The sequence below is a fragment of the Tenacibaculum finnmarkense genomovar ulcerans genome, assembly GCF_900239495.1.
Lineage (GTDB): Bacteria > Bacteroidota > Bacteroidia > Flavobacteriales > Flavobacteriaceae > Polaribacter > Polaribacter ulcerans.
Window position 1 is genome coordinate 1 of record NZ_OENE01000025.1, and the last position, 57,671, is coordinate 57,671.

A 57,671-nucleotide genomic window follows, 5' to 3' on the forward strand; every position below is an offset into this window, starting at 1 on the left:
CTTATTTAGTTACAGATGAGATTTTACTCTTATCATTTTTTGTAGAAATGTTAGAATTGAACTAACTGATTTTTATCTTAAAAATCATTCCGAAATCTCTTAATTGTTTTGCTTTAGTGTATTTCTTAAAGCGGTTGCAAATATACATCTTTTAATTTGTTTTAAACAAGTTAAAATTAACTTATTTTTTACATCTTATTAAAATGTTTTCTGCGGATTTTTTAATGATCTTTTGTTAACTTTTAAACTTGCGTTTTGTTGTTAGCGGTTGCAAATCTACGTCCTTTTATTGGACTGACAAGGGCTTTTATTTGTTTATTTTTGAAGTATTTTTTTAAGTGCTGTTTTTTAAGGGGTTGTCTTGTGTGTTTTTTGTTTTTTATACTGTTTCGCTTTTAAAAAGTAGTCTTCTACTAAAATTAACACGTATTAATATCTGAAATTATGGTTTTTTGGAGTGTTAAAAGGGATTAAAAACAGCTTCGAATGTTTTGTATTGCTATTTTAGTAATAGATTTTTATTTGTTTTTTTGATTTTAAGACTGATAAAGTTCTCGATACTATTTTTTTGAAGGAAAAAAATCACTCGAACTGATAGTTGTTGTTCGTGAATAGGAATTTAGTTTTGAATTCTTCAAACAAGAACAAACCTCACAGGTTTTAAAAACCTGTGAGGTTTAAGTTTTACTGCTCGAAATGATAGTGTGAACTTTGCCTAAATTATAGTTGATTTCTCGAATTATCGAAATTAGTACAAATGCCTAGCCCCGATTGACGCTTTGTTTGAGCTCTTTTTTGTTTTTTTTCTTCAAAAAAACAAAAAAAGCGAGTGCGGAAAGCGGGAAATTGCTTCTAAAAAATCGCTCCTTTAATATATAGGTTGGTTTTAATGAAATTCTTGCGTTTTTCTTGTCATTATATATAAGGTGTCAAATTTTCTAATTATTTTACTGCTTCTCCCCTCTTTATTTATGTTGTTCAGATTTGTTTTATAAAAAAATAACAAAATAAGTCTATTTGTTTGAAATAAAACTTTAAGCTGTTTTATTGTTCTTAATTTAGGTTAAAACACTTACCCAAACAGGTATTTACCGCTGGTAATAATAACACTAAAGCACTAACCTACAACACTTAAGTATTAATAACACTAAATAAAACATCGCTTATTTTAGTCAACTTTTCTTTTTTAAAAAAAATATAGCAACAAGTTTTTTTATCTGAGATTAATCTTTAGATTTGTCTTTGTACAACAAATACAAAAATGACGTTACAAAACATCTGGCAAGGTTTCTATTTTTACTTTTATTTTTTTAATAAGGGCTGAGACTTTGTATCGTATTGTTAACTAACAAATATAACTTATAAAGTCTCGATATATCGAGGCTTTTTTTTTGATTTAAAATGAAAAAAATAATAGCAATTCAAGGAGCAGAAGGCTCTAATCATCATAAAATAGCTCGTGATTTTTATGGTACTGGAATTCAATTAAAAGAATGTATGTCTTTTGATATTTTAGTAGATAACTTACTTGATAAAACAGCAGATATTGGTATTATGGCACTCGAAAACACGATTGCGGGGTCTATTATTCCTAATTATGCTTTAATTGATCAGCATAATTTACATATTATTGGAGAGGAATATTTGAATATTCATCATCATTTAATGGCGCTTCCGAATCAGAAAATAGAGGATATTACCGAGGTTTGTTCACATCCGATGGCGCTTTTACAGTGTAAGGAGTTTTTTAAGAGATATCCGAAAATAAAGTTAATTGAAGATGTTGATACTGCTCAAGTTGCTAAAAGAATTGCTAAAAATAAGCTAAAAGGTGTGGCGGCTATTGCGCCGAAAATTGCGGCAGAAATTTTTAATTTACAGGTAATTGAAGATGGTATTCAAACCATGAAAGAGAATGCTACTCGTTTTGTTATTGTGCAAACAAAGCCAGTAAATAATGACACTCAGAACATAAATAAAGCGTCTTTAAAATTTGAGCTAGATCATAAAAGAGGTAGTTTGGCGACTATTTTAAATGTATTGAGCGATTGTAAAATGAATTTAACAAAAATTCAGTCGTTACCAGTAATTGAAGCGCCTTGGAAATATTCTTTTTTTGTAGATGTTACTTTTGATAATTATCAACTTTATGAAAAAGCAATTGCTATTCTTAAAATAATGGCGGAAGATTTTAAAATATTAGGGGCTTATAAAAATGGAAGAAAATGATTGAAGCAGCAAAAAGATTAGATACCGTACAAGAATACTACTTCTCTAAAAAATTAAGAGAAGTTAGAGAGTTAGCATCCGCAGGAAAACCAATTATCAATATGGGAATTGGTAGCCCTGATTTATTACCTCCTACTAATGTAATTAACGCAATTCAAGAAAGTTTTGCTGATGCAACTGCTCATAAATATCAAAGTTATCAAGGATTACCTGAGTTAAGAAACGCAATTTCTAAGTTCTATAATGAAAAATTTGGAGTAGCCTCTAATCCTGAAAATGAAATATTGCCTTTAATGGGTAGTAAAGAAGGAATTATGCATATTTCTATGGCTTTTTTAAATGAAGGCGATAAAGTATTAATTCCGAATCCTGGGTATCCGACTTATACTTCTGTGACTAAATTAGTGGGTGCAAATCCGATTTTTTACAACTTAAATGATGCTACAGATTGGCAGCCTAATTTTGAGGAATTAGAAGCCTTAGATTTAAGCAATGTTAAAATTATGTGGGTGAATTATCCGCACATGCCAACGGGAACAAATGCGACTTTTCAAACCTTTGAAAAGTTAGTGGCTTTTGGTAAAAAACATCATATTTTAATTGTTAATGATAATCCGTATAGTTTTATTTTAAATGATAATCCTATCAGTATTTTACAGGTTGATGGCGCTAAAGATATTGCCCTAGAACTAAATTCGTTAAGTAAAACCTTTAATATGGCAGGCTGGCGTGTTGGAATGGTTTTAGGAAATCCGAATTTTATCAACCAGATATTAAAAGTTAAAAGTAATATGGATTCTGGTATGTTTTACGGAATTCAAAAAGGCGCTATTGAAGCTTTACATTTATCTGATGATTGGTTTATTGCGCAGAATAAAATATACGAAGAACGTAGAAATTTAATTTTTCAACTTGCCGATACATTAAATTGTACTTATAATAAAAATTCAACAGGTTTGTTTGTTTGGGCAAAAATTCCTGCGGGAAAATCATCCGAAGAAATGGCGGATGAAATTTTATACGGAAAAGATATATTTATTACTCCTGGAACTGTTTTTGGTTCGCAAGGAGAAGGATATATTCGATTTTCATTGTGTATTACAAAAGAAGTTATCAAAGAGGCTATTAATAGGTTTGCCTAAAAATAGGTGAAAATAAAATATCATTTCAAGCGAAAAAAAGCAATGAAATGATGCAAAAAAATAATATGAACGTATTTGTAATTGGTGTTGGTTTAATTGGTGGAAGTATGGTTTTAGATATTCAACGAGAATATCCGAAGGCTGTTATTTATGGGATTGATGCCAACGAAAACCACTTAGAAGAGGCGCTGAAAATTGGCGTAATTAAGCATAAAGCGAACTTTAACGACTTGGATAAAGCCGATATTGTTATTGTTTCAATTCCGGTGGATGTTCAAATAGCAATAGTTCCTAAAATATTGGATATTATTACCGATGATTGCCTGGTGTTAGATGTTGGATCGACTAAAGAGAAAATTTGTAAAACCATTGAAAATCATCCGAAGCGAAGAAATTTTTTAGCAACTCATCCTATTGCAGGAACGGAATTTTCAGGACCAACAGCAGCGCATGAAAATTTATTTCATCAGAAGACAAATATTATTTGTGAAGTAGAAAAAACAGCGTTCAAATTGCAAGAGAAAGCCTTGGGGATTTTTTCGAAACTAGGAATGCGTATTCGTTATATGGATGCAAAATCGCACGATAAACATATTGCTTACGTGTCGCATTTATCGCATATTAGTTCTTTTATGTTGGGAAAAACGGTGATCGAAAAGGAAAGAAATGAGCGTGATATTTTTGATATGGCAGGTTCAGGTTTTGCATCAACAGTTCGATTGGCAAAAAGTTCGCCCGCAATGTGGACGGCTATTTTTAAGCAAAACAAAGACAATGTTATCGAAACATTAGACGAATATATTACTAATTTACAGCAGTTTAAAGACGCAATATTGAAAGATGATTTTACTAAAATCCATAACGAAATGGAAAGTACAAATCATATAAAACAAATATTAAACGGCATAAAATAAACGCCACAATAATAATCAAAATGAAAAATACAAAAGAATTAAGAACATGGTTGGATGATATGAGTTTAGCACATCCACTAGTAATAGCAGGGCCTTGTAGTGCAGAAACCGAAGAACAGGTTTTAAAAATAGCACACGAATTAAAAGATTCTGATGTAAATTATTTTAGAGCAGGAATTTGGAAACCAAGAACAAGACCTGGGAATTTTGAAGGTGTAGGTGCTTTAGGTTTAAAGTGGTTGCAAAAAGTAAAAGCGGAAACAGGGATGAAAACTTGTACCGAAGTGGCAAATGCCGCTCACGTAAAATTAGCGTTAGAACACGATATCGATTTATTATGGATTGGCGCTCGCTCTACAGTATCGCCATTTATTATGCAAGAAATTGCGGATGCTTTACAAGGAACGGATAAAATTGTATTGGTTAAAAACCCTGTAAACCCTGATTTAGCTTTATGGTTAGGTGGAATTGAGCGTTTATATACGGCGGGAATTAAAAATTTAGGCGCAATTCATAGAGGTTTTTCTACCTATGAAAAATCGAAATATAGAAATATCCCAGAATGGCAAATTGCTATTGAATTTCAAAACAGATTCCCTGATTTACCTTTAATTTGTGATCCTTCACATATTACAGGAAACAGAGAAATGATTTTCGATGTTTGTCAAACTGCTTTAGATTTAAATTTTGATGGGTTAATGGTTGAAACTCATTTTGATCCTGAAAAAGCTTGGAGTGATGCTGCTCAACAGGTTACGCCTACAAAATTAAAGCAAATAATGGAAGATTTGAAGATTAGAAAAGCCACTGAAACTGATTCTGGCTATAGAGAATCTTTAGACAATTTACGAGCTCAAATTAACGTAATTGATGGGCAGTTGATAGAAACAATGGCTAAAAGAATGAAAATAGCCGATAAAATTGGTGCTTTAAAGAAGGAGAAAAATGTTGCTGTTTTACAGTCTAGACGTTGGAATGAAATTCTTGGAAACATGATTTTAGAAGGTGAAAGCAAAGGCTTAAGCGAAGAATTTGTTTTAAAAATGTTTAAAGCAATTCATCAAGAATCTATCAATCATCAAGAAAAAATTATTAAAGGATAAAATAATAACAGTTGTTTTTTGGGCGTTACCACAAGGGTCAGGCTTTCGTTACTCGCTTTTTTTGTTTAAAAAAAACAAAAAAGAGCTCAAACAAACCACTCAATCCTTAACGCAACTTAGCAACCTTATTATTGCCTTTTTTAAACTATTAAAAACCTCATAAAATTAAAAAGTTATGAGGTTTTTCTTTTTAACTTCTTTAGAACCTGTTTAAGTTTCACATCCTGATTTGCTAGATTTTTGTCAATTCGAGTGATTTTAATGACTAAAAGAAATTAAAATTGTATCGAGAATTTTATTTTGATTGATTTAGATATTAAAAAGTTCTCGATACAATTTTTTTGAAGGAAAAAAATCACTCGAACTGACAGGTTATTTGTGAATTTTTGTAATAAAATTTTATTGACTAAAATTTAAACGGAATCTTACTAAAAAAAAGAACTAAAAATATAAATCAAAACTTATTATTCCTAGCCCCGATTGAAGCATTTGTTTGAGCTCCTTTTTTTTTCCTTCAAAAAAAAGAGCGAGTGCGCAAAGCGGGAAATAGCTTCAAATTATTCGTTATTTCAACTATTTACTACTAAAACTAAAAACACCGCAACTCACACTTTAATTTTTACATAAATTTCTGCATCTTTGTGGCATGACAGGAATTGTATATAAATCTACAGGGAGTTGGTATTTGGTAAAGTGTGAACAGGTTTTATACAAATGCCGTATTAAAGGAAAATTCAGATTAAAAGGTATCAAAAGTACCAATCCGATTGCCGTTGGTGATCTGGTTGATTTTGACTTAGAAACCAATAACAATGAAGAAACGGGGGTAATTACCAATATTCATGAACGTGATAATTTTATTGTACGTAAGTCGGTAAATTTATCGAAACAAATACATATTATTGCGGCTAATATTGACCAGGTTTTTTTACTGGTTACTATCAATAACCCGCCGACGTTTACCACTTTTATTGATCGTTTTTTGGTTTCCGCAAGGGCGTACAGAATTGATACTATTTTAGTTTTTAACAAAATAGATTCATATAAAGTTGAGGAACGTGGCGAAATTTTATATTTAAAAGATATTTACCAAACTATCGGTTACCGATGTATTGAGGTTTCTGCAAAAGAAAATACGAATGTTGATACTATCAAGAAAATGATGCTTGGTAAAACCTCGATGTTTGTAGGACATTCTGGTGTTGGAAAAACTACTTTGGTAAACACAATTGATAAGGCGTTAAATTTAAAAACTAAAGAAATTTCTGATCAGCATAATCAAGGTAAACATACCACTACTTTTGCTGAAATGTTCGATTTGAATTTAGAAAATCCTCAAGATGCTCGAATTATTGATACGCCTGGAATTAAAGGTTTTGGTGTTGTTGATATTGATAAAGAAGAGTTAGGAGATTATTTTCCTGAATTTTTTGCGTTAAAACAAGATTGTAAATTTAATAACTGTATTCATGTAAATGAGCCAAAATGTGCGGTAAAAGATGCGCTAGAAGCGGACACTGTTTCATGGGAACGCTACAAAAGTTATTTGCAAATTTTAGAGGGCGAAGAAGAACATTACCGAACTGATATTTGGGAAAAAGATAAAGAATAAACAAAGAATAAGCCAAGAATAAATGAAAGCCGTAATTCAAAGAGTAAGCAATGCTAGTGTAACTATTCAAAGTAAAAAAGTTGCTGATATTAATTATGGCTTGCTCGTTTTTGTAGGCATTACTAATGATGATACTCAAGAAGATATTAATTGGTTAGCTAAAAAAATTGTAAATCTTCGGATTTTTAATGATGAAAATCAGGTGATGAATAATTCGTTAATTGATACTCAAGCAGAGGCAATTATCGTTAGTCAGTTTACATTGCAGGCATCTACAAAAAAAGGAAACCGCCCTAGTTATATGAATGCGGCAAAACCTGAAACTGCGATTCCTTTATATGAAGCTTTTATTGAAGAATTTGAAAAGAATTTAGGTAAAAAAGTGCAAACAGGCGAGTTTGGTGCCGACATGAAAATCGAACTTTTAAACGATGGTCCTGTTACGATTATTATGGATAGTAAAAATAAAGTGTAATACTGCTTTATAATTAGCAGTAATTCAAAAAAGAGAGATTCACTTTGAAAACAGCAATGAAAACCCCAAGAATAACATGCTACAAATGCATGATGCCTTCATCATCATGTATTTGTAAACACACAAATAATTTACAAACCAAAACTCGTTTTATTATTCTTATGCACCCGAAAGAATACAAAAAAGAAAAAAATGGAACGGGGCGTATGACGAATCTTCAACTTGAAAATTCAGAAATAATAGTTGGTGTAGATTTCACAAATAATAAACGTGTAAATGAAATACTAACTGAAGAAAAAAATGGGGCTTTTTTACTTTATCCGGGGGAAGATAGCTTGAACTTATCAGTAAATAAAAGTTCAGAAATAAATTCATTTATGGGCGATAATCCTCATATTTTTATTCTTGATGGAACATGGCCTTGCGCTCGTAAAATGCTTAAATTGAGTGAAAACTTACAGCAACTAAAAAGAGTAAGTTTTGATAATAAAATAAAATCAAAATTTAGTATTAAGCAACAGCCTGCACCGCTTTGCCTTAGTACTATTGAATCTGTTTACACCGTTTTAAATTTACTTAATCAAAGTAATTTAGAACAATGTGATACCAAAAATTTTCTTGTTCCTTTTGAAAAAATGATTGACCATCAAATTAAATGTATGCTAAACACAAATAATAAAGAGCTTATCCCTAAAAATGTTTATAAAAAAAATATGGAAAGAAGTATTATTTTTGAACAAGAAAATTAGTTATCTTTTTTGTGAAATTTATAAATATTCATACGCATACTAATTCTGATGAAAATTTTAGTATTTTAAATTGTTATCCTAATTCAACCGATTTTAATACGCCGTTTTCTATCGGGATTCATCCTTGGTTTATCAACAAAAATACTATTGAAGATGAACTTATCTTTATCAAAAAAAAACTACTTTATAAAAATTGTTATGCCATTGGCGAATGTGGTTTAGATCGATTATCCGAAGTAAATTATACACTTCAAATTGCAGTTTTTAAAGAACAGATTAACTTATCAGAAGAATTTAAAAAACCATTAATTATACATTGTGTAAGATCTTTTCAGGAGATAATTCAAATTAAAAAAGAGCTGAAACCTAGACAAAAATGGCTAATTCACGGTTTTCATAAAAATAGTCAAATTGCTACTGATTTAATTAAAAATGGTTGTTTTTTATCCTTCGGAAAAGCCCTTTTATATTCCGAAAAATTACAAGAAGTATTTTTTACTATTCCTTTGGATAAAATTTTCTTAGAAACAGATGATGCAAAAATTGATATCGCCACTGTTTATGAAAAAGCAAGTCGCATCAAAAATACTAGCGTGAAAAAAATACAAGAAAATATACATCAAAATTTTAATACATTATTTATAAAATGAGTTGGTTAGAAAGAACGGAATTATTGGTTCAGAAAGAAGGAATGGAAAAACTTCAAAAAGCAAATGTTTTAATTGTTGGCTTGGGTGGCGTTGGTTCGTTTGCTGCCGAATTTATAGCAAGAGCTGGTATCGGAAAAATGACAATTGTTGATGGTGATGCTTTTGATCAAACTAATAAAAACAGGCAATTACCTGCATTAGATAGCACTATTGGAAAAACAAAAGTAAGCGTAATTGCCGATAGAATTAAAGATATAAACCCTGAAATAGAACTAACAGCAATAGAAGAATTTTTATCGCCAGAAAGAGCTTTTGAAATTGTAAGCCCCCAATATGATTACGTAATGGATTGTATTGATAGCATTACGCCAAAAGTTAATTTAATTGTTGCTGCCAAAAGAAAAAAAGTGAAATTAATCAGTGCGATGGGTGCTGGAGGAAAACTAGATGCCAGTAAAGTAGTGGTGAAAGACATCAGCAAAACAAAGAATTGTAAAATGGCACGCGCCATAAAAAAACGGCTAAAAGAACGAAAAGTAAACAAAGGTATTACTGCTGTTTACTCTGAAGAAATTCAAATTTCCGAAAGTTTACAAATGACTGACGGAAGTAATTTTAAGAAATCTTTTTACGGAACTATCAGTTATATGCCTGCTGCTTTTGGCTTACAGGCTAGTTCTTACGTAATTAACAAAATCTTAACGAAAAAATAATTTCCGTGGAAACTATTTTTAAAGTATCTTTACGCTACTTTATTTAAGTTTATTAATAATCAATTATAAAAAATCAATTAAAATGAAAAAATCAATTCTAGCAATTGCTCTTATCGCAATTACGGCTGTTTCTTGTAAATCAGAAAAAAATAAAGTTACTGCTAACCAAGAGGTTAAAGATATTAAAAAAGTAGAAAATGTAATTAATTCTTACAAAGCAAATATTGCAGAATCTACCGTTACCTGGAAAGGAAACAAACCTACAGGTTCTCATAATGGTACTGTTAGCATTACTAAAGGATTGTTTGAAATTGAAAATAACCTACTTAAATCTGGGGAATTTGTTATTGATATGAATTCAATTTTATGTGCCGATTTAGAAGTTGCTGATGGTAAAGAAAAATTAGAAAATCATTTAAAAGGTGCTGACTTTTTTGATGTTGAAAAGTTTCCTACTGCTAAATTTGAAGTTTCAAGTTCTGAGCTTAAAGGTGGGAAATTACAGGTAACAGGTAATTTAACACTTAGAGGAACTACAAAAAGTATTACAATTCCTGCAACGGTTACTCAAAACAAAGGTATGGCTACTTTTAAAAGTGCTATTTTTAGTATTGATAGAACTGATTTTGGAGTTACTTACAAATCTAAAAAAATTGATGCTGCTTTAAAAGATAAATTTATTAACGATTTATTAGAGATTTCTTTTGATATTAAAGCTAAAAAATAATTTTAGCTACATAAAAAAAGGGTTGACACATTAAAATGTCAACCCTTTTTTTTATGTTTAAATTTTATGCTTCTATATAAGCTTCTACTTCAAAAAGTGTTTTAAAGTGTTTTAATATTTTTTGTTTTACGGCAGCTTCTGAAACTTCATAACCTAATTCAGCCTGCATAGAAGTAACTGCTTTTCCTCTAATTCCGCAAGGAATAATATTGTCAAAATAACCTAAATTTACATTTACATTTAAAGCAAAACCGTGCATGGTTACCCACCTACTTGCACGAATTCCCATGGCGCAAATTTTTCGAGCAAACGGTGTTCCTACTCCTAGCCAAACACCTGTTTCGCCATCGCTACGCCCTGCTTCTAAGCCGTATTCGGCAATTGTTAATATAATTGCCTCTTCTAAGAAACGTAAGTATTTATGGATGTCTGTAAAAAAATTTTCTAAATCAAGTATCGGATAGCCGACTATTTGCCCTGGACCATGATAGGTAATGTCTCCTCCTCTATTTATTTTATAAAAAGTAGCTCCTTTTTCTTTTAATTGTGCTTCATTTAACAATAAATTACTTAAATCTCCTGATTTACCAAGGGTGTAAACATGCGGATGTTCAACAAATAGAAAATGATTGGGCGTGCTAATTTTCAGGGATTTATTTCTGTTTTCTCGTTTTAAAGAAACGATTTCTTCTAATAATTTAGCTTGATAATCCCAAGTGTGTTTATAATCTTTTTGACCTAAATCACTAACTGTTATATTTTTATTCATAAATTTGTATCCTAAAACAATCCCCCAAAGGTAGTAAAATTAACACCAAGCTGTTATAACAATGCCTATTAACAACATTTAATTATGATAAAAAAAAATCCTTCAATACTCTTTTTCTTTTTTATTTTTTTAGCAACAAATTCCTTCTCTCAAAATTTTTGGAATACAGCTGTAAAAAAAGAGACTTCTAGTCAACAAGTTAAACCTTTAAGCAGAAAAAATACGCCTGAAAAATACCGTTTAGCAACGCTAAATTTAAATGGTTTTCAAAATCATTTAACAGGTTTTAAATCAAAAAGAAGTCAAAATATTATAACATTACCTAACCCTGAAGGTAAATTACAGCGATTTATAATAAAAGAAACTTCTTATTTAGCGCCTGAATTAGCAGCTAAATTTCCGATGATTAAGTCTTATTCTGGGCAAGGAATTGATGACCCTACCGCAATTGCTAAAATTAGTTTAGGTGCCAATGGTGTACATGCGCTTATCTATTCGGCTAATAAAAGCATTGTATATATAGACCCTTATACGGTTGATAAAAAACAATATATCATCTATAAAAAATCAGCTTTAAAAACTAAAGAGAATGATTTTAGATGTCAAGTTGAAAGCACGGCTAAAAAAACAATGACTTCATCAATTCAAAAAAGAAATGCCAATGATGGTATTCTAAGAACTTTTAGAGTTGCTATTGCTTGTACTGGTGAATATTCTCAATTTCATTTAAACAGACAAAATATTGCCAGCTCAGCTACCGATGCTGTCAAAAAAGCAGTTGTTTTATCGGCAATTAATACGACAATGACTCGTGTAAACGAAGTTTATGAAAGAGATTTAGCCGTTAGAATGGTACTTGTAAATAATAACGACAAATTAATATTTTTAGATGCTGCTACTGATGATTTAACCGATAATGATGCAGATGCTTTAATTGATGAAAGTCAGGCAAAGTGTGATGCAATTATTGGGGATGCAAATTACGATATAGGTCACACATTTAGTACCGGTGGTGGTGGTTTAGCACAAGTTCGTTCGGTATGTGTTACCGGCTATAAAGGTAGTGGTATAACAGGTAGTTATCAACCGATTAATGATCCTTATGATATTGATTATGTATGTCATGAAATAGGGCATCAATTTGGAGGAACTCACACACAAAATAACGATTGTAACAAATCATCAACTTCTGCCGAACCAGGAAGTGGTTCGACAATTATGGGGTATGCAGGTATTTGTTCGCCTAATGTTCAAGGAAATAGTGATCCGTATTTTCATGCAGTAAGTATTGCTCAAATGTGGGCGCATATGCAAAATAGTGGAAGTTGTGCGGTACAATCAAGCACTAATAACGATGCTCCTACAGCTAATGCAGGTAAAAATGTAAGTATTCCTAAAGGAACTCCTTTTGTTTTAGAAGGAATAGCTACCGATGCGCAAGGACTTAACAGTCTTACCTATAACTGGGAGCAAATTGATACTCAAAAAGCAACAATGCCTCCTGTTTCAACAAGTACAGCAGGTCCTACTTTTAGGTCTTTAAATCCTACAAAATCACCTAAAAGATATTTCCCTATTTTTGAAGATGTTATAAACGGAACTTCTAACCAATGGATTGTTCTTCCTACGGTAGCTAGAGAATTAAATTTTTCATTAACCGTTAGAGACAACAATGCAGGTGGTGGAAATTCGGCAAGAGATGACATGAAAATTACAGTAACCGATGCAGCGCCTTTTACTGTAACAGTACCCAACACAAATGTTACTTGGATTACAGGAGCTTCACAAAAAATTTCATGGAATAAAGGAACAACAGACAGCGCACCAATAAACTGTACAAAAGTAACTATTAAACTTTCTGTTGATGGTGGTATTACCTTTCCAATTATTTTAAAAGAGAATACCCCTAATGATGGAACCGAAGAAGTTACCATACCAAATAATACCACAACACAGGCTAGAATACTTGTAGAGGCTGCCGATAACATTTTTTATAATGTGAACCCAACCAATTTCACTATTAATTCAACAGATCCTACTTTTTTAATAGCCAATAAAACAGCCAAACAAGCAGCTTGTAAATCAGGAACTAATACCTTAAATTATACTGTTAATTTTAGTTTTTTAAATGGTTTTAAAGAAACAGTAACTTTAAGCGCTACTGATTTACCTACCGGTGTTACCGCTAGCTTTACTCCAGCAACTATAAGTGCCAATGGCGATGTTACCCTAAGTCTTAAAAATTTCAGCAACAGTATAGCTCAAGATTACACCTTTAATATTCAAGGAAAATCAGCAAGTGTTACCCAAACAACTCAAGGAGAATTACAAGTAATTGAAGATGTTTTAACAACTGTTAATCCTACTTTTCCAATAGATGCCGATACAGATACTAGCATAGCTCCCGAATTTAAGTGGACCCAAGACGATAATGCTACTGCATATCAAATAGAGGTTGCTACTGATGCTAATTTTTCAACTATTGTAATTGACCAACAAGCGAACACAAACGCATATACCTCAACTATTCCATTCGTTGGTAGTACTAGCTATTACTGGCGTGTAAAGCCTAAGAACTCATGTGCTGAAGGAGCTTTTTCTAAGGTTTATAAATTTACAACCCAAGTGCCTTCTTATTGTGCTTCGACATTTACTGATGAAGCTGGAGGTGCCAACCACATTAGCAATGTAACTTTTAATAGCATCAACAATAATTCAGGGAACGATAAGGTAGATGGTTATGAAGATTTTACTTCAAAAAGCACCACTGTAAAAAGAACAGAATCTCATCAAATAAGCGTTACTTTAAATACCGATGGATACCAAGATCATTGTTATGTATTTATCGACTGGAATCAAGATTTTATATTTAATACTACTGATGAAAGATATGATTTAGGTACTAAATCAGGAGCTAATGTAAATTCAACACATACTATTAACATTCCTGAAAATGCCGTTTTAGGAAGTACTCGAATTAGAGTAGTTTCAGAATATGCTGACCCTACTAATGGCTATGGTGATGGCGCTTGCGATTCAAGCCACAAAGAAGAATGGGGTGAAACAGAAGATTATACCTTAATTGTAACAGAAAAACCTAAGCCAGATTTTACATTAACAAATACTTCAGGTAATTTTTCTATTTGTAATAAAGCGACCGATCAGCAAGTTTTTACCATAGCTTATAAAGCATTGGTTAAGTTCAACGAAAACATTGTTTTTTCAGTTAAAGGACTTCCTGCAAATGCTACGGCTACCTTTTCACCGAATCCTTTTAAAGAAAATGACACCGTAAAATTAACCGTTTCTAACTTAAAAAATGCAGCTATTGGCGATTACCAAATAGTGGTTACCGCTACAGCATCTTCTATTAAAAAATCAGTAAATATTCCTTTTAATATAAACAACACGCTTTGTAAATCAGCAGGGAGTATGAGTTCTCAAATTAGCACAACGCTTGTTCGTTTTGGAAGTATTGATAATACTTCTACAAAAACAACAGGATATACCAACTACGCAGCAATAGCTACTCAGGTTATAAAAGGTGAAGCGTATCCGTTAGTGGTTAATGCAAATTCGGCAGGAAATCAAACGGTACAAACATTTGCTTGGGTTGACTGGAATCAAAATTGTTTGTTTGATGCTAATGAAAAATATGATTTAGGAACAACAAGCAACGCAAATACAGCAACTAAAAATAGTGGATTAAAAATTACTATTCCTTCGGATGCTTTATTAGGAACAACCATTTTAAGAATTGTAACTCAAAAAGAAGGTTCTCAAAATTCAAACGAATGTCAATTAGGTTTTAATGGTGAAGTAGAAGATTATACCATTAAAATTACACCCGATTTTACATTAAAAAGCCAAAAACCAGCAATATCTATTTGTAATAAAGCAGTGAATAAAGTAGCTTATATAGTTGATTTTAAATCATTAAATGACTTTAATGAAAACGTTACTTTCTTAGCAGAAAACGCCCCTAAAAATGCTGTTGTAACTTTTAATCCTACAACAATCAACAAAACAGGGGCCTTTACAGTACATATTGATAATTTAAACAATGCTCCTATTGGAGATTATACCATTAAAATAATAGCAACTGCTGGTTTACTAAAAAAATCAATTAACTTAACACTTGTTGTTAACGACCGTTATTGTAAATCAAAAGGAAATAGCACTTCAAAAATAAGCCTAACCAATGTTCGTTTTGCAGGGATTGACAATAGTTCAACAAAAACAACTGGTTATTCTAATTTTACTTCGGTTACAACACCTGTTGTTAGAGGTGAGCAATATGATTTAAATATTGAAGTTGATAGCGATGGAAATAACGCACTAAAAACCTTCGGATGGATTGATTGGAATCAAAATTTGATATTTGAAGAAAGTGAATCATTTAATTTAACAACAAATAACACTACGATAACCATTCCTGAGGATGCAAAACTAGGTGCAACAATCTTACGTATTTTAACCAGAAAAGAAACTACCGACAAAGAAAATTCTTGTGAGTTTAATTTTGATGGTGAAGTAGAAGATTATACTATTAATGTTGATGAAAGTTTTGCTACCTACACCAATTTATTTAGCGATTTAAAAATATACCCTGTACCTTCATACGGAACACTAACGGTAAACTTTAAAGTAAAAGAAAAAAACCTAACCATCGTTAAATTAATTGATGCGAGAGGTCAATTATTAGAAACACAAACATTTTCAACAATATCTAGTAATTTTAATAAAGAAATTCAATTTAAAAAAGTAAGCCGCGGAATTTACTTTATACAAATTCAAAATGACGGAAAAATAAGTACCCGTAAAATAATGATGAAATAAAAAACAAACAATTTACATCAAAAAAAAAGCGAGCTTAACGGCTCGTTTTTTTTTACAGCAACTTTAAATAACAACTTCAAACAACACGCTAAGAACACTCTAAGTACAACTAGCTATCTGTATAAATTGATTCATTAAATTTTAGCTAGCAATACTTTTTTTATGTAATTTTACCGTATTGAAATTCAAAACATATGCATATAGCAATTGCCGGAAATATAGGCGCAGGAAAAACCACATTAACCAACCTATTAGCCAAACATTATGATTGGGACCCTCATTATGAATCAGTAGATGAGAATCCTTACTTAGATGATTTTTATGGTGAAATGGAGCGTTGGTCTTTTAATTTGCAGGTCTACTTTTTAAACAGTCGTTTTCGTCAGGTTTTAGAGTTAAGAGAGTCTGGCAAAAAAATAATTCAAGACAGAACTATTTATGAAGATGCTCATATTTTTGCACCCAACCTACACGCTATGGGGCTAATGACCGATCGTGATTTTAATAACTATTCATCGCTATTTGAATTGATGGAAAACTTAGTAACACCACCTGATTTATTAATTTATTTACGTGCAGATACCGCTACCCTTCTTGGGCAAATTCACAAACGTGGTAGAGAGTATGAAAATGCTATTAGCGTTGAGTATTTAACCAGATTAAACGAACGTTACGAAGCTTGGGTTAGCGAGTACACTAAAGGAAAATTACTTATTATTGATGTTGACAATTTAGATTTTATCAATAATAAACAAGATTTGAAATTTATTATTGATAAAATAGATGCTCAAATTAAGGAGTTAAACTAAACTTCTTTTAAATTCACTTAATAAAATAGCAGTTGCTGTAGCTACATTTAAACTTTCTGTTTTTTGAATATCACCAAATCTAGGAATCGTTAATTTATGTTTTACAATAGCTGCTATTTCATTTGAAATTCCGTTTGCCTCATTTCCCATTACTAAAACCGCTTTTTCAGGAAGGCTAGCCTTGTAAATATTTTCGCCATCCATATCGGCAGTATAAACCGCTAGTGGTGTTTCTTTCAAATAACTTGGCAAATCAACATACGAAATATGTACTCTTGTTAAAGATCCCATGCTTGACTGCACTACCTTTTGATTGTAACAATCTACCGTGTTTTTAGAACAAACCAACTCGGTAATACCAAACCAATCACACAAACGAATAATAGTTCCTAAATTACCCGGATCATTTACCTCATCTAAAGCAAGCGTAAAATTAGCGCTATTTCGCGCTGTTTCTGTAGGGATTTTAAACAAGCCTAAAACTTTATTCGGGTTTTTTAAGGTACTTATTTTCTTTAATTCAACTTCTGAAATAAGCGTACTTTGAACATTATTAGCAATTTCGAAAGAAGCATCTACCGTAAATATATGCGCTACCTCTACTGATGATTTTAATAATTCGGCAACAACCTTTACCCCTTCAGCAACAAATAATTGATGTTTTTGTCGGTACTTTTTTTGCTGTAAACTCGTTATTAACTTTAAATTGCTTTTAGATAAACTCATTATTATTTTTTTAACATATTATAATCACTAAAAAACAGTATTTTTGATACTTAAATACCAGCCGTAAAGTTAATGAAAAAACTTTCTTTCCTCTTTTTATTAGTCATCTTATTCAGCGCCTGCAGTACCATAAAATTTGTTAAAGAAAATGAGTTATTACTAGCAAAAAATACGGTGTATATTGACGGTGTAAAAAACACCAATCAAAACATTACCGAATTACTTATGCAACGACCTAACGCAAAAGCTTTAGGAGTGCCGTTGTCATTATATTTTTACAATTTAGGAAATCCGAAGGGAGCTAAAACACCTTCAAAATGGGGGATTAAAAACCCTAAAACATATTCGTTTTTTAAAAAAGGATTTTCTGAAAAACAAAGTATATCAGTAGCTAAAGCTCTTATAGGGCTTAATCACTGGTTTTTAAATAGTGGAGAATCTCCTATTATTATTGATGATAAAAAAACAAAAAAAACAGCCGATAACTTAAATGCCTACTTTCAGACAGAAGGCTATTTTAGATCAAAAGTTTCGTTTCAAAAAGATACTATTGGCAACAAAAAAGGAAGTATTTCTTATAAAGTAACAAAAGGAAAACCTTCTTTTTTAAACCTAATTAAAACCCAAATAGCCGCCCCTACCCTTGATTCTTTATATAAAAAATCAAAGGAAGATAGTTTTCTTCAAGCAGGAAATCAATATAAAGATGCACATTTTATTAAAGAAGCAAATAGGCTAGTTACTTTTTTTAGAGATAAAGGAATTTATCATTTTAATGAAAATTATATTTCGTTTGAAAATGATACACTTCAAAATTATCAGAAAACCAAAGTAAACATTAATATTTCTGATAGAGTTATTCCTTTTAAGGTTCAAAAAATAAAAAAAATCAATGTATATACCGATTATACCTACAATAAACGAAACAGCGTTTACAAAGACACTGTTCTATACAAAGGAATTGCTTTTTATGCACATAAAAAATTAAAATACAATCCTAAAATACTTGCCCAATCATTATTTATAAAACCCAATACAGTTTATAGTGATTTTGATAAAAACCTAACTAGAAAACACCTAAGAGGCTTAAAAAACTTTAAAACAACCTCTATTCGATATGATGAATTAAATAACACCGAATTAAACGCAAACATTTTTTTAACACCTATTGAAAAATACACGCTAGGTTTTGATGCTGAATTGTCTCGTTCTAATATTCGAAATTTTGATGTTTCTCTAAAATATTCATTAATTAACAGAAATACTTTTAAAGGTGCTGAAATATTTAAATTTTCGGCATTTGGATCTTATTTTAATTCCAATAACGGGCTTGGCTGGGAAATGGGTGCTGATCTTAGCTTAGAAATCCCTCGTTTTGTAGCACCTTTTGGGCTAAAAAGACTTATTCCGAAGAGAATGTTTCCTAAAACAAAATTTTTAATTGGGGCGGGTAATCAGAAAAATATTGGCTTAGATAATCAGAATATTACCCTCGGATTAGATTATAAATGGATCTACAACAAACAAAAATCATTACAACTAGAATTACTTAATGTACAATACATTAGAAACTTAAATGTTAATAATTACTTTAGCATCTATAATTCAGAATATTTTAAACTAAAAGAAGTAGCAACTGCCTCTTCTAAATATACATTGCCTACAAATCAGCCTGGTAACTCAGCCGATATTTTACAATTTATGCGAAATATTGCAACCGATGGTTCGTTTAAAAACACCCAACCTTTAAAATATCAGAATAACCTTAATATTTTTAACCGATACAACATCATTACTTCCGATTTTTTAATCCCTGAGATTGCTTTTACCTACACCTATAATAACCAACAAAACACCAAAGACACCAATTTTTCTTTCCTTAAATTTCGAGTTGCTAATGCTGGAAACTTAATGGGAATTATATCTAAAAAAACAAATAATCGAAACCAGAAAACAGTTTTAAAAATTCCTATCGCTCAATATTTTAAAGCAGATATTGAATATAAAAAATATTGGAATTTAGGAAATAATACCGTTTTAGCACATCGCACATTTTTAGGCGCAATTATAACCTATAATAATGCTAGCATTCCTTTTTCACGGAGTTATTTTGCGGGTGGTTCTAATGATATTAGAGCCTGGAGAACCTACGCTTTAGGACCCGGGACACGACAACCAGGATTAGAATACAATATAGGAAGTTTAAAATTTTTATCAAGTTTTGAATATCGATTTAACGTTATTGGCGCTTTAAAAGGGGCTTTATTTGTTGATACAGGAAACATTTGGGACATTACCAATTCTAAATACACAGATGGTGTTGCTAAATTTAACGAGCTAAAATCAATAACAGATATTGCTGTTGGCTCAGGTTTTGGGCTTCGATACGATTTTAGCTTTTTAATTGCACGATTAGATTTAGGCTTTAAAATGCACGAACCTTATTTAAAAAATGACCGATGGTTTAAAAATCATAATTTTTCAAATTCTATCTTAAATATCGGAATTAATTATCCTTTTTAAAAAAAATAAAAATTAACAAGTAGCAAGCAGTTATTGTAAGCAAAAGCATTTAAAATTTCTTATTTTTGACACGCTAAAAACAACTTAACACAACTAAAAAAACATAACACAATGTCTCATACTATTAAAGCTGGAGTTGCCACCGGAAAAGAAGTCCAAGCAATATTTCAATTAGCAAAAGATAAAAATTTTGCCTTACCTGCTGTAAATGTTGTAGGTTCTAGCTCGGTAAATACCGTTTTAGAAACTGCAAAAGAATTAAATGCGCCCGTAATTATTCAATTTTCTAATGGTGGAGCACAATTTAATGCTGGTAAAGGATTATCGAACAAAGATGAAAAAGCAGCTATTGCAGGTGCTGTTGCAGGTGCAAAACACGTGCATTTATTAGCCGAAGCTTATGGAATTCCAGTAATTTTACACACCGATCATGCGGCGAAAAAATTATTACCTTGGATTGATGGTTTGCTTGATGCTAGTGAGCAGTTTTATAAAGAAACAGGAAAATCATTATACAGTTCTCATATGATTGATTTATCTGAAGAACCAATTGAAGAAAACATTGAAATTTGTAAAAAATACCTAGCTCGTATGAGTAAAATAGGGATGACTTTAGAAATTGAATTAGGAATTACAGGTGGTGAAGAAGATGGTGTTGATAATTCAGATGTGGATGTTTCTAAATTATACACACAACCCGAAGAAGTTGCTTACGCTTATGAAGAATTAATGAAAGTAAGTGATCAGTTTACCATTGCTGCCGCTTTTGGTAATGTTCACGGAGTTTACAGACCTGGAAATGTAAAATTAACACCAAAAATATTAAAGAATTCTCAAGAATATATTTCTGAAAAGTACAATGTACCTCATAATACTATTGATTTTGTTTTTCACGGAGGATCAGGTTCTACCTTAGAAGAAATTAGAGAAGCTATTAGTTATGGTACAATTAAAATGAATATTGATACTGATTTACAATATGCCTTTACTGAAGGAGCTCGTGATTATATCTTAGCTAAAAAAGACTATATAGCAAGTCAAATTGGTAATCCTGACGGAGCAGATCAACCAAACAAAAAATATTACGACCCACGTAAATGGCTACGTGAAGGAGAATTAACTTTCAAAACTCGTTTGAAAAAAGCTTTTGAAGACTTAAACAACGTAAACACTTTATAAGAATTACAATAAATTATAACTGATTACACACTGTTATAACAAACTATAAATAAGCACTTAGAAGCCTCTAAGTGCTTTTTTTAATTTATAAAAAGTAAAGTTCGCAAAAATAATTTACATTTGTCGTCGGCTCTTTTCTTAAAATGAATGAGTTAATTACTAACAAACAACAAAACATAAACTAAACTATGGCTTGGTTTAAACGTAAAGACAAAGGGATTCAAACCCCTACCGAACAAAAAAAAGATACGCCTAAAGGCTTGTGGTATAAAACTCCAAGTGGTAAGGTTATTGATACAGAGGAATTAAAGAAAAACTTATATGTAAGCCCTGAAGACGGCTACCATGTTCGTATTGGAAGTAATGAATATTTTGAGTTATTTTTTGATAACAATAAATTTAAAGAACTAAATTCATCACTAACTTCTAAAGATCCTTTAAATTTTGAAGATACCAAAAATTATCCCGATCGTTTAAAAGCGGCACAGAAGAAAACCGGATTAAAAGATGCTGTTCGTACAGCAGTAGGTAAATCAAACGGAAAAGATATTGTAATTGCCGCAATGGATTTTGCTTTTATTGGAGGGTCAATGGGATCTGTAGTAGGAGAAAAAATAGCCAGAGCAATTGATTACGCTATTAAAAACCAACTTCCGTTCTTGATGGTTTCAAAATCGGGAGGAGCACGTATGATGGAAGCTTCTTTATCATTAATGCAATTGGTAAAAACTTCGGCAAAATTAGCGCAATTAGCCGATGCTCAACTTCCGTACATTTCATTATGTACCGATCCTACAACAGGAGGAACAACCGCATCATTTGCTATGTTAGGTGATATTAATATTGCCGAACCAAACGCTTTAATTGCCTTTGCAGGACCTCGTGTTGTAAAAGACACCACCGGGAAAGATTTACCCGAAGGCTTTCAACGATCTGAATTTGTATTAGAACATGGTTTCTTAGACGCAATTTACGAACGTAAAGCGTTAAAGAAACAAGTGAATTTATATATAGACTTGATACAAAATCAACCTATTAGAGCTTAAAATTAAAAGTCAGCAATTGCTGACTTTTTTGTTTTTTATCGACACAAAAACAACGATTCCCACAATGCAACTAAAATTTTATTTGTATCTTTGTAGCTTCAATGAATAGCTCATTGATGTACATAAAAATCATTTAAATAATATTGGAATGTATTTAACGAAAGAAGTAAAAGAAGGATTATTCGAAAAACACGGTAAAGGTAAAGCTGATACTGGAACTTCGGAAGGACAAATTGCATTGTTCACTTTTAGAATTAACCACTTAACTGAGCACTTAAAGAAAAATCGTAAAGATTTTAACACAGAGCGTTCGTTAGTGAAAATGGTAGGAAAACGTAGAAGCTTACTTGATTACTTAAAGAAAACTGAAATCAACAGATATCGTGCGATTATCGTAGAATTAGGAATTAGAAAATAATTCTCACAAAAAGAGGCTCTATAAACGTGCCTCTTTTTTTTATACCTAAAAATTCATTTCTATCTAACTAATAGAAATTTATATAAAAAACTCAAAATTTTTAACAACAATTTTGAATTTCCATTGCAACAACAAAACAACAACACAACAACAACAAACAATTTAAAAATTTAGAATTAAAATTTATGATTCCAAAAGTATTTAGAGAGGTCATTGACCTAGGAGATGGAAGAACCATTTCATTAGAAACGGGTAAATTAGCAAAACAAGCCCATGGTTCAGTTGTTGTGCAAATGGGGAAAGCAATGTTGTTATGTACAGTAGTATCTAGCTACAAAGCAGGAACAGTTGATTTTTTACCTTTAACAGTAGATTATAGAGAAAAATTTGCAGCAGCAGGTCGTTATCCAGGAGGTTTTTTCAAAAGAGAAGCAAGACCAAGTGATGGTGAAGTATTAACCATGCGTTTAGTAGACCGTGTTTTACGTCCATTATTCCCAAAAGATTACCATTCTGAAGTACAGGTAATGATTCAGTTAATGTCGCATGATGAAGATGTTATGCCAGATGCTTTAGCAGGTTTAGCAGCTTCTGCCGCTATTCAATTATCTGATTTCCCATTCGAATGTCCTATTTCTGAAGCACGTGTTGCTAGAGTAAATGGTGAATTTGTAATCAACCCAAACAGAGCTCAATTAGCAGAATCTGACATCGATATGATGATTGGAGCTTCAGCTGATTCAGTAATGATGGTTGAAGGTGAAATGGATGAAATTTCTGAAGAAGAAATGGCTGATGCAATTAAATTTGCTCATGAATCTATTAAAATACAATGTGCTGCTCAAGTTCGTTTAGCGGAAGCTTTCGGAAAGAAAGAAACAAGAGTGTACGAAGGAGAAAGAGAAGACGAAGCATTAGCTGAAAAAATAAATGAACTTGCTTACGATAAGTGTTATGCTATCGCTAAAAAAGGAACATCTAAAGTAGAGCGTACAACAGCTTTTGCTGAGGTAAAAGAAGCAATAAAAGCTTCATTTACTGAAGAAGAATTAGAAGATTACGGTGATTTAGTTGGAAAATATTTTAACAAATCTCAAAAATCTGCTGTTCGTGAATTAACTTTAGCGGAAGGTTTACGTTTAGACGGACGTAAAACTGATGAAATTAGACCAATTTGGTGTGAGGTAGATTATTTACCATCAACACATGGTTCATCAATATTTACTCGTGGAGAAACGCAAGCATTAGCTACCGTTACTTTAGGAACATCTAGAGATGCTAACAAAATAGATATGCCATCTTACGAAGGTGAAGAGAATTTCTATTTACATTATAACTTCCCTCCTTTTTGTACAGGTGAAGCAAGACCATTAAGAGGAACTTCTCGTAGAGAGGTTGGTCATGGTAACTTGGCTCAACGTGGTTTAAAAGGAATGATTCCTGCTGATTGTCCTTATACAGTAAGAGTTGTATCTGAAGTATTAGAATCGAACGGTTCTTCTTCAATGGCAACTGTTTGTGCTGGTACAATGGCTTTAATGGATGCAGGTGTTAAAATGACAAGACCAGTTTCTGGTATTGCTATGGGATTAATTTCTGATGGAGATCGTTACGCAGTTTTATCTGATATTTTAGGTGATGAAGATCATTTAGGTGATATGGACTTTAAAGTAACGGGTACTTCTGAAGGAATTACTGCTTGTCAGATGGATATTAAAGTAAAAGGATTAGGTTACGAAATTTTAGTGAATGCACTAAAACAAGCTCGTGCAGGTCGTTTACATATCTTAGGAAAATTAACGGATACTATTTCTCAATCTAACGAAGAAGTTAAAGAACATGCTCCTAAAATGATTAACCGTCGTATCCCGAATGATATGATTGGTGCATTTATTGGTCCAGGTGGTAAACATATTCAAGAATTACAGAAAGAAACAGGAACTACAATTGTAATTACTGAAGATGCTGTAACTGAAGAAGGAATTATCGAAATTTTAGGAACTGATCCTGCAGGAATTGAAAAGGTTGTTACTCGTATTGAGTCGATGCTTTTCAAACCAACTGTTGGTAATTCTTACCAAGTAAAAGTAATTAAAATGTTAGATTTTGGTGCTGTTGTAGAATATGCAGATGCTCCTGGAAACGAAGTTTTATTACACGTAAGTGAATTAGCTTGGGAACGTACAGAAAATGTTTCTGACGTAGTTAAAATGGGTGATGTATTTGATGTAAAATACTTCGGACTTGACCCAAGAACTCGTAAAGAAAAAGTTTCTCGTAAAGCATTGTTACCAAAACCAGAAGGTTATGTAGCAAGACCACCAAGAGAAAATAAGCCTAGAGATAACAGAAGTCGTGATGACAGAAAACCTAGAGCTCCAAGAGAGCCTAGAGAAGTAAAAAAAGATTAATCATCTCGTTTTAAAACTATATTAAAAACCGCTAATTTTAGCGGTTTTTTTTATATTCGCAAAAAATTATATTGCATGAAAAGCATTAAATTATCTTCAAAATTTACAAATTTAAGTTTATACCTTAGTTTACTTCTTCCGATACTATTAATTCCTACAATTTTAAATACGGTTATAGAACAAGGAATCAACGGTAAAATAATTTTTGGAAGCATCATTTCTTTAACTTTCATTAGTTTTTTAAGCTACTTATTTTTGTTTGTTTGCAATGCAAAAATAGAAAATAACACCTTGGTTTTAAAAAAACAATTTCGCACGCCCGAAACCTATACCTTTGATAAAATTGGCGATATTAGTAGTTTTAGGCTAAAAACAACGAAATACACCACGGTAAAAATGAGTAAAACAGCAGGTGTTTTTGAAAAATATATCATTATTAATTCTAAAAGCTTGTTTTTTAATGATAAAGTTGACGCTCAAGAAAAACTAAAAGAATTAAAACAAATAGCTAAATAATAACTCTTTTTCAGTTTCTTTGTGCTCATTTTATGAAAAAACAACAAATTGCCTATTTATCAATAGGAACAAATCAAGGAAATCGGTTAGAAAACCTTCAAAATGCAATTAATTTAATTGCTGCAAATATTGGTGCTATTCAACAAATTGCTTCGGTATATGAAACACCTTCTTTAGGTTTTAAAGGTGCCGATTTTTACAATACCTGTATTAAAGTTAATACCTGCTTATCACCTGAAAAATTAATTAAAAGCCTTCTTTATTTAGAAGATAAATTAGGTAGAACTCGAAAAAATAAAAGTGGTTATACCGATCGAATTATTGATTTAGATATTTTACTATATACTGATGAAATTATTTTTTCAGAAAATTTGATTGTACCACATCCTAGAATGTTACAACGTAAATTTGTGTTAGTACCATTGGTTGAAATTGCTAAAAACATACTTCATCCAACAGTTAAAAAAAACTTACACGATTGTTTAATAAATTGTAGTGATACCTCTGAAATTTCAAAAATAGAAGCAGTTTTGAAAATACCCGTAACCATATCTGACACCTATAATTACATTGCTATTGAAGGTAATATAGGCGCAGGAAAAACATCGTTAGCAAATATAATCTCTGCCGAGCTTAACACAAAACTCGTTTTAGAACGCTTTGCCGACAATCCTTTTTTACCTAAATTCTACCAAGACAAAGAGCGTTATGCCTTTCCTTTAGAAATGAGTTTTTTAGCAGATAGGTATCAGCAATTAACCGATGATTTAGCACAGTTTGATTTAGTAAAAAATTGTATTATTTCTGACTATTATATATTTAAGTCGTTAATTTTCGCACAGGTTACCTTACCAAAAGAAGAATACACCCTGTATCAAAAAATGTTCGATTTACTTTATAAAGAAGTTCAAAAGCCCGATTTATATGTGTATTTATATCAAAACACCGAGCGATTGCTTGAAAATATAAAAAATAGAGGAAGAGCTTACGAGCAAAATATAGCCGCTACTTATTTGCAAAAAATAGAAGACGGATACAGTAGTTTTATAAAAAAAGCACCTGAATTAAATATTTTAGTAATCGATGTTTCTAATTTAGATTTTGTTAATAATCGAGAAGACTATTTGTATATTATTAATAAAATTAATAATCATAAAGTGTTAAAATAACTAAAAAAAGCAGCTATTAAGCTGCTTTTTTAGGTTTTAAAAATCTTTTAAAACTATTTCTTCAATTCTAATTTCTCAGCAAAATACTCACAAAAATCACGCATGGTATCACCCATTTTTTTATCATCGGTAGCTCTTTCAAATGAACTTGCCATCGATAATAATGTTTGATGATAAAATTGCTTCATTTCATCAACAGGCATGTCTTTGGTCCATAAATCCATACGTAAAGTATCTTTTTTCTTATGATCCCAAACCGATAACATAATCGCTTTTGATGATTCATTATCAATGCCTCCATCTTCGGCATTCCATGAAATTTCTTCCGGAATTTTATTTTCGTCTAAGCCTATTGTAAATGTTATTTTAGAAGTGTGCTCTATCGCCATTATTTCTTTGGTTTATAGTTTGATTTTATGAAGATTTCAGCTTCATTTTTTTGTAATAATTCTGGCAAAGATACATCATTCTTTTGCATGTACGAACGCACTATTTGCCAACCAATAAACTCCCCTATTCTTCCTGGAGATTGCCTGTCTTTTTCCAGATAAAACTTTGAAAAAGGCGCAATATCTAAAAAGCGAATATCTAGCTCTTTATCAGTATTATATAGCATGTTTTTTTCGATGAAATATTTCCAAATTTGCGCTTCATTACTTTCTGCCCAACGCATTTTATTTTGTGAATATCCTATTTTTAACGAATCAGAAATTGCTGGTAAATACGCATCTAATAGGTACATTTTTTTACCTTTATAAATCATTTTATCAACAAAACTTCGTGGTTTTTTAGAAAACTTATGCGCATTTAAAATGGCTTTTGCTACATCGACAATAACCTGTTCTTTTTCATTATTTTGTTTTATATACGCAGGGTATTCACTATAAAAAGGATGTTTTTTACCCAAATAAGCATCCAAAGAAATAAGCAATAAACTATCGGCAAAAACAATGCGGTTATCATAATCAATATTGGTAAGCATCGTAATTACTCTTGGTGTTTTAGATTTCGGATTATAGTATTTTAAATGCTTAAAAAATGAATTTAAATCAGTAGTTAAACCAGTTATATTAGAAAATACTTTTTGTGTTTCATCATACAATTCACGTTCATCTTTATTGTTTATTTTATTAATCCAAACACTGTCGGGTTCTTGCGGAAATAAAAATGGATATTTCAGTTTCGTTTTACCTAAATCGGCAGGAGTTGTTTTATAAAAATCAACATCAAATCTATCTATCTTTAGATTAATTTTGATATCAGAAACATCTACTTTTAATTTAGAATTAATTTCTTTTTTACAAGATATTATCGCTAAAGCTAAAACACAAAGTGCTAAAAATTTTCTCATGAACTTATAGTATATTTACATTTAATATTACAACGTCGAAATTACTAAAATAGTTTATATCATTTTTATATAAACCCTTATAAAATATAGTTGATTATGAATACACCAAAAGTTTCTGAACATATTGTAAAATGGTTAAAAGAGTACGCCAATAAAGCGGGAGTAAATGGTTTTGTGGTAGGTATTTCTGGCGGTATCGATAGCGCTGTTACTTCAACCTTATGTGCCCAAACTGGCTTAAAAGTTTTATGTGTTGAATTGCCAATTCATCAAGCTAAAAGCCAAGTAAACAGAGCAAACGAACATATTAAACAGTTAAAAGCGCGTTTTAGCAACGTTAGTGAAGCTGAAGTAGATTTAACAAGTGTTTTTGAAGGTTTTAAAACCGTTGTTCCTGAAGTAGAAACATCTGCAAAAACCGATTTAGCCTTAGCAAATACACGTGCTCGTTTACGTATGACTGCCTTATATTATTTTGCAGGATTACACGGTTTATTAGTTGCCGGAACAGGTAATAAAGTAGAAGATTTTGGCGTAGGTTTTTACACAAAATATGGCGATGGCGGTGTTGATTTAAGCCCAATTGCCGATTTAGTAAAATCGGAAGTTTATGCCTTAGCAGCACATTTAAAAGTTCCTGATTCAATACAAAATGCACAACCTACGGATGGACTTTTTGGCGATAGCAGAACAGATGAAGATCAAATTGGTGCTTCTTATGATGAATTAGAATGGGCAATGAAAATGCTAGATTCAGGAAAAACGGAAGCTGATTTTGAAAACAGAGAACTAGAAGTTTTTAAAATTTATACTCGATTAAATCGCATCAATCAACATAAAATGATTCCGATTCCTGTTTGTGAAATCCCTAGTGAATTGAAGTAAATTGAACTTAAAAATAAGAAATAGAATCCGTCATGCTGAATTTATTTTAGCATGATGTTTATCTTTTTTTAAAACCCCTTAAACTACCCGATTTAATTTATCAAAAAGACGCTTTTTTAAGTCGGTGTAGTTTACTATCTCTTCTAAATCAAGCGTTATTTTTTGCGCTTGAACTTCCTTCATTATTTCTTTAATTTTTTCTTCTATTAAAATTCTTCGCAGGTTTAAAACAGCATCAGAAACTAATTTCGGCAATACTTTTATAGCCGTTGTAACCACAATTTCTTTGCGCTCCCAATCGCTTAACGAATATTTTTCTTCATCCATTAAAATATTGGTTACCAAGCTTGCTATTTCTTGATTTTCGTGCATTATCAATCTATCAATAGAAATTTTTTCATCTTGATTTAATTGATGTACTAACTGATAATAGGTTAATTTAAAAAGCTCATTGGCAAACTCAATTTCATCTTCCTGTAAATTTAAATACAACTCGTTTGAAACTGTATTTTGATATTCTTCTTTTTCTAAAACAGGCTGCCCTTTTTCATCAACTGTAGCCACCCAATTTACAAAGTCGACCACTTCATTACCGTACAATAATAATATTCTGATAATTTCTTTTTCTAAAATCTCTAATTGATTAATTTCTTTGCGTCCTTTTGCGCCGCCTTTTACAACCCCCATAGAGGCTTGCGATGCCGTTTCAGCATAAGATGCTGTTGGCTGATTTGAACTTCGTTTATTCGAATTTGCAACACTTTTATTTAACAACTGCGCTAATTCATTAAATAAAACTTGTTCGGAAATATCCATAATACGCGCACATTCTTGCACGTAAACTTCTCGCTGAATTCCGTCAGGAATTTTTGAAATACTCGTTACAATATCACGAATTAATCCCGCTTTTTTTACAGGATCGTTCTTTGCTTCTTCCATTAGTAAAGAAACTTTAAATTCAATAAAATCTTGCGATTTATCTTCTAAAAACTGTTTTAATTCAGCGGTAGAATGTGATTTTGCAAAACTATCAGGGTCTTCTCCTTCAGGAAAAGAAACCACTTTTACATTCATTCCTTGCTCTAAAATCAAATCAATTCCTCGAATAGATGCCCTAATTCCTGCGGCATCACCATCAAATAAAACGGTAATATTTTTTGTCAAACGGTTTACTAATCGGATTTGATCGGGCGTTAATGCCGTTCCTGATGAAGCTACCACATTTTCAATTCCTGATTGATAAAAAGAAACAACATCGGTATATCCTTCTACCAAATAACAATTATCAAGCTTTGCAATTTCTTTTTTTGCTTGATAAATTCCGTATAAAATTTTACTTTTATGGTAAATATCACTTTCTGGTGAATTTAAATATTTTGCTGCCTTTTTATCATTGGTTAAAATTCGTCCTCCAAAACCTAAAATTCGCCCCGACATACTATGTATCGGAAACATTACACGTCCTTTAAAACGGTCAAATTTTCGGTCTTGAGTACCGCCTTCTTTTACAATGGTTAATCCTGTCGATTTTAAATATTTTAAATCGTAGCCTTTTGATAAAGCGGCATTGGTAAAATTATCCCACTCATCCTTACAATATCCTAAGTCAAATTTTTCAATAATATCTTCTCGAAAACCTCTTTCTTTAAAATAAGATAAACCAATTGCACGTCCTTGTTGGCTATTCATTAATAAATCGTGAAAATAATCTTTAGCAAATTTAGAGGCTAAAAACATACTTTCTCGTTCATTTAATTGTTCTTTTTGCTGGTCAGATTGCTCGGTTTCTTCTACCTCAATATTATACTTTTTAGCCAACCATTTAATAGCCTCAGGATAAGAATAATGTTCATGTTCCATTAAAAAAGACACTGCATTCCCGCCTTTCCCTGTACTAAAATCTTTCCAAATTTGCTTTACTGGCGATACCATAAAAGATGGTGTTCGCTCATCGGTAAATGGGCTCAATCCTTTAAAACTACTTCCTGATTTTTTCAATTGCACAAATTCGCCAATTACCTCAGCAACTTGGGCAGCTTCAAAAACTTTATCTATTGTTTGTTGGGTTATCATAATCGTATAAAATACAACTCGCAAAGGTACACTTTTAAAATATACCAGATTTTAAACATTATTTTGACAAAATAAATATCTTCTAAATTTTAGTTGATAAAAGCATATAAATAGATAGTTTTGCAACAAAAACCCAATTATGAAAATAACAATACCCTTCTATTTTTTACTTTTTATCGCTTTAAATACAACGGCGCAAGAAACCATTATAATTCCTGATATTGGCCTAGAGGAATGTTTGATTGATTTAGATATTGATTCGAATGGTTTAAATGGAAATATTTTGGTTAGCGATGCAAAATATGTGGTTAATTTGAATATAAACGACCCAATAACTAACAAATTATTACCCAACGTACACTCTAAAATTAAAGATTTAACAGGGCTTGAAAGCTTCCCTAATTTAAAACGATTAGATTGTTTTGGTAATAATATTACTAAAATAGATTTATCAAAAAGCACCTCTATTACTTTTTTAAATTGCAGTGAAAATAAAATTAATAGCCTTGACCTTAGTAACAATAATCAATTAGTTTATGTAAGTTGTGATAGCAATAATTTAGAAAGTTTAATTTTAGGCGATAATCCAAATCTTGAAACGCTGTACGCTAGTTATAATAAATTAACAAATTTAGATGTTAAAGCCTGTACAAAATTAGAAACCTTAGACACCACTACAAATAGGTTAAAAAATATTTTGATAAACGATACACAGCTTAACAATACCCCTGAAGGATGGTATAAAGATGCCACTGCAAATTACACAACAACGATAAATAATATGCAAAAAGCGCCTGTTCTAGCAGCTAAAAAAACCGTTGAAACAGTTCGTTCGCCGCAAACAACACGAGCTAATAATAATACAGTATCAGCAGAAAGTACGGCTAGTCATTATGAGAAATTTCAATTTTCGGTGGTTGCCGAATATGATAAATTAGTTTTAGAAACTACTCATACACAAAGTAAAAAAGATAATTTACAGCAAAAATATAGTTTAAACGCTGAACAGCTAAATCAATGGATTGCTAAATATTCTAACTTAACAACAAATAAAAACAGCCTTAAAACAACCGATATTGGCGCTCCTGAAAAATACAGTACTATCTATTATTCAAAATTTAAAAAGTTAGCTGTTACAGAATATGAGCAAGCCATATTTAATGCCGCTTATTTACAAAGTAAGAAAGAGGAAATTCAAGAAAAATATCATTTAAATGCCGAACAATTTTCTAATTGGATTACACTACTTGGTACTCCTGCTTTTAAAGCCAAAACAATGCAATTAGCAGAAAATCCGAAAAATTATTACGATAAATTTAAAAAATCTGTTGTTCGTGAATATGAAAATTTAGTTTTAAACAGCATACATTTACAAAAGAAGAAGAAAGAAGTTCAACAAAAATATAAGATAACAGCCTCGCAGCTCAATCAATGGATTAACAAATATAGTACAGTTCGAAAACTGTAAATCAATGAAACCTAGCTTCAAAATATTTTGAAGCTAGGTTTATTTTATCAATTTCATTATTTTACAACAGCCTGTTTACGCTATTATTATGAAACTGCTTTTAATTTTTTAATACCTGATTTTGTTATTTTAGATTCGGCATATTCTCTGGTAATTCTTAATTCTTTGTCATCAGAACTAGGCATTTCGAACATTGCATCGGTTAAAATAGCTTCACATAATGAACGCAATCCACGAGCTCCTAACTTGTATTCTATTGCTTTTTCTACAATGTATTCCATTGCTTCTTCTGATAAAGAAAAGGCTATATCATCCATTGCAAACAACTTTGTGTACTGCTTAATTAATGAATTTTTAGGTGCTGTTAAAATAGCACGCAATGTTTTTGCATCTAAAGGATTCATGTAACTTAACACTGGTAAACGTCCAATAATTTCAGGAATTAATCCAAATGATTTTAAATCCGAAGGAATAATATATTGTAATAAATTGGTTTCGTCTACTTTGTCTTCATCAATTGAAGCGCTATACCCTACCGCTTGCATGTTTAAACGCTTGCTGATTATTCTTTCAATTCCTGCAAAAGCACCACCAGCGATAAATAAAATATCTTTGGTATTTACTTCGATAAATTTTTGATCAGGATGTTTTCTTCCACCTTTAGGCGCTACATTTACTACAGAACCTTCTAATAATTTTAACAAGGCTTGTTGCACACCTTCACCAGAAACATCACGTGTAATTGATGGATTATCGCCTTTACGAGCAATTTTATCAATTTCATCAATAAAAACAATTCCTTTTTCGGCTTTGTCTACGTCATAATCTGCCGCTTGTAATAAACGACTTAAAATGCTTTCAACATCTTCACCAACATATCCTGCTTGTGTTAAAACAGTAGCATCAACAATAGAAAATGGCACGTTTAACATTCTAGCAATTGTACGTGCTATTAATGTTTTACCAGTTCCTGTTTCTCCTACTAAAACAATGTTAGATTTTTCAATTTCTACCTCATCCTGATCATCTTTAGCTTGTAATAATCGTTTATAGTGATTATATACCGCAACCGACATTCCTCTTTTCGTTTGATCTTGCCCAATAATATATTCATCTAAAAAAGCTTTAATTTCTTTTGGCTTTTTTAAGGTTAAATCTTTTGGTAAACTTGATTCTATTGCTTCAGCTACTTCTTCAGCTACAATTCCGTGCGCTTGTTCTATACATTTATCACAAATATGAGCATCCATACCAGCGATTAATAAATCGGTTTCTGGTTTTTTACGCCCACAAAAGGAACATTGTAAGTTTTCTTCTTTCGACATTTGACTAACTTGTTATTCTTAATTATTAAAAAAATGAAACTCTTTTAATGCTTTCTTTATCTATTAAAAAAACATAAAAAGAGTCATTTATTTTATCGGTAATTCTGAAATATTATTTTCTTTTTAAAATTTCATCTACCATTCCGTACGCTTTCGCCTCATCGGCTTTCATCCAATAATCTCTATCAGAATCTTGTTGTACTTTTTCAAAAGTTTGCCCTGAATGATCTGCAATAATATCGTATAATTCAGTTTTTAACTTTCCAATTTCTTTTACGGTAATTTCCATATCAGAAGCCTGCCCTTGAGCACCACCCATTGGTTGGTGAATCATAATACGTGAATGTGGCAATGCAGAACGTTTTCCTTTTGCTCCTGCACACATTAATACAGCTCCCATTGAAGCTGCCATTCCTGTACAAATTGTTGCTACGTCTGGCTTGATGAATTGCATGGTATCGTAAATACCTAAACCTGCGTAAACACCTCCTCCTGGCGAGTTGATATAAATTGAAATATCTTTAGCAGCATCAACACTTTCTAAGAATAATAACTGTGCTTGAATTACATTAGCTACTTGGTCATTAACCCCTGTACCTAAAAAGATAATTCTGTCCATCATTAAACGAGAAAAAACATCCATTTGGGTAATGTTCATTTGACGTTCTTCCATAATGTATGGCGTTAAACTACTGGTTATTTTCCCTAAATATGTGCTATTTATTCCGTGCTCTTTTGTTGCGTATTTTTCGAATTCTTTTCCGTAATCCATTTTGAAAATGTTTTTTGGGTTATAATGGTGTAAATATAAGAACTATTTAGTTAGTATTTCACTACTGTTTATACCTAAAAAAACCTGAATTTTCATTCAGGTTTTTAAATATAAATAGTAACTATTCTTATTTATAAACTTCTTGAACAAAGTCTTCATAAGATACCTCTTTGGTATCAAAAGTCATTTTTTCTTTATAAAAAGCTAATAATTTATGGCTAATTAATTGAGATTGTAATTTATGTGCTTCTTGCTGATTTTGTAAAACTCTACCAGCAATATCGTTTAATTCTTTTTCCTCTGGATTAACATTTCCCATTTGTGCCATTTGCGAACGGATAAATCCTTTTGCATAGTCTACCAATTCAGCATATTCTAATTTGATATCGTTATCTCTCATAACCTTTCCTTCGATTAATTGGTAACGTAAACCTTTTTCAGATTTGCTATATTCAGCAGCAGCTTGTTCAATAGTTAATTCTTTTCCTCCTGCAGTTTGTAACCATTTTTGTAAAAATGTTGCTGGTAAATCGAACTTTGTATTTTGAACTAACTCTTCAGTAATTGCGTTTAATAATTGCTGATCGGCATGTTGCTCAAATTGTAATTCAGCATCTTCTTTTATTTTACTTTTTAATTCAGCAGTAGTCGTTACACTTCCGTCAGCGAATAATTTTTCAAATAATTCTTTTTCTAAAGGAGCAGGCTCCGTTTTTGTAACTTGGTCAATAGTAAAAGATACGTTTACATCTAAAGCGTGAACTCCTTCATGAGGTACACCTAAAACTTCTTGTAATTTGTGAGCGTCTTCAAATAAACCTTTTGTTCCTAATTCTAAAACATCACCAGCTTTAGCACCTACAAACTTATCTAGGTTTGCTTTCCCGTTAATTTCTTTTACAGAAAGGGTTGCTTTTTTATTAATTTCTTTCTCTTCGTTTACAAAAGTACCAGTTACGTTTGCTTCTTCATTTGCGGTATCAACAGGTAATTGACTACCAAAACGAGTTTGGATATTTTCAATTTCTTTGTCTAATAATTCATCGGTAGCAAAAATACTATATTTAGTAACATTTTTTACTGGCGTTAAATCTACATCAAATTCAGGAGCTAATCCTAATTCGAATTCAAAAGAATACTCTTTAGCATCCCATCTGAAATCTTTGTTTACTACAGGTAAAGGATTTCCTAATAGATCTAACTTTTCTTCTGTTAAAAATTTATTTAAAGAATCTTGTACTACTTTATTTACTTCTTCTGTTACGATTTCTATTTCGTGTTGCTTTTTAATAAGATCCATAGGAGCTTCTCCTTTTCTAAAACCAGGATGTGTCGCTTTTTTACGACGTGCTTCTAATTCTGCATTTACCTTTGCTTGATAATCTTCAGCAACGATATCTATTTTCACAACTGCGTTTAACGCATCTACATTTTGTTTTGTAATATTCATCTTTAAGTATTTCTTTAAAATCGGGTGTAAAATTAGTTTATTTTACCTTTTTTTCAAAAGGTTTAAATGTTTCGTTTTCAGTTATTTTTATCTTCTTTTAAAAAAGAAAATAAGAAAGACCTAAACACGGATAATAATACGCTAAATAAAAGTGCGGTAAAAAATCCGTTTACGGCAAAACCTGCAATAAGGTTTCCTGCCAATAATATGATAATAGCGTTAATTACAAATAAAAACAACCCAAGTGTTAAAAGAGTTGCCGGTAAGGTAAAAACCACCAATATTGGGCGTACAAACATATTTAATAACGCTATTACAACGGCTACAATTATTGCCGTAGTGTAATTTGTTACTACTACGCCGGGTAAAAATTCAGCTAATAAAATAACGGCTACTGCTGTTAATAGTATTTTTAAAAAGATATTCATTTATTTTAATTTTTTGATAAAGCACCTCTTTCTTCGGATAAAAAATCAGAAGTACTTTTTTGCACTATTATTTTTTACAATGCGATAATTATACCAAAAATAAAAAACTGCTATTTTGACAGGTTTACTTACCTTGGATAAACCCAATTACCTGAGCATAAAAATCTTTTGGATTTTCGGCATGTAACCAATGCCCTGCATTTGAAATTGATTTAATAATCGCTTTTGGAAAATGAGCTTCAATAAGTGGTACTTCATCTTCAGAAATATAACCCGAATTTTCTCCTTTTAAAAATAAGGTATCGCCTTCAAAAATAGTAAATGATGGCAATGCTGCACCTACTTCATTATTATTTTCTGTTAGTGATGCTAGGTTAAAACGAAAAGCAAAATCAGTTTTTGTTTTTCGGTACACACTTTTTAATAAAAATTGTCGAATACCAAGTTCAGGAATTAATTCAGCTAGTTTATCATCAATTAAATTTCGAGAATTTTGAACCGTAAAATCAACAGAATTTAAAGCCGATAAAATAGCCTGATGATGTGGCGGATACATTTTAGGAGAAATATCAGCAACAATTAATTTATCTACCAATTCTGGATATTGAGTAGCAAATAACATGGCTGTTTTTCCGCCCATTGAATGCCCTAATAAAACAATGTTTTCTAAATGATAATGTGTAATATAATCGTGTAAATCATCGACCATTAATTCATAATCAAAAGCATCGGAATGAAAACTACGCCCATGGTTTCGTTGGTCTATTAAATGAACTTCAAAACCATCTTCTGCTAATTTATTGGCGTGGGTTTTCCAATTATCGCCCATACCAAAATAACCGTGTAAAATTAACAACGGCTTGCCCGCTCCTAGTATTCTTGAGTGTAGAATTTGCATATTATTTTAATCTATCAAGGTACATATTTACGACGTTTTCTAATCCTAAATACAACGATTCAGAAATAAGCGCATGCCCAATAGAAACTTCTGCTAAATTGGGGATATTCTCTTTAAAAAACTGGATATTTTCTAAACTTAAATCATGCCCTGCATTAATTCCTAAACCTAATTTATGAGCTAAAATTGCCGCATCGGTATACGGTTTTATTGCCTGTTTATTTCCTAAAGCGTATTGGGTTGCAAATTCTTCGGTATATAATTCAATTCTATCGGCACCTGTTTTTGCGGCTGCTTCAATCAGCTTTAAATCGGTATCAATAAAAATGGAAGTTCTTATATTGTTGTTTTTAAATTCGGTAATTACTTCCTGCAAATACGATTGATTGGCAACCGTATCCCAACCTGCATTAGAGGTTAAAGTGGCAACGCTATCGGGCACTAAAGTTACCTGAGTTGGCTTTATTTCCAACACCATTTTCATGAATTTATCTATCGGATTTCCTTCAATATTATACTCCGTAGTAACGATTGATTTTAAATCGTAGGCATCTTGATACCGAATATGACGTTCGTCAGGTCTTGGATGAATGGTAATTCCTTGCGCTCCAAAATTTTCTATATCGGTAGCAACCTGCAATAAATTAGGTGTATTTCCACCTCTAGAATTACGTAATGTTGCTATTTTATTTATATTTACACTTAACTTTGTCATCTCATAAAATTAAGCTACAAAGATAAATCATTAAAACTTTTTAAACTATATTCGTAGTGATGAATATCAACGACTTTATATTAGACGAAATTAAAGCACTTAGCTTAAAAAGCACCGTAAAAGGCGCTCAAAAGGTATGTGGAAATTTACCGATAACGCATATTCCTATTGTTGAAAATGGAAAACTAATTGGCTGTTTACCTGAAAGTGACATTCAAACAATAGAGAATAAAGACCATAAATTAAGTGAGTATTCTTATCTATTAGATAATTTTCATTGTAATGAAAAAGCAACGCTACTTGACTTAATTGTTTTATTCGCTGATAATGATTGTAATTTAATTCCTGTTTTAAATCAGGAAATGAATTACATCGGTTATTATGAGTTAAGTGATATTTTAGATACTTTTGCCGATAGTCCTTTTTTACACAACCAAAGTGAAACGTTAATTGTAGCAAAAAATAAAAATGATTACTCAATGAGTCAAATTGCTCAAATAGTTGAAGCTAGTGGCGGGAAATTATTAGGGCTGTATATTTCTTCTGAAAATCAAGATACTATTCAGGTTACTTTAAAAGTAATTACAAATGATATCAATGAAATTATTCAAACTTTTCGTAGGTATGACTACGCCGTTCTTACACAACATGAAGATGATTTTTATTTAGAAGAATTAAAAGACAGGGCGGCATATTTAAAAAAATACTTAGATATGTAATTTACATACCTGAGCAAACAAACATTATAACCATTGAAAAAAGTAGCCATTTACGGACAAGCTTATAATATTTCGGCTGAAAAAGAAATTAAATTATTAGTAGCCACATTAGAACAGAACAATATCGTTATTTTTTTTGAAGAAGCGTTTTACACGCTTTTAATTAAAAATAATTCTTTATCAAAAAAATATCCTACCTACGCACATTTTAACGATTTGTCAAACACCTTTGACCTGTTATTTTCTATTGGTGGTGACGGTACTATATTAAGAGCGGCAACCTATATTCGTGATTTAAACATTCCTGTTTTAGGAATCAACACTGGGCGATTGGGGTTTTTAGCAACCGTTCAAAAAGATCAAATTCAAGCGGCGGTTAATTTATTAATGGCTAAAAAATATAGCATACAAGAACGAACTTTATTACAAATAGCCACCACCCCTAAAGTTAACGAATTTAACGAATTAGATTTTGCCTTAAACGAAGTTACTATTGCCCGCAGAAACACCACTTCAATGATTGGTGTAAAAACCTTTTTGAATAATGAATACTTAACAAATTATTGGGCAGATGGTTTAATTATAGCAACCCCAACAGGTTCTACTGGGTATTCTTTAAGTTGTAACGGGCCGGTAATGTTACCCAATTCGAAAAGTTTTGTAATTACACCAATAGCCCCACATAATTTAAATGCCAGGCCTATGGTAATTCCTGATGATACTGTTATTGAACTAGAGGTAAGCGCTCGTGAAAAGGATTTTTTAATTTCCTTAGACTCTCGCATAACAACTGTTAGCGAAGGAACTAAAATTAAAATACAAAAAGCTTCTTTTACTATAAAAAGCATTTTATTAGAACAGCAATCGCATTTAAAAACACTCAGAGGTAAGCTTTTATGGGGAGAAGATACTCGAAATGAATCTTTATAAAATAATTACAATACAATAATTACATCAAAAAAAAGTTAATCAAATACAGATTATTAACTTTTTAAAGCAAATTCAATTTCCTATATTTGCGTGCTATTCTTACAATGAAGATAATTTACCTATTCATATTATTTGCTTTTACAGCAATAACAACACAATCACAAACTCACGAAGTCGGTTTTTTCGTTGGGGGTTCTAATTACGTAGGAGATATTGGTCGTACCAATTATATATATCCTAATAAAATTGGCGGCGGTTTAATTTATAAATACAACCTAAACCCTCGAATTGCCTTACGAGCAACCTATTCGTATATTCCTGTTTCTGGTGATGACAATCAGGCTAAAAATGCTTTTCGTAAGCAACGAGGTTATGTATTTTCGAACACCTTGCACGAGTTTGCTGCGGGTATCGAATTTAATTTTTTCAATTATAATATCAGCAATTATAAAACAAATTTTACCCCATATATTTTAGCAGAAATAGCAGCGTTTAATTATGTGAGCCCTTCTAAAAGGATCGATGCAAACACCATTCGTTTAAAAAATAAAATTTCATATTCTTTACCTGTAGGTGTTGGCGTTAAAGGACGCTTGTTCAAAAATTTTGCAGCTGCTTTTGAAATAGGCGCTCGCTTTACCTTGGTAGATGATATCGATTTAACAACAGATAAAATAAACAGTTTAAACTTTGGTGGTACTGGAAACGATGTATATATGTTTACAGGAGTATCGATTGTTTACAGCTTTGGAAGACCACCCTGTTATAACGGATTGGCAGAATAACTATGGAAGAAAAATTACAACGCATTAATGTGCAAAAAGTACCGAATCATATTGCCGTTATTATGGACGGTAATGGACGATGGGCAAAAGGAAAAGGAATGCAGCGTATTTTTGGGCACAGAAATGCCTTAACCGCTATTAGAGAAACCGCCGATGCAGCAAGTGATGCTGGTGTTAAATTTATAACACTGTATGCTTTTTCTACCGAAAACTGGAACAGACCAAAACTAGAAGTAGATGCTTTAATGAGTCTATTGGTTAGCACTTTAAAAAAAGAGCTCCCTGAATTTCAGCGCAAAAATGTAAAAATAAATGCGATTGGAAATATTGTTAGTTTGCCAAAAAATGCGCAAAAAATACTAGCCCATGTTATTGACCAAACTAAAAACAACACTAAAATTACCTTAACCTTTGCCTTAAGCTATGGTTCTAGAGAAGAAATTGTTAACACTATTAAAAAGATATCTAAAAAAGTTGTTAATAACGAGCTAGATATTGAAAATATAGACGAAAAAATTATAAATAACCATTTATATACATTTAATTTGCCCGACGTTGATTTAATGATACGTACAAGCGGTGAGCAGCGAATTAGTAATTTTTTACTTTGGCAAATAGCCTATGCTGAATTATATTTTACAGATATATTATGGCCCGACTTTAGAAGAGAGCACCTTTTTAATGCTATAATAGATTATCAAAACAGAGAGAGAAGATTTGGAAAAACAAGCGAACAGATTGAGATCAATGAATAAATATTCTTATGTAGCCGTATTTTTAATCGCCTTTTTATCGGCGAGTGTACAAGCTCAAAAAACCGTAAATAACAACCGTACAACTACCTCCCAAAATGTTATTCCTTATACCAAAGGAAATCAATACATTCTTGGAGGAATTACCGTTACCGGTTTGCAAAAATTTAGCGAACAAACAATTCGTGTTTATACTGGTTTAGTTGATGGGCAACCTATTAAATTACCAGGTGATAAACTTACAAGTGCTATTAAAAAGCTTTACGAAAGCAAGCAATTTAGCCAAGTAGATGTCTATCTTTCTAAAAAAGATGGTGAAACTGTTTATTTAGTATTTGATGTAACCGAATTACCACAATTAACCAATATTTCTATTTCAGGTTTAAGCAAATCTAAAACAAAAGAGATAAAGAAAGAAACCGAGCTTAAAAAAGGAATGATGGTTACCGACAACTTAGTCACAACCACCAGAAATTACATCAAAAAGAAATATACCGATAAAGGTTTTTTAAAAACCAAAGTATCTTTAAACACCAAAAAAGACAGCACTGACATCAATACTGTTAGTATGAATATTTTTGTTGATAAAGGACAGCGTGTCAAAATAAAAGAAATCAACTTTACAGGTAACAAAGCACTAGCAGGTAAAACCTTGCGTAGCGCTATGAAAAATACAAAACGTAAGTTTTTAGGGCGTTTCTGGAAATCATCAAAATATATTTTAGATGATTATAAAAAAGATTTAGAAAGTATTCTTGAAAAATATAGCGAAAACGGATACCGTGATGCACGTATTTTATCAGACCAACTTACTTGGAATAATGACAACACCATTAACCTTGATATTGCTATTGAAGAAGGACGTCAGTATCGTTTTGATGATATTAAGTTTATCGGTAATAAAAATTATACGGATGATTTTTTAAATCGTTTTTTACGTATCGATAAAGGAGATATTTATAACGGAAAGGTTTTAAAAGAACGTATTTCGGGTGATGGAACGCCTAATTCACAAGATATTCAAACCTTATACCATAACAACGGATACTTATTTTCACAAATTAACGCCATAGAAACTAGCGTACAAAATGATTCTATTACCGTTGAGGTTCGTATTCGTGAAGACGAACAAGCAACTATTAAAAAAGTAACTGTAACAGGTAACGAAAAAACAAATGACCATGTTATTTACAGAGAATTACGTGTAAAGCCAGGTGATTTATTTAGCCGTGAAAACATTATTAGATCTATTCGTGAAATTGGTCAATTAGGATTCTTTGATGCCAATGTAACGCCCGACGTAAAACCTGATTATCAAAATAAAACAGCCGATATTGATTTTTCTGTCGTTGAAAAAGGTGGAAGTCAAATTGAACTACAAGGTGGTTATGGTGGTGGATCATTTATTGGTACTTTAGGATTATCTTTTAATAATTTTTCATTAAGAAATATTTTTAATAAACAAGCCTACAAACCACTACCAATGGGTGATGGACAGAAACTTTCATTACGTTTACAAGCAAGTAGAACTTACAATACGTACAGTTTTTCGTTCTCAGAACCATGGTTAGGTGGTAAAAAACCGCAATCATTATCTTTTTCTGTGTATTTATCGAATCAATACCGATACGATTATAACACCAATAAAGTTGATAAAGATCAAAATTTAAGCATTTTAGGAGCTTCTATCGGCTTAGGAAAACGTTTACAATGGCCTGATGATTATTTTTCTTTATCTCAAAATATTAGCTATCAGCAAATTGAACTTAAAAACTACGGATACCGTGTTGGTTCATCAACCGACGTTATTAATAAAGGAAGTTTAAATAATTTAGCCTATACAGTTGCCTTTAGCCGTAACTCTACCGGACCAAGTTTAATATTTCCTAGTTATGGTTCGGAATTTAGCATTAAAGCAAAAGCAACTTTACCGTATTCTTTAATTAACGGAAAAGATTATAGCGAACCTTTATATCCTACAACAGCTGAAAGACAAGATTATTTAGCTGATAAATACAAATGGCTAGAGTATTATAAAATTTCTGCTAAAGGAAAATGGTACACCTCTTTGTCTCAAAATAATAAATTAGTTTTAATGTCTAATTTTGAAATGGGTTATTTAGGATCTTACAACGACAAATTAGGTGCTACTCCGGTAGAACGATTTTTTGTTGGAGGTGACGGAATTGCACAAGGGCAATTAGACGGTAGAGAAACTATTGGTGTTCGTGGATATGAAAACAACACACTTTCTATTGGTCCTGATGGGCAGAATGAAGGTGGAACTATTTACAATAAATTTCAAATGGAAATCCGTTATTCTATAACAGACAAACCATCGGCATCAATTTATACCTTAGGATTTTTAGAAGCGGGTAATTCTTATCAAAATTTTAGTGAATTTAGCCCGTTTAAATTAAAGCGTTCTGCAGGAGTTGGAGTTCGTATATTTATGCCAGCATTTGGTTTATTAGGTATTGACTTTGCACATGGATTTGATCCGTTGCCTGGACAAACTCAAAAATCGGGTTGGCAAACACATTTTATTATCGGAAGACAGTTCTAAAAACAGGCATTTTAAATTTGTTCGCTTTTGGCACGGTTTTTTCTAAATACATTATAGCATGATGAAAAAAAATATTCTATTTATCGTTCTTTTACTTATTAGTACAAGTAGTATTGTTGCCCAGAAAAGCCAACGTTTAGCCTATATTGATACCGGATATATTCTTCAAAATATCCCTGCGTATTTAACGGCTCAAAATTCTTTAGATGCTAAAGTTGAACACTGGAAAACAACGCTAGACAAACAAGCAAGAGCTATTGAAATATTAAAAACTGACTTAACCAACGAAAAAGTTATTTTAACAAAAGACTTGGTTTTAGAACGTGAAGAAGATATTACGTTAAAACAAGAAGCTTTACGCCGATTAGAATCGTTATACTTTGGTCCTAAAGGAGATATGTATAATTTAAGAAAGCAATTAATAAAACCGATTCAAGATCAGGTTTACAGTGCGGTTCAAACAATTGCTTCTAGAAAGAAATATGATTTTGTTTTTGATAAATCAGGCGATTTAGTTATGCTTTATTCCAATAAAAAACACGATATTAGCGAGCTTGTTATTAAAATGATTAATATTGATCAGAAAAAACAAGTAAAAAGAGATAAAGTTGCTGCTAAAAAAGAATTGCTTAAAAATGAAAGTTTAAGCGATGTGCAAAAGGAAAAAATAACAAAAAAAGAAGCGCTAAAAAAGAAAAAACAAGCAGATTTATTAGCAAAAATTAAGCGTATCGAAGAAAAAAGAGCCGCTAAATTGAAAAAAAGAGCGCAAACAAAAGCCCTATTAAAAGAAAAGAAAGCCGCCGCTAAAAAATTACTAGAAGAAGCGAAAAAAAAGTAGTGACAAAAAAGAATATATAAATTAAGAATAGAGAACGTAAATTAAATTAAAAAACAAAGATGAAACATTTTAAAACCTTATTATTAGTTGCAATTTTTACAATTGGATTCGGTAGTATCGCAAATGCACAAAAAACAGCACATATAAACACTGATAAATTATTATCTGAAATGCCAGCGACCAAGTCTATGAAAGCTGAGCTAGAGAAGTTAAATAAAACATATCGTGATGATATTGAAGCGATGTACAAAAGACTAGAAGCTAAAATTAAAAAATACGAAGCGGAAGGAAAAAGTCAAACGCAAGAAGTAAATCAAAAAAGAGCTATCGAAGTTCAACAAGACAGACAACGTATTAGCAAAGCAGAACAATCTGCTGGGCAAGAAATGCAAAAAAAATACCAAGAAAAAACACTTCCTATTTTAAAGAAAGCAGAACAAGCAATTAAAGATGTTGCTGCTGCTAAAGGAATTATTTACGTATATGATGCTGCTCCTGGTAAAGGATTAATCGTTTACGAAAAAGGTGAAGATATTTATGGTGCTGTAAAAGCAAAATTAGGTTTCTAAATAAAACTTTAAAATATTTTATAAAAATCCTGCTGAATTCAGCAGGATTTTTATTTTTGTAGTATATGATAACACAACAACCTATCGGTATTTTTGACTCAGGAATTGGTGGCACATCTATTTGGAAAGAAATACATACATTACTTGCTAACGAAAACACTATTTATTTATCCGATAGTAAAAATGCGCCTTATGGGCAAAAATCAACAGAAGAAATTTTAGCGCTATCTATTAAAAACACCGAATTTTTAATTAGCAAAGGATGCAAAATAATCGTGGTTGCTTGCAATACCGCTACCACAAATTCCATTGAATATTTAAGACGCAACTACCCTATTCCTATTATTGGAATTGAGCCTGCAATTAAAACAGCATCCATTCAAACTAAAACAGGTACTATAGGAATATTAGCTACCCAAGGAACACTCAATAGTCGTTTATTTGAAAAAACATCCGCCAGTATTAATAGTGATATTGTTATAATGGAACAGGTTGGTAATGGCTTGGTACAACTTATTGAGAATGGTAAAATGTATTCTGCCGAAATGACTATTTTACTAAAGAAACATTTAAGTTTAATGCTTTCTTCTAAATGTGATTGCATTGTTTTAGGCTGTACACACTACCCCTATTTAATTCCGCAGATAAAAAAAATTGTAGGAAATACCGTTCATATTATTGATTCTGGAGAAGCCGTAGCGAAACAAACAAAAAAAATATTAACAGAAAATAACCTTATTAATACATCAAAAATAAATACCTACAACACTTTTTATGTTAACAAAGATAAAAGTGTTCTAGACATTATTTTAAAAGATTATAAGAATGTAACCGTAAACTTTTTAGAATTTTAATCTTTTAAAAAAGACCGCTAATATTAGGACATGCCGAAGCTCTACGTTTTCGACATAAAATATCAATACCAAAAGAAATTTGATGAAAATTACCGTTAGAAAAAACAGCATCGCCAGTTTGTTTTGTATAGGTGTAAGCGAATATTAGGTTTTTATAATTTAATCCGATAATTGGCGTCAGGTAATTTGCGTCGCCAAAAACACTGCTGTCAAAACTTTTCCTATACGATAAAGCAGCCCATAATTGATGCGTACTGCTCATTTTTTTATACACTTTAACATTGAGATCAACAATTTTATCACCCGTCTGTTTTTTATATTGAAACATCGCTGAAGGTTCAAATTCTAGTTGATTTTTATCACCAAAAAAATATCCTACGCCTAAAATATAATTTCTTAAATTAAGAGATTCAAGGTTCGTATTTACATTGTTTTTTGACGATAACATCATGTTTTTAATCGTTAAATACGATGAAAAACCTTTATAATGATATGCCATTCCAACATCAGCATTGAAATAAAAATCACTATTAATTATTTGCGAAACCATAGGGTCGTTTTTAAATAATTGCTGATCAACGCTATTTTGAACCATTGACATTGACAAGCCAAACGATAATTGCTGAAATGTATTTTCATTCCCCATATCTAAATGATACGCATAAGTTCCTTGTAAACCTGTTTGAGAATGATAACCATTTTTATCATTAAATAGAATCACACCATATCCTGCTTTTGAATTTTCATTAAATTTTGCATGAAAACTTGCCGTTTGTAAAGAAGGGGAGTTCTTTATTCCTATCCATTGCTGACGCGCTGTTACACGTAATTTACTACAGCTTCCAATACCCGCAGCGGTTGGATGTAAAAGATAAATATTATCCGATAAATAATCGGTATAAATAGGCAATGTTTCTTGGCTATACGTTTTTGCTATAAAGATAAAAAAACAGAAAATTATAATTTTATTCATGTGTTGTTTTGATAAAAAATAGCCAAATATAACGAAGTTGACTAATAATTTAACCTATAATTTGAAGGTGTTTTATGTTTTAATTCTTTGAATTTTCTGTTGAAATTTGAAATATTTTTAAAACCCGCTTTTTCGGAAACTTCAATAATTGAATAATCTTTGTTTTGTAATAATTTACAAGCGGTTTCAATACGTAATTCATTTAAAAAAGTAAAAAATGTTTTATTGGTTCTTTGTTTAAAATACCTACAAAAAGCATTTGAAGTCATGTTTGCTACAGCCGCAATATCATCTAACTCTATTTTTTTATTAAAATTACTCAAGGTGTAATCCATAATATCACGCATACGTTTTCCTTCATTATCTGTGTATTTTTTTTCATATACAAATGTTGATAACGATGTGATTTCTGATTTTAAAATAAGCTTTATAATTTTTAAAAAAATAATAAACTTCATTAAATCTTTTTCTCCTCGAAGCTTTAAAAATAATTTTTTTATTTTATTTTGATTCGATTTTACCCTAAAACTATTTTTAACAGCACTGAAAAAACCTGCAATTTCTTTAAAATCATCTAATTCAAAAAAATTATCACCAAATGATTTTTTAGTAAAAAAAAGTGAAATCATAAATGATTCTTTAATTTTTGAATTATCACTTTTAAAAACATGAGGTTGATTCCCTGCAAGTACTAAAACATCATTACTTCTATATTCATTAACAGTATCTCCAACAATTAAAGTTCCTTCACCTTTAACAACATAACACATTTGAATTTCTTCATGCTGATGAAATTTATCGTAAAAAAAAGGACCCTTATCTTCTTCGCAAATTAAACCTAAATTCTTAGTTTTTGGTATTTTAAATGGTAAAACCTTCATAATTGTGAGTAAAATATTTTGTATAAATCTATAAAATATTCACCTAAAAAAGAACTAAAACTTTATAAAAAGATAATATACTATACTATCTTGTTAAAAACTAAGCATTAAGCTTTGAAAATCAATTATAAATTTGCCTTAAAAAAACACATGAACATAAACTGGAAAGGCGTAATGCCAGCTGTTACTACTAAATTTACAAATCAAGACACGTTAGATTTAGTTAATTTTGAACTAAATATTAAAGCACAATTAGACGCAGGTGTTGTTGGAATTATTTTAGGGGGAACTTTAGGAGAAGCTAGTACACTTACTGATGATGAAAAAAGAATCATTGTAAGAAAAGCAGTAGAAGTTGTAAATGGACAGGTACCAGTTATAATGAACATTGCTGAACAAACAACTGTAGCGGCAATTGATGCGGCAAGAAAAGCAAAAGAAGATGGAGCCTCAGGGTTAATGATGTTACCTCCTATGCGCTATAAAGCAGATGATAGAGAAACTACTGTGTACTTTAAAAAAGTAGCAAACAGTACCTCTTTACCAATTATGGTGTATAATAACCCTGTTGATTACGGTATCGAAGTTACTTTAGATATGTTTGAAGAGTTATTACGTGACTGCCCAAATATTGAAGCTGTAAAAGAATCTACTAGAGATTTATCAAATATTACACGTATTAAAAACCGTTTTGGCGACAGATTACAAATATTATCAGGTGTTGATACTTTAGCTTTAGAAAGTATTTACATGGGTGCTGATGGTTGGGTTGCAGGTTTAGTATGTGCATTTCCAGCAGAAACAGTAGCTATTTTTAACTTAGCAAAAGCAGGAAGAGGTAACGAAGCTAGAGAAATTTACCGTTGGTTCTTACCTTTATTAGAATTAGATATTAATTCTAAATTAGTACAAAACATTAAATTAGCAGAGGTTGCTACTGGTATTGGTACTGAAAATGTACGTGAGCCTCGTTTACCATTAATCGGTGAAGAAAGAGCAAATGTTTTAGCAATTATTGAAGAAGGTTTAAGAACTAGACCTACTTTACCTGAATATAAAGAATTAGCGGTTTTAGCTTAATTTTAAGTGAAATTTATCGTTTTAATCTTTAATTTTAAGATTATAGAATGTTAGAAAATCAGCATACAATTTAACAAATCATTGTCTTATTTATAGGGCAATGATTTGTTGTTTTCAATCTATTTTTTTTACATTAAAAGAGCCTTTAAAATAAAAATACTTTAGTACCTTTAATTCGTTAATTAAACCTTGTAAATAACAATAAATAATTATTTATTTGAACATAAGTAAGCTCTTAAAAATTATATAAACCATTTAAATGTGCTGTAAAATTACTGTGCATTTAAAAAAAACAAAATCTCTAAAATCAAATGATTACAGGAAAAAATTATATAGGAAATCAATTAAAAGCTTCAGGAACAACTACGCATAAAACCGTGAATCCGAAGTTAAATATGCAAAATCCAACAGATTTTTATCAAGCAACTTTAGAAGAGGTTAACCAAGCTGTTGAATTAGCGGATAGCGCATTTAAAGTATATCGTAAAGTTTCAGGAGAAAAAAGAGCCGAATTTTTAAATGCTATCGCAGATGAAATTTTAGCTTTAGACACTGAACTTATAGACATGTATATGTCAGAATCTGGTTTACCAGAAGGAAGAGCACAAGGCGAAAGAGGTAGAACCGTTGGACAGTTAAGAGCTTTTGCTGATTTAGTTACTAAAGATCAATGGAGAAATGTAACAATTGACCAAGCTATCCCTACAAGACAGCCTTTACCAAAATCTGACCTTAGAAAAACATCAATTCCTTTAGGACCTGTTGTGGTATTTGCAGCAAGTAATTTTCCATTGGCATTTTCTACCGCAGGTGGAGATACTGCTAGTGCCTTAGCATCAGGATGTCCTGTAATTGTAAAATCGCACGCAATGCACTCTGGAACGGGTGAATTAGTAGCATCAGCAATTATAAAAGCAGCCGAAAAAACAGGAATGCCAAACGGTGTGTTTTCAAACATTACAGGTAGCGGAAGAGTTGTTGGTAGCGCCTTAGTAAAACACCCGAAGGTAAAAGCAGTTGGTTTTACAGGAAGTATTGCAGGTGGTAGAGCACTTTACAATTTAGGAGCACAAAGAGACGAACCAATTCCAGTATTTGCTGAAATGGGAAGTATCAATCCTGTAGTTGTATTGCCAAATGTTATCAAAAATAAAGCAGCAGAAACGGCTAGTACTTATGCTGGTTCAATTACTGTTGGAACAGGACAATTTTGTACAAATCCTGGGTTATTATTAACCATCGCAGGTGCCGATACAGATGCTTTTGTAAAAGATTTAGCCGAAAAAACCGTAGCAATTGCACCACAGTGTATGTTACACCCAAATATTAAAGATGGGTTTGTTTCAAATGCAGAAGTAGTAAGCTCTCAACCAGGTGTTCAGGTTGTTGGTCAAATTACAGAAACTGTTGAAGCAAATTTTGCAGCATCAACAATTTGTGCTGTATCAGGAGCTGAATTTTTAGCGAATCCTAAAATGCATACCGAAGTTTTTGGTCCTTTTTCATTAGTTGTAAAAGCAAAAGATCAAGCAGAATTATTAGATGTTATTGACCATTTAGACGGGCAATTAACAGGTACTGTTTTAGCAGAAAAAGAAGATTTTGACGCTTTACCAGCAGTAGCAGATGCTTTACAGGCAAAGGTTGGAAGAATTATTTTTAACGGTGTTCCAACAGGTGTTGAAGTTTGCGAATCAATGACACATGGAGGCCCTTACCCTGCTTCTTCAGATTCTAGATTTACAGCCGTAGGTTTAGGAGCTATTAAAAGATGGGTACGTCCTTTTAGTTTTCAAGATTGGCCAACCGAATTATTACCTACTGAATTAAGAAATTAACAGGTAAGCACTGTTAATTAACAATTTATAAAAAACAATTAAATTAATAAATATTAACATTTTCTTTAAATTATCTAATCACTTATATAGTACTTTTGGACAATATAAAGAAATTGAAAACTATGCCAGCTTCGTATTTTTAATTAAAGAAATTTTGAAGGGTTTTTTCTAAGAAATAATACAAGCTGGCTATTCAATTTTACTATGAGAAAAACATTTTTTTGCGTTGATGCACACACTTGCGGAAATCCTGTAAGAGTTGTTGCTGGTGGAGGTCCAAACTTAATTGGAGCAAATATGAGCGAAAAGCGTCAGCATTTTTTAAAAGAATATGACTGGATTCGTAAAGGATTAATGTTTGAACCACGAGGACACGATATGATGAGTGGAAGTATTTTATTTCCGCCTCACAGTCCTGAAAACGATTTTGGAATTTTATTTATCGAAACTTCTGGATGTTTGCCAATGTGCGGACACGGAACTATCGGAACTATTACTATTGCGATTGAAGAAGGTTTGATTACGCCAAAAATTCCTGGGAAAATTAAAATGGAAGCACCCGCAGGTTTGGTAAATATCGAATATGGTCAAACAGGTAAAAAAGTGGACTGGGTTCGTTTAACAAACGTAAAAAGTTATTTAGCTGCTGAAAATTTAACGATTGATTGCCCTGAATTAGGTGAAATTACCTTTGACGTTTCTTACGGAGGAAATTATTACGCCATTGTAGATCCGCAGAAAAACTTTTCTGGAGTGCACGATTTTACTGCTAGTAAAATCATACAATATTCGCAGGTTGTAAGAGATCGTATCAATGAGAAATATCCTGATATGTTTATTCATCCTGAAAATGATACGATTAGAGATGTAACCCATATGTTATGGACAGGAGATCCTATTGACCCTACTTCATCAGGTAGAAATGCTGTTTTTTATGGTGATAAAGCCATCGATAGAAGCCCTTGTGGAACAGGAACGTCTGCTAGGTTAGCACAGTTACACGCCAAAGGAAAACTTCAATTAAAAGAAGAATTTATCCACGAAAGTTTTATCGGAAGTAAATTTATTGGTCGTGTAGAACAAGAAACTACTTTAAACGGAAAACCAGCAATTATACCTAGTATTCAAGGTTGGGCAAAGGTTTTTGGTTACAATAATATTATTATTGATGACCAAGATGATCCTTATGCACACGGTTTTCAAGTTATCTAAAAAAAATGTTATCTTTCAATTTAAAAAAAAATTGGAAACAATAAAACATAAAATACTCAAAAATCATTGCTATACCGAGCTTGTTTATCAGCGGATAAATAAAAAGCTCGGTATCGCTTTTTCTAAATTTGAAATAGAAACACTTATTCAAAAGGTATTGGAAGATACCCCTTTAGATGACTACGAAAAAATAGGTAAAAACTTCTACATTACTAACAAAAAGCACAATATTACCATCACAATTAATACCAGTACTTTTAGAGTTATTACCGTTAATCAAATCATTAAAAGCATAAGTTTAAAATAATATATTAAATGTCAAAAGAAGTAGTAATTATTGGTGGAGGAATTATAGGCTTATGTTCAGCTTATTACCTTCAAAAAGAAGGGCACAAAGTAACTGTTATTGATAAATCTGATTTTTCAAGTGGTGCATCTTATGTAAATGCAGGATATATTACGCCAAGTCATATTATTTCTTTGGCGGCTCCAGGAATGATTAATAAAGGGATCAAATGGATGTTCGATTCTGAAAGTCCTTTTTCGGTAAAACCTCGTTTAGATTATGATTTTTTAAAATGGACCTGGTTATTTAAAAAAGCTTCTACCAACAAAAAAGTAGAAAGCTCAATTAAAACCATCAAAGACATCAACCTATTAAGTAGAGAATTATACGAAGATATTAAAGCCTCTAACGATTTTGATTTCTTTTACCAGCACAAAGGTTTATTAATGTGTTATCAAACCGATAAAGCTGGGCAAGAAGAATGGAAAACTGGCGAGCGTGCTATTCAAGAAGGTTTAAAAGTTGAAAATTTAACCAAAGAACAAGCTTTAAAAATAGAACCAAATGCAGGTTTAAATATTAAAGGTGCTGTGTATTATCATTCTGATTCGCACATGACACCCAATGAATTTATGCCCCAATTAAAAAGATATTTAGAGAAAAAAGGCGTTGCTATTTTAGCCAACGAAGAAGTCTTAGATATCAATGTTTTAAATGATAAAGTAACTTCTTTAAGAACCAATAAGCAAGAATTAAAAGCTGATGAAATTGTTGTAGCAACAGGTTCTTGGTCGCAAATTTTAGTGAAAAAATTAAATGCTAACATTCCTATTCAGGCAGGTAAAGGCTATCGAATTAACGTAGCAAAAGATACTGGAATTACAGTTCCTGCTATTTTAATTGAAGCAAAAATTGCCGTAACACCAATGAACGGTTTTACCCGTTTTGCAGGTACTATGGAAGTTGATAAAATTAACAATAATATCAATAAAGTACGTGTAAATGCCATTGCAAAAGCAAGTGAAAACTTTTACAAAGGTTTAAAAATTGATCAGAAAGAAATTGACGATGTTGCTTGTGGTTTAAGACCCTGTTCACCTGATGGATTGCCGTATATTGGGCGTTTATCAAAAATTAAAAATGTAACAGTCGCTACTGGTCATGCTATGATGGGATGGAGTTTAGGTCCTGCAACTGGTAAATTAGTATCTGAAGTAATTTCTGATAAAAAAACAAGTTTAGATTTGAATCCGTTTCATGTAGAGCGTTATTCTTAATTTTTTATCCGAAGTAACAAAACTCAACATAATAAAACACCTCCGTAAGAAAATATACTATGCGTTACGATAAAATTGACAACTCGTTATTTATAGAAAATAGAAAGCGTTTTACCGCCAAAATGCAACCCAACAGCATCGCTATTTTAACATCAAATGATGTAAAACACAACAATGCTGACGATGTAATGGGCTTTGCGCAAAATAATGACCTTTTTTACCTTTCAGGAATTGATCAGGAAGAAACTATTTTAGTTTTATATCCTGATGCTTTTAAAAAAGAAAATCGCGCCATTTTATTTGTAAAAGAAACCAGTGAACTTATCAAAATTTGGGATGGTGAAAAATTAACCCAAGAAAAAGCTACTGAAATTTCAGGAATTTCAAGAGTAACTTGGAACAAAGATTTTGAAAGCGTTTTACAAGCAATGGCTTTTGAAGCTGACGGTTTTTATTTAGGGCATAACGAACACTATAAACGTGCCACCAATAATCAAGAAACCCAACAAGACAGAATGATAAAATGGTGTAAAGAAAAATATCCTTTACATCAATATTACAGAGCCGCGAAAATTACCCGTAATTTACGCCCTGTAAAATCTGATAAAGAAATTGAATTATTACAAAAAGCAGCCGATATTAGCGTAGAATCTTTTTCTCGTATTTTAAAAGCCTGTAAACCTGGTAAAAATGAATACGAATTAGAGGCAGAATTAACCTATAATTTAGTGAAATCTGGCGCTTCACATCACGCTTTTCAACCGATTGTTGCTTCTGGGAAAAACGCTTGTGCCTTACATTATAATACCAACGACTCGGTTTGTAAAGACGGTGAAATGATTTTACTTGACTTTGGCGTTTGCTATGCAAATTACAATAGCGACACTACGCGTTGTTTTCCTGTAAATGGAAAATTTTCAGAAAGACAAGCTGCTGTTTACACGTCTGTTTTATATTGTTTAAAAGAAGGAAGCAAGCTTTTAAAAGCAGGAGTTTTACCTGCCGATTACGAAAAAAACATGGCAGGTTTAGTGGAAGCTGAATTGATAAAATTAAACTTATTAAATGCTGATGCCGTAGCAAATCAAGATCCTGAAAAACCTTTATATAAGCAATATTTTATGCACGGAACAGCGCATTATTTAGGTTTAGATGTGCATGATGTTGGTTTATATTCTCGTCCTTTTGAAGCGGGAATGATACTTACTTGCGAGCCAGGGATTTATATTGCAGAAGAAGGAATTGGTTGTCGATTAGAAGACGATTATTTAATTACAGAAGATGGAAATGTGAATTTAACTGCTAAAATGCCTATCGAAATTAAGGATATTGAAGCATTAATGAAACTTTCATAAATAATAAAAAACAAAAATTTTTACATGAATACATTCGGAATTGGAGGTAGTACTATTGAAGCAGAATTAAATGCCATAACTCCAACGGCTCACTTAGTTGAACCGATTCAAAAAGAAGAGTTTCAAGCCAGAATAAACAAGGCTTGCTTAATGATGAAAGCTCAAAATAAGCAGGCAATGTATTTACATGCTGGAACAAATTTATTTTATTTCACAGGAATGAAATGGAGTTCGAGCGAACGAATGGTAGGTGCGATTTTGTTTCAAAATGGTGATTTACATTTTATTGCTCCAAAATTTGAAAAAGGAACAATTTTAGATTTTATGCTGATAAAAGGCGACGTAAATTGCTGGGAAGAACACAAAAGTCCTTTTAAATTATTTACTAAAATTCTAATTCAAAATAAAGTTACCCAAGGTGATATTTTAATGGATGAAGCAACGCCTTTTTTCATTATTGATGGAATAAATAAATGCAATGAAGTATTTACTTTAGAAAGTGCAACGCCAATTACCGCAGGTTGTAGAATGATAAAATCGGATGCTGAAATTGCTATTATGCAACATGCTATGAATATCACTTTAGAGGTTCAAAAAGCGGCAGCTCGTATTTTAAGAGTAGGGATTTCAGCAAAAGAAGTAGAAGATTTTATCCACGAAGCACATATTAAATATGGTGCAACTGCTGGTTCTTATTTTTGCATTGTATTATTTGGGGTTGATTCATCATTTCCTCACGGTGTAAAAACGCCGAAAAATTTAGAATTAAACGAAGTTGTTTTAGTAGATACTGGTTGTGTTTTACACGATTATATTTCTGATATTACAAGAACTTATGTTTTTGGAGAAGCGGATGATTTACAAAGATCTATCTGGAATATTGAAAAAGAAACCCAACAAGCTGCTTTTGATGCTGCTAAATTAGGGCGTGTTTGTGCTGATATTGATACAGCTGCTAGAAAAACATTAGAAAGTCATCAACTAGGTCCTAAATATGATTTACCTGGTTTACCTCACAGAACAGGGCATGGAATTGGTTTAGATATTCATGAATGGCCGTATATTGTTAAAAACGACAACACGGTTTTAGCAGAAGGGATGGCGTTTAGTAATGAACCGATGATTTGTGTTCCTAATAAATTTGGAATCCGTCATGAAGATCATATTTATATGACTGAAAACGGTGCTAAATGGTTTACAGAACCTATGCACAGCATTGAAGATCCTTTTGGGATTTCTAAATAATGTTATAGTAAAATTTAACGATTTTATAAAAAACGCAACTCTTTATTTTTTAAGAGTTGCGTTTTTTTTTATGGGGTTAATTGTTGTTTTTCAGATACCCGAATGATTGCTTCAATTGGGTCGGGAGCTTGAATAAATCGAATAAACGCTCAAAATTCTGGTTTGTAGAATTTTGAGCTTATAATAATGTGTGAAATTAATGATTGTTTAGTTTAGTAGGCGTGTTATTTATTCGATGTAATATTTAAGCCAATCATAAAAGCATATTAATTTATAAAAAGCATTTTTTTCTACGCTATTGTTTCCTTCCAAAATTGCATAATTCTCAATTATTATTTCTAATAAATCTGAAGACATATAATTCTCTCTATTGATGTATGGAAATATTTGTAAAAAAACCTTCCAATCATATTTTACTATTATTTGATTTAAGTTTATTTTTTCTTCCTCTACTTCTCTTTTTCGTTTTGTATAACTATTTTTCGGGTAATAAAAAGTTATTTTTTTAGCCTTTTCAAAATGATTACAGATACGTTCTTCTTCTAGTCCCTTCAACTCTTTATCTAAGCTAATATTATTATTACCCTTTAAATATTTAAAAAATGGAAGATATGTAGTTCCTTTTAATGTTTCAGGTAATGTATCACTAACAATTTTACTTGTTTCTAAATCCTTGTTTTTGATTAAATTTTCAATTAATTCAATTCTACCAATTCTTTTATAACCTGCTCCTGCAATTTTATTTATCGCACCAACTCCGAAAACAACTTCTAGGTTTTCAATATTTTCTGAATTTGAATCAATATTTTGAACATAGAGTTTTGATTGTTTATCGTTATCTATAACTAAATCATATACATGTTCTTTTAATTGCCTTAACATTCTTGCTGGAAATTTTCTCTCAATTTGAGATAAAGCTTTAAAAGTTGATATAAAGTTTGGAACGATAACTGATTTTACGGGTATTCTTATGCCATTTACAGAAATTGTTTCATTAATAAATTCTGTTTCTTTTACATCAGGGCTCCATTGAATAAATATTAATCTATCTTGTAATTTTTTAATATTTTCAGAAGTTAAGCAAGATGAAATTGAATCTAATATTTTAAGAATATTCTCATCCTGTAAAGAGTATCCCAAAAAGATAACAGGATGTTCTGTGAAAATTGTCAAAAGTTTTGCTGCTAAATAAGGGTTCCTTTTATCAAAATCTTCATAATCTCTTTCTGTTAAAACTAATGAGTTTGGTTGAGAGCTACAACCGTGAATCTTATATATTTCTCCAATACCTTGTGGTGATGAAAAGATCAATTCATTTTGACCAACGTAGGTTTTAAAGTCAGTAAATAATGATTCCAAAAAATTATCCCAATTTGTTGTAATTATTCCATCTATAACAACTTGCTTTAATAAATTGATTTCTT

50 protein-coding genes (1 of these 50 running past the window's edge) are annotated in these 57,671 nt (G+C 31.5%); 36 read left to right on the plus strand and 14 right to left on the minus strand.

Features of this window, described 5'->3' with window-relative positions; all coding sequences use genetic code 11:
* The first annotated feature begins 1,401 nt into the window (after positions 1-1,401).
* The 10 genes from DPIF8902391_RS08120 (at position 1,402) to DPIF8902391_RS08165 (ending at position 10,314) form a co-directional block, all read left to right on the plus strand.
* Entirely contained in the window at positions 1,402-2,229 is an 828-nt protein-coding gene (locus DPIF8902391_RS08120) for a prephenate dehydratase (RefSeq protein ID WP_172505521.1), read from the plus strand.
* Positions 2,226-3,371: a pyridoxal phosphate-dependent aminotransferase gene (locus tag DPIF8902391_RS08125; protein ID WP_172505522.1), complete on the plus strand. Its 1,146-nt coding sequence runs from the start codon at positions 2,226-2,228 to the stop codon at positions 3,369-3,371. The genes DPIF8902391_RS08120 and DPIF8902391_RS08125 overlap by 4 nt, the downstream gene beginning before the upstream one ends.
* Before the next feature lie 65 nt (positions 3,372-3,436).
* The gene (locus tag DPIF8902391_RS08130; protein ID WP_172505625.1) at positions 3,437-4,285 is read left to right on the plus strand and encodes a prephenate dehydrogenase; all 849 of its coding nucleotides are present in this window, start codon (positions 3,437-3,439) and stop codon (positions 4,283-4,285) included.
* A 20-nt stretch (positions 4,286-4,305) separates the two neighbouring features.
* Positions 4,306-5,388 carry a bifunctional 3-deoxy-7-phosphoheptulonate synthase/chorismate mutase type II gene (locus DPIF8902391_RS08135; protein ID WP_172505523.1) on the plus strand — a complete coding sequence of 361 codons (1,083 nt, stop codon included), beginning with the start codon at positions 4,306-4,308 and terminating at the stop codon, positions 5,386-5,388.
* A gap of 646 nt (positions 5,389-6,034) precedes the next feature.
* Entirely contained in the window at positions 6,035-7,000 is a 966-nt protein-coding gene (gene rsgA / locus DPIF8902391_RS08140) for a ribosome small subunit-dependent GTPase A (RefSeq protein WP_172505524.1), read from the plus strand.
* Positions 7,001-7,022: 22 nt separating this feature from the next.
* Positions 7,023-7,475 (plus strand): D-aminoacyl-tRNA deacylase, encoded by a 453-nt coding sequence (dtd, locus tag DPIF8902391_RS08145; protein WP_172505525.1) that lies wholly within the window; start codon positions 7,023-7,025, stop codon positions 7,473-7,475.
* Positions 7,476-7,531: 56 nt separating this feature from the next.
* A complete protein-coding gene (locus DPIF8902391_RS08150) occupies positions 7,532-8,224 on the plus strand; it encodes a tRNA-uridine aminocarboxypropyltransferase (protein ID WP_256444476.1) in 693 nt (230 codons plus the stop codon).
* Positions 8,225-8,235: 11 nt separating this feature from the next.
* The gene (locus DPIF8902391_RS08155; protein ID WP_172505527.1) at positions 8,236-8,874 is read left to right on the plus strand and encodes a TatD family hydrolase; all 639 of its coding nucleotides are present in this window, start codon (positions 8,236-8,238) and stop codon (positions 8,872-8,874) included.
* Positions 8,871-9,587, plus strand: a complete 717-nt coding sequence (locus tag DPIF8902391_RS08160; RefSeq protein WP_058884330.1) for a tRNA threonylcarbamoyladenosine dehydratase — start codon at positions 8,871-8,873, stop codon at positions 9,585-9,587. The genes DPIF8902391_RS08155 and DPIF8902391_RS08160 overlap by 4 nt, the downstream gene beginning before the upstream one ends.
* Before the next feature lie 82 nt (positions 9,588-9,669).
* Positions 9,670-10,314, plus strand: coding sequence for a YceI family protein (locus DPIF8902391_RS08165; protein WP_172505528.1), 645 nt, complete (start codon positions 9,670-9,672; stop codon positions 10,312-10,314).
* Between the two features lie 64 nt (positions 10,315-10,378).
* Here DPIF8902391_RS08165 and lipB read toward each other — a convergent pair whose 3' ends face one another.
* Positions 10,379-11,083, minus strand: a complete 705-nt coding sequence (lipB, locus tag DPIF8902391_RS08170) for a lipoyl(octanoyl) transferase LipB (protein WP_058884328.1) — start codon at positions 11,081-11,083, stop codon at positions 10,379-10,381.
* A gap of 84 nt (positions 11,084-11,167) precedes the next feature.
* On the opposite strand from lipB, the gene DPIF8902391_RS08175 reads away from it, so the two are divergent.
* Both DPIF8902391_RS08175 and DPIF8902391_RS08180 read left to right on the plus strand, forming a co-directional pair.
* Positions 11,168-15,922, plus strand: a complete 4,755-nt coding sequence (locus tag DPIF8902391_RS08175; protein WP_172505529.1) for a GEVED domain-containing protein — start codon at positions 11,168-11,170, stop codon at positions 15,920-15,922.
* Positions 15,923-16,116: 194 nt separating this feature from the next.
* Positions 16,117-16,731: a deoxynucleoside kinase gene (locus DPIF8902391_RS08180; protein ID WP_172505530.1), complete on the plus strand. Its 615-nt coding sequence runs from the start codon at positions 16,117-16,119 to the stop codon at positions 16,729-16,731.
* On the opposite strand, the gene DPIF8902391_RS08185 is transcribed toward DPIF8902391_RS08180, so the two are convergent.
* Positions 16,723-17,457, minus strand: a complete 735-nt coding sequence (locus DPIF8902391_RS08185) for an RNA methyltransferase (RefSeq protein WP_172505531.1) — start codon at positions 17,455-17,457, stop codon at positions 16,723-16,725. The two genes, DPIF8902391_RS08180 and DPIF8902391_RS08185, sit on opposite strands and share 9 nt — an antisense overlap.
* A 72-nt stretch (positions 17,458-17,529) precedes the next feature.
* Here DPIF8902391_RS08185 and tamL point away from each other — a divergent pair, with 72 nt between their 5' ends.
* From tamL to folK, 7 genes are all read left to right on the plus strand, one after another.
* Positions 17,530-19,980 (plus strand): translocation and assembly module lipoprotein TamL, encoded by a 2,451-nt coding sequence (gene tamL, locus DPIF8902391_RS08190; RefSeq protein ID WP_172505532.1) that lies wholly within the window; start codon positions 17,530-17,532, stop codon positions 19,978-19,980.
* Between the two features lie 111 nt (positions 19,981-20,091).
* Positions 20,092-21,159, plus strand: coding sequence for a class II fructose-bisphosphate aldolase (fbaA, locus tag DPIF8902391_RS08195; protein WP_172505533.1), 1,068 nt, complete (start codon positions 20,092-20,094; stop codon positions 21,157-21,159).
* A gap of 188 nt (positions 21,160-21,347) precedes the next feature.
* Positions 21,348-22,205, plus strand: a complete 858-nt coding sequence (accD, locus tag DPIF8902391_RS08200; RefSeq protein ID WP_058884322.1) for an acetyl-CoA carboxylase, carboxyltransferase subunit beta — start codon at positions 21,348-21,350, stop codon at positions 22,203-22,205.
* A 148-nt stretch (positions 22,206-22,353) separates the two neighbouring features.
* Positions 22,354-22,623 carry a 30S ribosomal protein S15 gene (gene rpsO / locus DPIF8902391_RS08205; protein WP_058884321.1) on the plus strand — a complete coding sequence of 90 codons (270 nt, stop codon included), beginning with the start codon at positions 22,354-22,356 and terminating at the stop codon, positions 22,621-22,623.
* Between the two features lie 185 nt (positions 22,624-22,808).
* A complete protein-coding gene (locus DPIF8902391_RS08210; protein WP_058884320.1) occupies positions 22,809-25,034 on the plus strand; it encodes a polyribonucleotide nucleotidyltransferase in 2,226 nt (741 codons plus the stop codon).
* A 75-nt stretch (positions 25,035-25,109) separates the two neighbouring features.
* Positions 25,110-25,550 (plus strand): hypothetical protein, encoded by a 441-nt coding sequence (locus DPIF8902391_RS08215; RefSeq protein WP_172505534.1) that lies wholly within the window; start codon positions 25,110-25,112, stop codon positions 25,548-25,550.
* Positions 25,551-25,582: 32 nt separating this feature from the next.
* Positions 25,583-26,719 (plus strand): 2-amino-4-hydroxy-6-hydroxymethyldihydropteridine diphosphokinase, encoded by a 1,137-nt coding sequence (gene folK / locus DPIF8902391_RS08220; protein WP_172505535.1) that lies wholly within the window; start codon positions 25,583-25,585, stop codon positions 26,717-26,719.
* Between the two features lie 53 nt (positions 26,720-26,772).
* On the opposite strand, the gene gldC is transcribed toward folK, so the two are convergent.
* On the minus strand, positions 26,773-27,108 hold the full coding sequence (gldC, locus tag DPIF8902391_RS08225) for a gliding motility protein GldC (protein WP_058884317.1): 336 nt from the start codon (positions 27,106-27,108) through the stop codon (positions 26,773-26,775).
* Complete coding sequence (gene gldB, locus DPIF8902391_RS08230; protein WP_172505536.1) at positions 27,108-28,070, minus strand: gliding motility lipoprotein GldB; 963 nt, start codon at positions 28,068-28,070, stop codon at positions 27,108-27,110. The genes gldC and gldB overlap by 1 nt, the downstream gene beginning before the upstream one ends.
* A gap of 96 nt (positions 28,071-28,166) precedes the next feature.
* Here gldB and nadE point away from each other — a divergent pair, with 96 nt between their 5' ends.
* Entirely contained in the window at positions 28,167-28,955 is a 789-nt protein-coding gene (gene nadE, locus DPIF8902391_RS08235) for an NAD(+) synthase (RefSeq protein WP_172505537.1), read from the plus strand.
* A gap of 78 nt (positions 28,956-29,033) precedes the next feature.
* On the opposite strand, the gene dnaG is transcribed toward nadE, so the two are convergent.
* A complete protein-coding gene (gene dnaG, locus DPIF8902391_RS08240) occupies positions 29,034-31,028 on the minus strand; it encodes a DNA primase (RefSeq protein ID WP_172505538.1) in 1,995 nt (664 codons plus the stop codon).
* Positions 31,029-31,167: 139 nt separating this feature from the next.
* Between dnaG and DPIF8902391_RS08245 the strand changes: the two genes are divergently transcribed.
* Positions 31,168-32,496, plus strand: a complete 1,329-nt coding sequence (locus DPIF8902391_RS08245; RefSeq protein WP_172505539.1) for a leucine-rich repeat domain-containing protein — start codon at positions 31,168-31,170, stop codon at positions 32,494-32,496.
* An 86-nt stretch (positions 32,497-32,582) separates the two neighbouring features.
* Here the strand turns inward: DPIF8902391_RS08245 and clpX are convergent, their stop codons facing one another.
* The 6 genes from clpX to DPIF8902391_RS08275 all read right to left on the minus strand — a co-directional run bounded on the left by clpX (position 32,583) and on the right by DPIF8902391_RS08275 (position 38,084).
* A complete protein-coding gene (clpX, locus tag DPIF8902391_RS08250) occupies positions 32,583-33,821 on the minus strand; it encodes an ATP-dependent Clp protease ATP-binding subunit ClpX (RefSeq protein ID WP_172505540.1) in 1,239 nt (412 codons plus the stop codon).
* 112 nt (positions 33,822-33,933) lie between these two features.
* Complete coding sequence (gene clpP, locus DPIF8902391_RS08255) at positions 33,934-34,593, minus strand: ATP-dependent Clp endopeptidase proteolytic subunit ClpP (RefSeq protein ID WP_172505541.1); 660 nt, start codon at positions 34,591-34,593, stop codon at positions 33,934-33,936.
* Between the two features lie 127 nt (positions 34,594-34,720).
* Entirely contained in the window at positions 34,721-36,043 is a 1,323-nt protein-coding gene (locus tag DPIF8902391_RS08260) for a trigger factor (RefSeq protein ID WP_172505542.1), read from the minus strand.
* Positions 36,044-36,120: 77 nt separating this feature from the next.
* Positions 36,121-36,471 (minus strand): phage holin family protein, encoded by a 351-nt coding sequence (locus tag DPIF8902391_RS08265; RefSeq protein WP_058884309.1) that lies wholly within the window; start codon positions 36,469-36,471, stop codon positions 36,121-36,123.
* Between the two features lie 124 nt (positions 36,472-36,595).
* Positions 36,596-37,369 (minus strand): alpha/beta fold hydrolase, encoded by a 774-nt coding sequence (locus DPIF8902391_RS08270; protein WP_172505543.1) that lies wholly within the window; start codon positions 37,367-37,369, stop codon positions 36,596-36,598.
* Between the two features lies 1 nt (position 37,370).
* Positions 37,371-38,084, minus strand: a complete 714-nt coding sequence (locus DPIF8902391_RS08275; protein WP_101914337.1) for a pyridoxine 5'-phosphate synthase — start codon at positions 38,082-38,084, stop codon at positions 37,371-37,373.
* A 59-nt stretch (positions 38,085-38,143) separates the two neighbouring features.
* Here DPIF8902391_RS08275 and DPIF8902391_RS08280 point away from each other — a divergent pair, with 59 nt between their 5' ends.
* The 8 genes from DPIF8902391_RS08280 to murI all read left to right on the plus strand — a co-directional run bounded on the left by DPIF8902391_RS08280 (position 38,144) and on the right by murI (position 46,100).
* A complete protein-coding gene (locus DPIF8902391_RS08280) occupies positions 38,144-38,803 on the plus strand; it encodes a CBS domain-containing protein (RefSeq protein WP_101914336.1) in 660 nt (219 codons plus the stop codon).
* 33 nt (positions 38,804-38,836) lie between these two features.
* Positions 38,837-39,733 carry an NAD kinase gene (locus DPIF8902391_RS08285; RefSeq protein ID WP_058884305.1) on the plus strand — a complete coding sequence of 299 codons (897 nt, stop codon included), beginning with the start codon at positions 38,837-38,839 and terminating at the stop codon, positions 39,731-39,733.
* Positions 39,734-39,837: 104 nt separating this feature from the next.
* The gene (porG, locus tag DPIF8902391_RS08290; protein ID WP_058884304.1) at positions 39,838-40,518 is read left to right on the plus strand and encodes a type IX secretion system protein PorG; all 681 of its coding nucleotides are present in this window, start codon (positions 39,838-39,840) and stop codon (positions 40,516-40,518) included.
* A 2-nt stretch (positions 40,519-40,520) separates the two neighbouring features.
* Entirely contained in the window at positions 40,521-41,273 is a 753-nt protein-coding gene (locus tag DPIF8902391_RS08295; protein ID WP_058884303.1) for an isoprenyl transferase, read from the plus strand.
* The gene (gene bamA / locus DPIF8902391_RS08300; RefSeq protein ID WP_172505544.1) at positions 41,266-43,836 is read left to right on the plus strand and encodes an outer membrane protein assembly factor BamA; all 2,571 of its coding nucleotides are present in this window, start codon (positions 41,266-41,268) and stop codon (positions 43,834-43,836) included. The genes DPIF8902391_RS08295 and bamA overlap by 8 nt, the downstream gene beginning before the upstream one ends.
* Positions 43,837-43,894: 58 nt before the next feature.
* Positions 43,895-44,677, plus strand: a complete 783-nt coding sequence (locus DPIF8902391_RS08305; RefSeq protein WP_232119259.1) for an OmpH family outer membrane protein — start codon at positions 43,895-43,897, stop codon at positions 44,675-44,677.
* A gap of 59 nt (positions 44,678-44,736) precedes the next feature.
* Complete coding sequence (locus DPIF8902391_RS08310) at positions 44,737-45,246, plus strand: OmpH family outer membrane protein (RefSeq protein ID WP_058884300.1); 510 nt, start codon at positions 44,737-44,739, stop codon at positions 45,244-45,246.
* Between the two features lie 65 nt (positions 45,247-45,311).
* The gene (gene murI, locus DPIF8902391_RS08315; RefSeq protein ID WP_058884299.1) at positions 45,312-46,100 is read left to right on the plus strand and encodes a glutamate racemase; all 789 of its coding nucleotides are present in this window, start codon (positions 45,312-45,314) and stop codon (positions 46,098-46,100) included.
* Positions 46,101-46,104: 4 nt separating this feature from the next.
* Here murI and DPIF8902391_RS08320 read toward each other — a convergent pair whose 3' ends face one another.
* On the minus strand, positions 46,105-47,073 hold the full coding sequence (locus DPIF8902391_RS08320; RefSeq protein WP_058884298.1) for a PorP/SprF family type IX secretion system membrane protein: 969 nt from the start codon (positions 47,071-47,073) through the stop codon (positions 46,105-46,107).
* A gap of 41 nt (positions 47,074-47,114) precedes the next feature.
* Positions 47,115-47,954, minus strand: a complete 840-nt coding sequence (locus DPIF8902391_RS08325; RefSeq protein ID WP_172505545.1) for an AraC family transcriptional regulator — start codon at positions 47,952-47,954, stop codon at positions 47,115-47,117.
* 150 nt (positions 47,955-48,104) lie between these two features.
* Here DPIF8902391_RS08325 and DPIF8902391_RS08330 point away from each other — a divergent pair, with 150 nt between their 5' ends.
* From DPIF8902391_RS08330 to DPIF8902391_RS08360, 7 genes are all read left to right on the plus strand, one after another.
* Positions 48,105-49,034: a dihydrodipicolinate synthase family protein gene (locus DPIF8902391_RS08330; protein ID WP_058884296.1), complete on the plus strand. Its 930-nt coding sequence runs from the start codon at positions 48,105-48,107 to the stop codon at positions 49,032-49,034.
* Between the two features lie 311 nt (positions 49,035-49,345).
* Positions 49,346-50,872, plus strand: a complete 1,527-nt coding sequence (locus DPIF8902391_RS08335) for an aldehyde dehydrogenase (NADP(+)) (protein WP_172505546.1) — start codon at positions 49,346-49,348, stop codon at positions 50,870-50,872.
* A gap of 204 nt (positions 50,873-51,076) precedes the next feature.
* Complete coding sequence (locus tag DPIF8902391_RS08340) at positions 51,077-52,084, plus strand: 4-hydroxyproline epimerase (RefSeq protein ID WP_058884294.1); 1,008 nt, start codon at positions 51,077-51,079, stop codon at positions 52,082-52,084.
* Positions 52,085-52,115: 31 nt separating this feature from the next.
* Positions 52,116-52,391, plus strand: a complete 276-nt coding sequence (locus DPIF8902391_RS08345) for a DUF3781 domain-containing protein (RefSeq protein ID WP_198912928.1) — start codon at positions 52,116-52,118, stop codon at positions 52,389-52,391.
* Positions 52,392-52,399: 8 nt separating this feature from the next.
* Entirely contained in the window at positions 52,400-53,647 is a 1,248-nt protein-coding gene (locus DPIF8902391_RS08350; protein ID WP_058884293.1) for an NAD(P)/FAD-dependent oxidoreductase, read from the plus strand.
* A gap of 59 nt (positions 53,648-53,706) precedes the next feature.
* The gene (locus DPIF8902391_RS08355) at positions 53,707-55,002 is read left to right on the plus strand and encodes an aminopeptidase P N-terminal domain-containing protein (RefSeq protein ID WP_172505548.1); all 1,296 of its coding nucleotides are present in this window, start codon (positions 53,707-53,709) and stop codon (positions 55,000-55,002) included.
* Between the two features lie 24 nt (positions 55,003-55,026).
* A complete protein-coding gene (locus tag DPIF8902391_RS08360; protein WP_172505549.1) occupies positions 55,027-56,247 on the plus strand; it encodes a M24 family metallopeptidase in 1,221 nt (406 codons plus the stop codon).
* Positions 56,248-56,475: 228 nt separating this feature from the next.
* Here the strand turns inward: DPIF8902391_RS08360 and DPIF8902391_RS08365 are convergent, their stop codons facing one another.
* Positions 56,476-57,671, minus strand: partial view of an SIR2 family protein gene (locus DPIF8902391_RS08365; RefSeq protein WP_172505550.1) — the 3' portion only. It continues 367 nt past the right edge of the window; 1,196 of the gene's 1,563 nt are visible here — the last part of the coding sequence; its start codon lies off the right edge, out of view — the gene reads right to left on this strand; the stop codon is at positions 56,476-56,478.

Bases quoted from the DNA above. Each gene is read 5' to 3' on its own strand.
- gldC (WP_058884317.1), bottom strand. From the start codon at position 27,108: ATGGCGATAGAGCACACTTCTAAAATAACATTTACAATAGGCTTAGAC.
- DPIF8902391_RS08295 (WP_058884303.1), top strand. From the start codon at position 40,521: ATGGAAGAAAAATTACAACGCATTAATGTGCAAAAAGTACCGAATCAT.
- accD (WP_058884322.1), top strand. From the start codon at position 21,348: ATGGCTTGGTTTAAACGTAAAGACAAAGGGATTCAAACCCCTACCGAA.
- DPIF8902391_RS08135 (WP_172505523.1), top strand. From the start codon at position 4,306: ATGAAAAATACAAAAGAATTAAGAACATGGTTGGATGATATGAGTTTA.
- porG (WP_058884304.1), top strand. From the start codon at position 39,838: ATGAAGATAATTTACCTATTCATATTATTTGCTTTTACAGCAATAACA.
- DPIF8902391_RS08340 (WP_058884294.1), top strand. From the start codon at position 51,077: ATGAGAAAAACATTTTTTTGCGTTGATGCACACACTTGCGGAAATCCT.
- DPIF8902391_RS08330 (WP_058884296.1), top strand. From the start codon at position 48,105: ATGAACATAAACTGGAAAGGCGTAATGCCAGCTGTTACTACTAAATTT.
- DPIF8902391_RS08130 (WP_172505625.1), top strand. From the start codon at position 3,437: ATGAACGTATTTGTAATTGGTGTTGGTTTAATTGGTGGAAGTATGGTT.
- DPIF8902391_RS08165 (WP_172505528.1), top strand. From the start codon at position 9,670: ATGAAAAAATCAATTCTAGCAATTGCTCTTATCGCAATTACGGCTGTT.
- DPIF8902391_RS08335 (WP_172505546.1), top strand. From the start codon at position 49,346: ATGATTACAGGAAAAAATTATATAGGAAATCAATTAAAAGCTTCAGGA.
- DPIF8902391_RS08245 (WP_172505539.1), top strand. From the start codon at position 31,168: ATGAAAATAACAATACCCTTCTATTTTTTACTTTTTATCGCTTTAAAT.
- DPIF8902391_RS08280 (WP_101914336.1), top strand. From the start codon at position 38,144: ATGAATATCAACGACTTTATATTAGACGAAATTAAAGCACTTAGCTTA.
- dtd (WP_172505525.1), top strand. From the start codon at position 7,023: ATGAAAGCCGTAATTCAAAGAGTAAGCAATGCTAGTGTAACTATTCAA.
- gldB (WP_172505536.1), bottom strand. From the start codon at position 28,070: ATGAGAAAATTTTTAGCACTTTGTGTTTTAGCTTTAGCGATAATATCT.
- DPIF8902391_RS08305 (WP_232119259.1), top strand. From the start codon at position 43,895: ATGATGAAAAAAAATATTCTATTTATCGTTCTTTTACTTATTAGTACA.
- DPIF8902391_RS08150 (WP_256444476.1), top strand. From the start codon at position 7,532: ATGAAAACCCCAAGAATAACATGCTACAAATGCATGATGCCTTCATCA.
- DPIF8902391_RS08215 (WP_172505534.1), top strand. From the start codon at position 25,110: ATGAAAAGCATTAAATTATCTTCAAAATTTACAAATTTAAGTTTATAC.
- rpsO (WP_058884321.1), top strand. From the start codon at position 22,354: ATGTATTTAACGAAAGAAGTAAAAGAAGGATTATTCGAAAAACACGGT.
- DPIF8902391_RS08270 (WP_172505543.1), bottom strand. From the start codon at position 37,369: ATGCAAATTCTACACTCAAGAATACTAGGAGCGGGCAAGCCGTTGTTA.
- lipB (WP_058884328.1), bottom strand. From the start codon at position 11,083: ATGAATAAAAATATAACAGTTAGTGATTTAGGTCAAAAAGATTATAAA.
- fbaA (WP_172505533.1), top strand. From the start codon at position 20,092: ATGTCTCATACTATTAAAGCTGGAGTTGCCACCGGAAAAGAAGTCCAA.
- rsgA (WP_172505524.1), top strand. From the start codon at position 6,035: ATGACAGGAATTGTATATAAATCTACAGGGAGTTGGTATTTGGTAAAG.
- clpP (WP_172505541.1), bottom strand. From the start codon at position 34,593: ATGGATTACGGAAAAGAATTCGAAAAATACGCAACAAAAGAGCACGGA.
- DPIF8902391_RS08275 (WP_101914337.1), bottom strand. From the start codon at position 38,084: ATGACAAAGTTAAGTGTAAATATAAATAAAATAGCAACATTACGTAAT.
- DPIF8902391_RS08210 (WP_058884320.1), top strand. From the start codon at position 22,809: ATGATTCCAAAAGTATTTAGAGAGGTCATTGACCTAGGAGATGGAAGA.
- tamL (WP_172505532.1), top strand. From the start codon at position 17,530: ATGAAAAAACTTTCTTTCCTCTTTTTATTAGTCATCTTATTCAGCGCC.
- DPIF8902391_RS08360 (WP_172505549.1), top strand. From the start codon at position 55,027: ATGAATACATTCGGAATTGGAGGTAGTACTATTGAAGCAGAATTAAAT.
- DPIF8902391_RS08265 (WP_058884309.1), bottom strand. From the start codon at position 36,471: ATGAATATCTTTTTAAAAATACTATTAACAGCAGTAGCCGTTATTTTA.
- DPIF8902391_RS08320 (WP_058884298.1), bottom strand. From the start codon at position 47,073: ATGAATAAAATTATAATTTTCTGTTTTTTTATCTTTATAGCAAAAACG.
- DPIF8902391_RS08325 (WP_172505545.1), bottom strand. From the start codon at position 47,954: ATGAAGGTTTTACCATTTAAAATACCAAAAACTAAGAATTTAGGTTTA.
- DPIF8902391_RS08125 (WP_172505522.1), top strand. From the start codon at position 2,226: ATGATTGAAGCAGCAAAAAGATTAGATACCGTACAAGAATACTACTTC.
- dnaG (WP_172505538.1), bottom strand. From the start codon at position 31,028: ATGATAACCCAACAAACAATAGATAAAGTTTTTGAAGCTGCCCAAGTT.
- folK (WP_172505535.1), top strand. From the start codon at position 25,583: ATGAAAAAACAACAAATTGCCTATTTATCAATAGGAACAAATCAAGGA.
- murI (WP_058884299.1), top strand. From the start codon at position 45,312: ATGATAACACAACAACCTATCGGTATTTTTGACTCAGGAATTGGTGGC.
- DPIF8902391_RS08185 (WP_172505531.1), bottom strand. From the start codon at position 17,457: ATGAGTTTATCTAAAAGCAATTTAAAGTTAATAACGAGTTTACAGCAA.
- DPIF8902391_RS08160 (WP_058884330.1), top strand. From the start codon at position 8,871: ATGAGTTGGTTAGAAAGAACGGAATTATTGGTTCAGAAAGAAGGAATG.
- DPIF8902391_RS08310 (WP_058884300.1), top strand. From the start codon at position 44,737: ATGAAACATTTTAAAACCTTATTATTAGTTGCAATTTTTACAATTGGA.
- clpX (WP_172505540.1), bottom strand. From the start codon at position 33,821: ATGTCGAAAGAAGAAAACTTACAATGTTCCTTTTGTGGGCGTAAAAAA.
- DPIF8902391_RS08175 (WP_172505529.1), top strand. From the start codon at position 11,168: ATGATAAAAAAAAATCCTTCAATACTCTTTTTCTTTTTTATTTTTTTA.
- DPIF8902391_RS08355 (WP_172505548.1), top strand. From the start codon at position 53,707: ATGCGTTACGATAAAATTGACAACTCGTTATTTATAGAAAATAGAAAG.
- bamA (WP_172505544.1), top strand. From the start codon at position 41,266: ATGAATAAATATTCTTATGTAGCCGTATTTTTAATCGCCTTTTTATCG.
- DPIF8902391_RS08350 (WP_058884293.1), top strand. From the start codon at position 52,400: ATGTCAAAAGAAGTAGTAATTATTGGTGGAGGAATTATAGGCTTATGT.
- DPIF8902391_RS08120 (WP_172505521.1), top strand. From the start codon at position 1,402: ATGAAAAAAATAATAGCAATTCAAGGAGCAGAAGGCTCTAATCATCAT.
- nadE (WP_172505537.1), top strand. From the start codon at position 28,167: ATGAATACACCAAAAGTTTCTGAACATATTGTAAAATGGTTAAAAGAG.
- DPIF8902391_RS08260 (WP_172505542.1), bottom strand. From the start codon at position 36,043: ATGAATATTACAAAACAAAATGTAGATGCGTTAAACGCAGTTGTGAAA.
- DPIF8902391_RS08180 (WP_172505530.1), top strand. From the start codon at position 16,117: ATGCATATAGCAATTGCCGGAAATATAGGCGCAGGAAAAACCACATTA.